At 46.4% G+C, this 50,458-nt stretch carries 31 protein-coding genes (1 of these 31 only partly in view); 20 read left to right on the top strand and 11 right to left on the bottom strand.

What is annotated here, in order from left to right; translation table 11 throughout:
• On the bottom strand, window positions 1-374 hold a 374-nt coding region (locus FHS86_RS14545; RefSeq protein ID WP_429415158.1), incomplete at its 3' end, for a tyrosine-type recombinase/integrase.
• Between the two features lie 68 nt (window positions 375-442).
• On the opposite strand from FHS86_RS14545, the gene tnpA reads away from it, so the two are divergent.
• The 3 genes from tnpA to tnpC all read left to right on the top strand — a co-directional run bounded on the left by tnpA (window position 443) and on the right by tnpC (window position 2,883).
• A complete protein-coding gene (tnpA, locus tag FHS86_RS14540; protein WP_429415156.1) occupies window positions 443-793 on the top strand; it encodes an IS66 family insertion sequence element accessory protein TnpA in 351 nt (116 codons plus the stop codon).
• Complete coding sequence (gene tnpB, locus FHS86_RS14535) at window positions 786-1,154, top strand: IS66 family insertion sequence element accessory protein TnpB (protein WP_429415153.1); 369 nt, start codon at window positions 786-788, stop codon at window positions 1,152-1,154. Before tnpA ends, tnpB begins: the two co-directional genes overlap by 8 nt.
• Window positions 1,155-1,230: 76 nt before the next feature.
• Window positions 1,231-2,883, top strand: coding sequence for an IS66 family transposase (gene tnpC / locus FHS86_RS14530; protein WP_429415151.1), 1,653 nt, complete (start codon window positions 1,231-1,233; stop codon window positions 2,881-2,883).
• 399 nt (window positions 2,884-3,282) lie between these two features.
• Here tnpC and FHS86_RS14525 read toward each other — a convergent pair whose 3' ends face one another.
• The 3 genes from FHS86_RS14525 to FHS86_RS14515 are packed head-to-tail and all read right to left on the bottom strand — an operon-like array spanning window position 3,283 to window position 9,981.
• Window positions 3,283-5,037: a RagB/SusD family nutrient uptake outer membrane protein gene (locus tag FHS86_RS14525; RefSeq protein WP_429415148.1), complete on the bottom strand. Its 1,755-nt coding sequence runs from the start codon at window positions 5,035-5,037 to the stop codon at window positions 3,283-3,285.
• Between the two features lie 23 nt (window positions 5,038-5,060).
• Complete coding sequence (locus FHS86_RS14520; protein WP_429415145.1) at window positions 5,061-8,258, bottom strand: SusC/RagA family TonB-linked outer membrane protein; 3,198 nt, start codon at window positions 8,256-8,258, stop codon at window positions 5,061-5,063.
• Between the two features lie 25 nt (window positions 8,259-8,283).
• Window positions 8,284-9,981: a hypothetical protein gene (locus FHS86_RS14515; RefSeq protein ID WP_429415142.1), complete on the bottom strand. Its 1,698-nt coding sequence runs from the start codon at window positions 9,979-9,981 to the stop codon at window positions 8,284-8,286.
• A 403-nt stretch (window positions 9,982-10,384) separates the two neighbouring features.
• Between FHS86_RS14515 and FHS86_RS14510 the strand changes: the two genes are divergently transcribed.
• Window positions 10,385-10,816 carry a hypothetical protein gene (locus tag FHS86_RS14510; RefSeq protein ID WP_429415139.1) on the top strand — a complete coding sequence of 144 codons (432 nt, stop codon included), beginning with the start codon at window positions 10,385-10,387 and terminating at the stop codon, window positions 10,814-10,816.
• A 41-nt stretch (window positions 10,817-10,857) separates the two neighbouring features.
• Here FHS86_RS14510 and FHS86_RS14505 read toward each other — a convergent pair whose 3' ends face one another.
• Together FHS86_RS14505 and FHS86_RS14500 are read right to left on the bottom strand one after the other, a co-directional pair.
• A complete protein-coding gene (locus FHS86_RS14505) occupies window positions 10,858-11,562 on the bottom strand; it encodes a DUF6048 family protein (RefSeq protein WP_429415136.1) in 705 nt (234 codons plus the stop codon).
• Window positions 11,528-12,001, bottom strand: a complete 474-nt coding sequence (locus FHS86_RS14500; RefSeq protein ID WP_429415133.1) for a DUF6452 family protein — start codon at window positions 11,999-12,001, stop codon at window positions 11,528-11,530. Before FHS86_RS14500 ends, FHS86_RS14505 begins: the two co-directional genes overlap by 35 nt.
• Window positions 12,002-12,126: 125 nt before the next feature.
• Between FHS86_RS14500 and FHS86_RS14495 the strand changes: the two genes are divergently transcribed.
• Window positions 12,127-12,894, top strand: coding sequence for an MBL fold metallo-hydrolase (locus tag FHS86_RS14495; RefSeq protein WP_429415130.1), 768 nt, complete (start codon window positions 12,127-12,129; stop codon window positions 12,892-12,894).
• Between the two features lie 132 nt (window positions 12,895-13,026).
• Here FHS86_RS14495 and FHS86_RS14490 read toward each other — a convergent pair whose 3' ends face one another.
• The 5 genes from FHS86_RS14490 to FHS86_RS14470 all read right to left on the bottom strand — a co-directional run bounded on the left by FHS86_RS14490 (window position 13,027) and on the right by FHS86_RS14470 (window position 23,108).
• On the bottom strand, window positions 13,027-15,867 hold the full coding sequence (locus tag FHS86_RS14490; protein ID WP_429415127.1) for a glycoside hydrolase family 95 protein: 2,841 nt from the start codon (window positions 15,865-15,867) through the stop codon (window positions 13,027-13,029).
• A gap of 3 nt (window positions 15,868-15,870) precedes the next feature.
• A complete protein-coding gene (locus tag FHS86_RS14485) occupies window positions 15,871-17,115 on the bottom strand; it encodes a pectinesterase family protein (protein ID WP_429415124.1) in 1,245 nt (414 codons plus the stop codon).
• A 70-nt stretch (window positions 17,116-17,185) separates the two neighbouring features.
• Complete coding sequence (locus FHS86_RS14480) at window positions 17,186-18,376, bottom strand: glycoside hydrolase family 88/105 protein (RefSeq protein ID WP_429415122.1); 1,191 nt, start codon at window positions 18,374-18,376, stop codon at window positions 17,186-17,188.
• Between the two features lies 1 nt (window position 18,377).
• The gene (locus FHS86_RS14475) at window positions 18,378-21,533 is read right to left on the bottom strand and encodes a type 1 glutamine amidotransferase family protein (protein WP_429415119.1); all 3,156 of its coding nucleotides are present in this window, start codon (window positions 21,531-21,533) and stop codon (window positions 18,378-18,380) included.
• 9 nt (window positions 21,534-21,542) lie between these two features.
• Window positions 21,543-23,108 carry a glycoside hydrolase family 28 protein gene (locus FHS86_RS14470; protein WP_429415116.1) on the bottom strand — a complete coding sequence of 522 codons (1,566 nt, stop codon included), beginning with the start codon at window positions 23,106-23,108 and terminating at the stop codon, window positions 21,543-21,545.
• A 418-nt stretch (window positions 23,109-23,526) separates the two neighbouring features.
• On the opposite strand from FHS86_RS14470, the gene FHS86_RS14465 reads away from it, so the two are divergent.
• The 15 genes from FHS86_RS14465 to FHS86_RS14395 all read left to right on the top strand — a co-directional run.
• Window positions 23,527-24,522, top strand: a complete 996-nt coding sequence (locus tag FHS86_RS14465) for a LacI family DNA-binding transcriptional regulator (RefSeq protein WP_429415114.1) — start codon at window positions 23,527-23,529, stop codon at window positions 24,520-24,522.
• A 171-nt stretch (window positions 24,523-24,693) separates the two neighbouring features.
• On the top strand, window positions 24,694-31,023 hold the full coding sequence (locus FHS86_RS14460) for a cadherin-like beta sandwich domain-containing protein (protein WP_429415111.1): 6,330 nt from the start codon (window positions 24,694-24,696) through the stop codon (window positions 31,021-31,023).
• 373 nt (window positions 31,024-31,396) lie between these two features.
• A complete protein-coding gene (locus FHS86_RS14455) occupies window positions 31,397-32,416 on the top strand; it encodes a T9SS type A sorting domain-containing protein (RefSeq protein WP_429415109.1) in 1,020 nt (339 codons plus the stop codon).
• A 361-nt stretch (window positions 32,417-32,777) separates the two neighbouring features.
• A complete protein-coding gene (locus FHS86_RS14450) occupies window positions 32,778-33,923 on the top strand; it encodes an iron-containing alcohol dehydrogenase (RefSeq protein WP_429415106.1) in 1,146 nt (381 codons plus the stop codon).
• Window positions 33,913-34,842 carry a dihydrodipicolinate synthase family protein gene (locus tag FHS86_RS14445; protein WP_429415103.1) on the top strand — a complete coding sequence of 310 codons (930 nt, stop codon included), beginning with the start codon at window positions 33,913-33,915 and terminating at the stop codon, window positions 34,840-34,842. The genes FHS86_RS14450 and FHS86_RS14445 overlap by 11 nt, the downstream gene beginning before the upstream one ends.
• Window positions 34,842-35,882, top strand: coding sequence for a 4-hydroxythreonine-4-phosphate dehydrogenase PdxA (gene pdxA, locus FHS86_RS14440; protein ID WP_429415100.1), 1,041 nt, complete (start codon window positions 34,842-34,844; stop codon window positions 35,880-35,882). The genes FHS86_RS14445 and pdxA overlap by 1 nt, the downstream gene beginning before the upstream one ends.
• 6 nt (window positions 35,883-35,888) lie before the next feature.
• Window positions 35,889-37,082 (top strand): four-carbon acid sugar kinase family protein, encoded by a 1,194-nt coding sequence (locus FHS86_RS14435; RefSeq protein WP_429415097.1) that lies wholly within the window; start codon window positions 35,889-35,891, stop codon window positions 37,080-37,082.
• Between the two features lie 3 nt (window positions 37,083-37,085).
• Window positions 37,086-38,672: a sodium:solute symporter family protein gene (locus FHS86_RS14430; protein WP_429415094.1), complete on the top strand. Its 1,587-nt coding sequence runs from the start codon at window positions 37,086-37,088 to the stop codon at window positions 38,670-38,672.
• A gap of 18 nt (window positions 38,673-38,690) precedes the next feature.
• Entirely contained in the window at window positions 38,691-39,719 is a 1,029-nt protein-coding gene (locus tag FHS86_RS14425) for a T9SS type A sorting domain-containing protein (RefSeq protein WP_429415091.1), read from the top strand.
• A 228-nt stretch (window positions 39,720-39,947) separates the two neighbouring features.
• A complete protein-coding gene (locus tag FHS86_RS14420) occupies window positions 39,948-43,208 on the top strand; it encodes a SusC/RagA family TonB-linked outer membrane protein (RefSeq protein WP_429415088.1) in 3,261 nt (1,086 codons plus the stop codon).
• Between the two features lie 5 nt (window positions 43,209-43,213).
• On the top strand, window positions 43,214-45,046 hold the full coding sequence (locus tag FHS86_RS14415; RefSeq protein WP_429415085.1) for a RagB/SusD family nutrient uptake outer membrane protein: 1,833 nt from the start codon (window positions 43,214-43,216) through the stop codon (window positions 45,044-45,046).
• Between the two features lie 30 nt (window positions 45,047-45,076).
• A complete protein-coding gene (locus FHS86_RS14410) occupies window positions 45,077-46,912 on the top strand; it encodes a T9SS type A sorting domain-containing protein (RefSeq protein ID WP_429415082.1) in 1,836 nt (611 codons plus the stop codon).
• Between the two features lie 15 nt (window positions 46,913-46,927).
• Window positions 46,928-48,367 (top strand): pectinesterase family protein, encoded by a 1,440-nt coding sequence (locus FHS86_RS14405; protein WP_429415079.1) that lies wholly within the window; start codon window positions 46,928-46,930, stop codon window positions 48,365-48,367.
• A 34-nt stretch (window positions 48,368-48,401) separates the two neighbouring features.
• Complete coding sequence (locus FHS86_RS14400; protein WP_429415077.1) at window positions 48,402-50,144, top strand: pectate lyase family protein; 1,743 nt, start codon at window positions 48,402-48,404, stop codon at window positions 50,142-50,144.
• Between the two features lie 72 nt (window positions 50,145-50,216).
• Window positions 50,217-50,458, top strand: partial view of a DUF3826 domain-containing protein gene (locus FHS86_RS14395; RefSeq protein WP_429415074.1) — the 5' portion only. 430 nt of this gene lie beyond the right edge of the window; 242 of the gene's 672 nt are visible here — the first part of the coding sequence; the start codon lies at window positions 50,217-50,219; the stop codon falls past the right edge of the window.

Below are 50,458 nucleotides of genomic sequence, written 5' to 3'. Positions count from 1 at the left end.
GTCTTTTTCAGGTTTTCGCGCATCACCCACGACAGGCCACGCACGCTGTAACGGCCATCGGGCTCTTTACCGTTAAACAGCCAGATGTGGGGGTTCTCGGCTTTCAGGTACTTTTTCAAACCGACAGCCATGCTTTCGGCAAGCGGAACAATGCGGTCTTTTTTGTATTTGCTTTGTCGTATGTGGATGGTACGGCGTTCAAAATCCACATCGGAGATTTTCAGGTTAATCACTTCCTGTCCGCGCAGACCGGCAGAGTAGATCAGCGTCAGAACAATGCGCTGTTTCAGCAGAGTTGGAGCGCTAAAAAGTTCCTTTAACTCGAGCTGGTTCAGGATAACAGGAAGTTTGGTATCACCTTTAAGCGTAACCATTCGGCTAACCCCGTCTTGCTTCGGCCTTGAGGAAAAATAAATTTGTTGCCTGACTAAAATCAAGCAACATGTTAAACGAAAAGAAGTTCCTTGCAATTTACGATGATTTCCTATCGTCGGGCTTAACTGCCCGGGAGTATTGCTCCAACCTGGGAATGAGTGAAGCAAAATTTTATTACTGGAAAAAGAGAATAAAAGATCAACGGCTTAATACCACAGGGTTTGTTCCGGTTGTATTTGAAAGGGAACAAATAAATCACCAGCAACTACCATCTGGAAGGATGCCTGAAAACACAGAACCGGCCCCATTGTTTTATGAGATCAACTATCCCAATGGTACCAGTATAAAACTGAGCGGGCAGCCCCCCATGGAAGTGCTGCAAGGTTTGCTCCGCATTAATTTATCCGGGAATGTTTAGCCTCACACCATCGATGAACTACTATCTGTATGCCCAGCCAACAGATATGCGCCGCAGTTTTTATACCCTGAGCGGGATGGTGACCAACCAAATGGGCCGCAACGTAAAGGATGGCGATGTTTTTATCTTCATTAACCGCAGATGTACCAGCATGAAAATCCTTCACATGGAATGTGGCGGTTTGGTGATCTATCACATGAAGCTGGAATCGGGTACTTTTAACCTGCCCGGATTTGATCCCGAAAGCCATACTTTTAAGACCAGTTGGGAAGGGTTAATGACCATGACAAAGGGGGTGGCCACTAGAAAAAACACAAGCAAAAAAGCGCCTGAGAAAACCCCTGAAACCCTTTTAAAATAAGGCAAAAACGAGCATTTTTCTCTTGGTTAAATTGGCCCGTTTTAGTATCTTTACGCCAGTAAAAATCAGGACGTAAATGACCAGGGAAGAAGAGCTTTTTGTACAACAATTATTGGAGGACAGGGACGAGTTTTACCGCGAGAATTACAGGCTCCGGGAACAACTCTCCGGCTTCGATGATTTTGCAGCAGAAAAGGCTTCACTCGAAGAACAACTCCGGAAAAAGGATCAAATTATCAGTCAGCAAGAACAGCGGATAAGTATTTTGCTGAGAAAGATCTGGGGCAAATCCAGTGAACGGTTTATCAGCGAAGATCCACAGCAACGCAAGCTTGATTTTGACGGCCTGGATCTATTGGAAGAAGAGCAACAACTAACCATAAGTGCCATAGAGGAAATTGAGCAATACAAAGAAAAGGATCCTGTCCAAAAGCCAAAGAAAAAAGCCGTTCGTAAGCCGCTTCCCGAAAGCCTGCCAAGAGAAGAATACCACATTTACCCAAAGAATATTGACCTGACCAAGTGCACTGAACTGGCACCCGAGATTACCGAAGTATTGGAGCGTGATCCGGCACGCTGGTATGTCCGCCAGATCATCCGCCACAAGTACGTGGTGAAAACCGAAAGCACATCCTCAGACAACACAACAACAGACGACACAACATCCGTAAACCAAACCATTGTAACGGCCCCCATGCCATTGCTCCCAATCCCCAAAAGTTATGCAGGGGCAACGGTACTGGCCGATATGATGATCAACAAATATGTGAACCATCTTCCGTTTTACCGCCAGATCGAGATGTTCAAACAACAAGGCATCTCTTTACCCGCATCAACAGTGAACGACTGGTTTGCCGGGGTGGCCGATTTAATGCGGCCGGCCTGGCACCGGATCATGGAGCTGGTGCTTAAGAGTGACTATATCCAGGCCGACGAAACGACTGTCCCGATCGTAAACAACGAAAAACACAAAACGGTCAAAGGGTACCTTTGGATGGTACGAGCGGTGATGCCCGGACTGGTTTTCTTTTATTACGACCAGGGCTCCCGGGCACAAAAAGTAGCACTAAAATTATTTAAAGAGTACCAGGGGGCACTGCAGAGTGATGGCTATGCCGTATACGATATTTATGAAAAAAAGAAAGGCGTTTTGCCTTTGGGCTGCTGGGCGCATGTACGCAGGAAATTTGAAGAGGCTTTATCGGAAGATAAATCCCGGGCAGAATATGCCCTGGAGCAAATAGGGCTGCTGTATGATGTGGAGCGGCAGGCCGACCAGGAAAACCTGAGTGATGAACAGCGTGCCGAATTACGAACCCGCTTGTCCTATCCTATTATGGTTGCTTTTGAAAAGTGGCTGGTGCGCGAATACCCAATGGTGCTGCCCAAGGGCCGGATCGGGAAGGCCATCCGTTACACCTACAATATTTACAACAAGCTCACCCGTTATCACCTCGACGGACGCTGGAAGATGGACAACAACCTGGCCGAAAACGAAATCCGGCCCATTGCCCTGGGGCGAAAAAACTGGCTGTTTTGCAAAAACCACAATGCAGCCGAAAACGCAGCAATTGTTTATTCTCTGCTTGGCTGCTGCAAAGCCAGTGGGGTTAACTTCAGGGAATGGTTGGTTTTCTTTCTCGAAAATGTACATCATTACGACAACGACTACAGCAAGGACCTGGCAGAACTGCTCCCGCACAACTTTGCTTCAAAAAAACCTGAATAAACTCAAAGAAACTCCAACCTGACTTTAATAGTTCTCTGAATGTTTTAGAGAAACACTGATATTAACTCCTATTCCTTGCAAAACAATACGGAGTTCACCGGATGCTTACATCGTATTTACCAAACCTTATTAACATGCTTAGAGGGAACGGCTGCAAACTACTGAAGCTGGTGGAAATCCGATGATTACATTAAAAACCAAATAGGGCAAATAAGGTGGAATCATACAGGGATGTTGCTGGCTACTAAGGTTGGCCCGGAAAATAAGGTTTATTTATTCGTCTATGGAAGGTCTCTGATCAAAAAGTATTTCAGAAGCAGGATATTTACAAAAAAACTTCCTTAGCGGCCTGTTTCTGTCGGGCCACTAAGGAAGTTCTTTTTATAATACAGCTATGCGCTAATCCAATGCTACCACCGGACGAATATTGTATTTCTCTCTGAAAGCAGGTCCGTTGTCTTCATTCTTATTGGCCGAGTTGCCTGTAAGATTTGGGTTGGCATTCAGCGTCGACTGGTAGATCGGGAAGTATTCATGTCCCTTGTAATAATACTGGAACGATGAAGCACTGGCGGTTTCAGCCGTGAGTTCCTCGGTCGATGCTGTGCCATCGAGTTTGTAATAGCCATGTTCGACCAGCTGGTTGAGGCGATCGTCGCTGTAAAAGAAGCCCCAGCGGAGCAGGTCAATTCCCCTTCCGTTTTCGCAACCGAATTCTTTAGGCCGTTCAACGTTGGCAATTTGTTCGAAAAGTGCATCAGCCGACGGAAAGTCGGAAAGCTGAAGGTCTTCGAGCGCCACGCGACGACGTACTTCGTTGATGTAATCGATGGCAGTTTGTGTTGGGCCGTTGATTTCGTTTTCGCATTCGGCGGCACGCAGTAAAACATCGCTGTAACGCATCAGGCGGATGTTCACCCCGCAGTGCAGTCCGTTGGTAATGGAGCTGTAGAGGTTGTTCCTTGCATTGGTAAACTTGGCGATTGATATTCCACCCTGGGCATTGTTCGACAGGGGAGTTTGTGTGATGTCCTGTTGATATACCGTGTTCGAACGGGGATCTCCGTTTGGATAGGCCGAAGTTTTCTGATTGGTGTAAGCGTTGTATTCATCCTCATAAGTGACAAGTGTCCAGTACAGGCGTGGATCGAGACGGCCATCGGTACTGTTCTCTTTCTTAAACAGGTTGTACAACCAGGGAGAACCTGCCAGGTCGCCCCAGCTACCCAGCTCCTGAGATGCATAGTTACTTTCGACGGCATGCCCCTGGGTTGCTTCCGGACTGATATTAACCGGAGTCCACTCTTCGTCGGTACCACCAGTGCCAAAGTCGAGAAACTGAACTTCGAAGAGGCTTTCGGCGTTGTTTTCGGTGCCTTCCCTGAAGTTGTCGCCATAGTCGGCAACCAGTTCGTAGTGTCCGTATTTTCCGGCCATGATGTCTTTGAGTACGGTATAGGCTGCTTCAAATTTGTGACGGAACATCAGGGTACGTGCCAGGTAACCGGCAGCAGCCCCGCTTGTGGCGCGTCCTGCAGCCCATTCTCCGCCTTCATCGCGCGAGGGGAGCATCTCCATTGCCTTGGCAAGGTCGGCCTCAATCTGGTCGAATACCTCGTCCTGCGTGCTGTTGGAGGCATACATGGTGCTGATGTCTGAATAGGCAGCATAGTCGGTAATCAAAGGGACTGTTTGATAATAAGTAGCCAGATGATAGTAGGCCAGAGAGCGAAGGAAGAGTGCCTGCCCTGCGATTTGATTGTAGGCATCATCCGACAAATTCACTTCATCAACTTTCGACAATACGAAGTTAGTACGGTTCACTACGTGGTAGTTGTCACGCCAGATCCACATGTCGCCAATTTCGATGGTACCGGGAGAGTTGAGGTTGTCGTACTCGAGGTACCATTGCTGAGATGAGTTCCACACTTCGTCGCCTCTTACAGCATCCATGGTATAGCCAACACGGGCAAAGGTGCCTTCGAGGCGGATGCGGTTGTAGCAGGCAATAATGGCCTCCTGTAATTCCGGCTCTGAATCGCCAAAATCGTAGGTGGTCTGATTGTTCGGATTTATAACATCGAGTTCGTCTTCACAGGCGGTAAAGCCTCCGATAAGCGCGAATATTATAAAGATTATTTTAAAATTTTTCATATGATTATCTAGTTTAACTTATATTAAAATGAACAATGAACTCCAAACATAATTGTTCGTGGTGTTGGATACGAGGCATAGTTGAAACCCGGGGTAAAGGTACCACCGGCAAAATCGACGTTGTATCCTCTATATTCCGAGAAGGTGGCCAGATTTTGGGCCGATGCATAAATGCGAACACCACTTACATAGCCGCCAAACAATCGATCAGGCAGGTTATAGCCCAATTCGATATTGGCAATTTTCAGATAAGCTGCATTTTGCAGGTAACGTTCGCTGAACATATCGTTGGTAATGGATCCGGTCGATTTGTAAGCTACGCGGGGCACATCGGTGTTGGTATTTTCCGGTGTCCAGGCATTTAGCAAATCTGCATTCTTATTGAGTGCACCGTACGAGCTGCGTAAGGTGAGATCAACAAAGTCGACTGCTTTGAAACCCGCTGCGCCAAAGGTTGAAATGCTGATGTCGATTCCTTTATATTCGGCACGTACATTCAGCCCGTAATTGATACTTGGCAGGCCACTGCCCAGAAATTGCTGGTCTTCGTTGGTAATTTCACCGTCGAGGTTGATGTCGGCATAGGCTACATCGCCTGGTTGAGCACCACTCTGGTTGATGAATTCACCTTCGGCATTGACACGGGTATCAATTTCTTCCTGCGACTGAAAGATGCCTTCATAAACATAGCCATAGAATTCACCCACTTCGCGGCCCACTTCGGTACGGCTGTAGCCATCGGAACGAGGTTCGCCCGATACACCCAGTTTGGTTACCACATTGTTTAGGGTTGAAAGATTGGCCGTGATATCAAATTTAACAGGATTTTTACGATTGTGGTAGGCTAACAGGAACTCAAGGCCTGAGTTTTCCATGGTTGATGCGTTCATCTTAACCGTAGTGTTGGTTGCTCCTGCACTTACCGGCACAGCTACATCGTAATGAAGGTCTTCGGATGTCGACTTGTACCAGTCGAAAGTGAATTCCAGCTGATTGTTGAACATGCCAAGGTCGAAACCGACATCAATGGTTTTCTTCTTTTCCCAACGAATGGCTGTGTTGACATAGTTGGAAATGGCTGAACCGGTTACCTTGTTGTTTCCAAAGCTATAGGTGTAGTTTCCTCTCGACATGATGTCCATGTAATCGTAATTGCCCAGGTTGGCGTCATTACCGAGCTCACCATAGCTTGCACGAACTTTGAACAGGTTGATGGTTGATTTGGCTACCTGGAAGAAATCTTCACGTTCGATGCGCCATCCTGCGGATGCCGATGGAAACCACTCCCAGCGATCGACCGAGAGCCGGCTCGATCCGTCGCGACGAGCAGTGAAGGAGAAGAGGTATTTCTCATCGAAGTCGTAATTAACACGACCGATATACGATGCCAGTACATGTTCGCCTTCGCCCGATCGTGCCTGGGTATCTTCGGCATTATTTATCTGAAGATAATAGGGTTCAGGCATGTTTACGCCTTCACCTGTAAGTGAGTGATTGAGATAGTGCTCAAAGGTTTGACCGGCTACTACGTTGATGTGACTGCGTCCAAAGTTGCCATCGTAGGTTACATAGTTTTCGATCAGAGAATTGTTGTAGCTACGGTAAGCCTGAGTAAGGCGTTCGTTGCTCTTCGACAGGTAGTTGGTTGTACTCTGAATGAAGGCAGGAACAAAGGTAAAGTCCTTGGCAAAGGTTTTACTGTACGACATGTTCAGGTTGTAATTGAACTTGTGATTGCTACTTACAAGGCCAAGCATGTCGATGATGTCGACATTGGCCGAACCCGAAGCAACGATGCGGTCAACAACGGTATTTCTTTCCAGCAGACTGTTGGTAAGCAAAAGGTTGGTCACCCTGATGTCGCCATGTACATCGTCGTAGTAGGTACCAAAACCATGAGAGTCGTAGGTATATTCCGAAGCGGCCGATATTTTATCGTCGAGCACCCAGGTTGATTCATCGTAGGCCTTCATGGTTGGTGGCTGAAGCAGTGCAGAAGCCATTACCGGAAATTGCTGACCATAAAGCCCCTGAACGTACTCGTTGGCATTACTAAGTGCCATGTTGTCCTGGTTGCTGTGGCTGTATACAATGTTTGTTTTGATTTTGATAAATTTAACATCCATTGAATTGTTGATACGGGCGGTGTAGCGGTCGAAGTTCGGACCGGCACCTACCATGGTTCCTTGCTGGTTGTAGTAGTCGAGGGCGATGTTGTAGGTATTGTTGGCACCTCCACCCGAGATGTTCACGTTGTGGTTTTGACGAATGCCTGTTTTGAATGCTTCATCGAACCAGTTGGTGTTTACTTCAGCAGGATCGATGTACTTGGCGCTTTCGGGATTGTAACCGGCGGGAACATCCATACCACTGTTTGCGAATGCCATGTTCAGGAACTCACCATACTGGTACGAGTCCATCACATTGTAGACGCCTTCTTCCACGCGGTCGAGGCCCATGTAGCCTTTGTAGTCGATTCTCATGGGCTGATCTTTTTGGCCCTGCTTGGTGGTAATGATGACCACCCCGTTGGCAGCACGTGAACCATAAATGGCCGCTGCCGAAGCATCTTTAAGAACCTGGAGGCTTTCGATGTCGTTGGGTGAGAAGTCGCGAATGGTTGTTCCCATAGGCACTCCGTCGACCACATAGAGTGGTGCGGTGCTGCCGAATGAACCAATACCACGGATGCGCACCACCGGGTCGGCTCCCGGTTGTCCGTCGGTTGTAATCTGAACACCCGATACTTTTCCCTGGAGCATGGTTGACATGTTCGAATTGGATACCTTCTTCATTTCTTCGGTATCGACAATGGCAACTGATCCGGTGAGGTCAACTTTGCGTTGTGTACCGTAGCCGATTACCACCACCTGGTCGAGTTCTTTTAAATCGGACGTCAGTGTGATGTTGCCCAGTTGAGTTCTTCCATCCACGTTTACTTCGGTGCTTTTGTATCCAACAAAAGAAATGATAAGTGTGGCATCGGAGGGGACGTTAAGAGAGAAGTTGCCATCGATGTCGGTAATAACACCATTGGATGTACCCTTTTGTTGCACGGTGGCACCAGGAAGTGATGCCCCGCTTTCGTCAACAACGATCCCTTTTACGGTGGTGTTGTCGGCCTGAGTCGTTAACATCTGTTTTGCATTTCCGGTGTCTTCGGCGAATGAAGTTGTTGCAAGCGCCAGTAGTGCAAACAGGATTAAATAGGAATATTTCATATGATTAAGTTTTTTAGCTTATTGATTATTCAACAATTACGACATAAGCTCCCTCGATTACGAGTGCGCAATTCAAATCAGCGCTGTCGACCGTTATGCCTTCATATTTTTGGAAATGGGTATCGCCGTTGGCAAAAGTCACTTCGTAAAGTACATCGGCTGTATTGTCGGCCTTGTTGGTAACGGTGATGTCTATTTTGGAACCATTAATATTTGGTGTGAAGGTATCCCAATTCCAGTCGTTGGTTAACGTGGCGGTGGCATATCCGTCACCCCATCCGAAGTTATCCATGCGAACAACTGCATATTCTGTCATGTCGGCTTTGCGAAGAATCGTACATGGGCTGTGCCAGTTATTGACGCCATTCGAGTAGCAGTACATGCTAAGGGTTTTGCCTGAGCCGGAAGCAACGGCATAGTCGTTGGAGAATTCGGTCCACCAGGCAGTTGAGAAGTCGTTTGCACCAACCTGGGCTACTCCCTTGGTAAGGTTTACGGGGCAGTTGGTGGTAAAAGTATTGGCTGCTCCCTTGTAGGCGATGAGGACGTTTTGTTCTCCTTCAATTGCAGGAATTTTACCAAATCGGAGTGATTCTTTAGCCAAAACACTAGTTGAGCCGTCGGAATAGGTAGCAGTTACCTCAATGCCGTCACTGTCGAAGAAAATAGAGTCGCTACTATAAAAATAGTAATTGGTAATGGAAGGCAAAGTGGTCACTTCGATGGTTTTAACCGGATTGGTGACGTTGATTTTGTAATAGCCTGTTACGGCCTGGGTGTATGCGCCTTGTTTTGTTTTGCTGTAGGCTACCGTAACTGTTTTCTCTCCGAGCGAAGTCATGTCGGGGATTACGGTGAAGGTAATGTCAGCCGAATCGACCTGCTCGGTTGATCCGTCAGCAAAAGTAACAGTGGCCACTGCATCGCCCCAGAAATTATCGTCGCCTAATTCGACGATAACAGGAGCTCCTTCGATCGCAATAGAAACTGGGGCTACATCTTCTACAACGGTCACTTTAGAAGGCAGAAGATAGGCCTTTTTCATCTCGAAATAGCTGCCATCGCAGATAAGGAAAGCCACAATGTCTTCGGTAGCAGAAACGGGTTGCTGATAGGTTTGAATCAGCTCTACCCCATTTGTTCCAACGGAAGTGGCCGTAACAAATACATTGCCGGTGGCTGAGTGGTCGATTTCCATGGTCACATAGGCTCCCTGCATGGTGCTGCGGAAGTCGTTCCAAATATCGTCATCGCCGTCTAAGTCGGTATAGTTATGCGAGATCATGTTTAAGGCAAAATCTCCATTGCCCCAACCGTAGGCATCGGCTCGCAGAACAAAGTATTCGGCATAGCCTTCGGCGTCACGATCGCCAACTTCATTTGCAACAGCCAGGTTCCAGTTGTTCCAGTTGTTCACTCCGGAGCCGTGGTTAACAAATTCTAAATGTAATAGTTTGTTGCTTGGAATAGCAAAATAATCAGAGAAGGCAGTCCACCATGCGGCACTGTTATCTTCAGCCCCGACTATCGCTGTAGCGATGTTTAGGTAAGTGGTATCGCCTGTAGACTGTTTTGCTCTTTCGGCTGCAATTGAGTCGATCCTGCTTTGCAGGTCAGCGGGCGCATCAATTGTGTAAAGGTCCAATTTTTCGCACCCAACCAGGCCAAATGCTGCCAGCATTACGGTGTACAAAGCGTACCTGATCAGTTTAGTTGTTTTCATAAAATTAAATTTGATTAGATTCATTTTTTATAATTATTTGAGTCGTACGTTTTAATGAAGCTCAGCTTTGTTCCATGAAGCTGTGTGATATTTTTCGGGATAAAATTAGTTTTAACAATGCTTAACACAGTGTAAGGATAGTTTTTTGGGGTGGACAAATGGTTATAAGTGAGAAATTGGCATTCTGTAAGCACAAAAGAGAAAATTGCCCTGGCAGTTTAAACCCCCGGTGCAGTGCACATTTAGATGGTGCTGAATAATTCATCACTTGCATTCTGTTTGAATATTCAGAAAATCAGTCGAATAGATCGAAAAATTAATTATAATAATTTATCAATTGGTCGTTCTCTTGTTTTCGTAAATTTATGCTGATGATTATAACTTTCTAAACCAATTACGAGTCATGATGTCTGATATTGAACAACTTTTTGTCGAAGGTGACTTTGCACTCAAAGAAGCTAAATCGAAGTTTTACCTCAACAAGGAAGAACATTGCACTGCCATTTGCAGTAGTTGTAATGCAGTAAAAAGGTACCTCGATGCCTACGAGAAGTTTCTTTTTGAAGCAGTAACACCATCAGAAAATTATCATGTTCTGCTTCACATGATTGTACAGAAAGATCCGAAGTTCAAAAGATTCACCGGGAAGATTTTTGAAGTAAAATGCTTTGCCGAAGAATCGAAGCGTGAAGGAGAACGCTTTTTTCTTTATGCCGACGAGATGGATGAAGTGTTGAAAATTATCCTTGAACTGAGGACTTACATTGGGAGCAGGGTGAAGCTGCATAAAAACTTTATGGAAGAGTACACCGAAACTTCGTTTATGACTACGTGAAAAAGTGGAGGTGGCGGGCGCTGTAGCTTCTTTTTTTAGTTCTATTCATTTTTTACGGGCAGGGCTTCACTGCTGACCTTGTGTTTTTTCATGAGGGGGATGCGGTAATACAAGGAGTAATTAAAACCCATGCGACTTGCTGCCCAGCCGCGACCATAGCCGGGGATGTGGTAGGGCTGCATCACCTGATCGTCCTGAAACCATATTTTAACCCTGAAACGCGCCGACCAGCCCAGGTAGAAGTTATTGAAAAGACGGGCCCGCATTCCGGTGGCCACTTCCATCCAGTTGGCACTAAAGAATTTTCGCTCAACAGCATCCTGGGTGAAATCACCCCAAACCGGGTCATTAATGATGATGTTGCCGGCTTCGTGAAAGTAGGTGGTAAAAGCATAGCGTAAGCCAATGAAAAGTTTGTCGGTACTTTCGCTGTCGACATGCTTCATGTAGTTATAATCGACTCCCAGGCGGGTGTAAATTCCATCGGAACGGTAAGTGTAATTTTCGGGTTGAAAGCGGGTGCTTTGCGATCCCAGTTCAACTACACCAAACAAATCGTCGAGCAATTCATAGTCGGCCGAAAGTTCCCAGCCAAAACGGGTAGTATCGACCAGGGGGGCAGCAAAACGTGAAAGGTCAATGCCCAGTGATAAGCCCCTGCGATCTTCATTTTGTGCTGCGGCTCCCATGGCAAGCAACAGCAAGAGCAGACTAAAAGTATATTTTGATATTTTCTTCTTCACCATATTCTACCAAATCTTTCCTGATCCAAACTGAATCAAGCCGGTTGTTGCTTGCTTTTATGTCGTTAATATCGAAAAAGTTATCGAAGCCGCATTTGTGGCTTTCAAGGGTCAAAAGCCTTTCATAGTAAAAAGTGATGGTGTCGCTCACCCCATCCTTGTAAAGGAGGATCATGGTGGAGCTGTCGTCAATCATTGAAAGTGGAAAACTGAAGTATTGTACCCTGATGAGTTCCTGTTGGTAATGATCTTCAGCAGGGTTGAGCAGGATGTAGTTGATGGTATCGATGGTGGTGTCGGCCAGTATTCGTCCGTCGAAGGTGTAAAAGCCCACATTCAGGTTGACTCCATTGCTGTCGGGACAGGGAAGCTCATCGCACGACCACAGCATCATCATAAGGACGATACCATTAAATAATACTTTCTGAATTCGACTGATCATAGAGGGCTGCTACTGTTGTTGGTTTGCCCCACAAACATACAAAAACCTTTTTAACCCGCTGTGCTGTTAAAAACTTGATTTGTGATGATCGGTCATTTTACTGTATTTTTGAAAAAAAATTGAAGATGGTTGAAGTATGTGCGATTGCATCGGGTAGTAACGGAAACTGTTACTACATTGGAACTGAAGAAGAGGCTGTGTTGGTTGATGCGGGGATCAGCTGTAAACAAATCCTGTTGAGGATGGAAGAGCGCGGGCTCGATGCTTCAAAACTGAAAGCCGTGCTGGTAACACACGAGCATGCCGACCATATCAGAGGCGTCCGTGTGCTCAGCAAGAAGCTGGGCATTCCGGTGTTTTATACTTATGGAACCTGGAACCATGCGCACAAGAGTTCAAAAACCCCACAAGCGCGCTATCTGCACATTGGAGAGCCGTTGGAATGGGGTGTTTTCACCATACACCCTTTTGCCAAAAGACACGATGCAGGGGAACCTTGCAGTTTCCGCATCGAGGCAGAAGGCCATCAGATTGGTGTGATGACCGACATTGGTTCGCTTTGCGAAAACGTAATCAGCCATTTTCAACTTTGCCATGTGGTTTTTCTTGAGAGTAACTACGATGAGCACTTACTGATCAATGGGGCTTATCCCTGGTATTTAAAACAGCGTATTCTTTCCGAAGTAGGCCATTTGTCGAATGCCCAGGCCTTTGAATTAATCAGCACTTACGGTAACGGCCAGTTGAAAAGTGTTTTTCTGTCGCACCTCTCGGGCGAAAACAATACGCCCGAACTGGCCTACAATGCTTTTGCCAGTCTGCATGAGAAATACCGTTTCATTACAACTTCCCGGAGCGAAGCCAGCGAAGTACTTGTACTTGGAGATCAGTAAAGCTGAATCTTTTTTCAATTGATTTTTTCAGAAGCAGGAGGTCCGTACCTGGCGATACATCCTTTTTTATGAAAACTAATTGGTTTGTATTGACAATGCCGGCAATTTGGCATTGTCAATACAAACCGGGGCTTACCACTTGTACGTTTCACCTTTTGTGGTTTCCTGTTCAATTAACTGATCGTTAAAATGCAGTTTCAGTGGCTGGCCTGCCAGCGATTTGACGGCCAGCTGGCTCACCTTGCTGTCCTTCCATTCCATGTCGATTTCGAATCCGCCGCGGGCACGCAGTCCTTTAATGCTTCCATTGGCCCACTGTTGTGGCAGGGCTGGCAAGAGGTCGATGTAGCCCTGATGACTTTGCATGATCATTTCGATAATGCCGGCAGCACCGCCAAAATTACCATCGATCTGGAAGGGCGGGTGGGCATCGAAGAGGTTGGGGTAGGAACCTCCGCGCACATTGCGCTCGGGGTCGTTGGCCGGTGCCAGCAGCATTTGCACCATGTGGTGGGCATGCTCGCCATCGAGAAAACGGGCCCAGAAGTTGATTTTCCATGCCAGGCTCCAGCCGGTGCCTTCATCGCCGCGCATTTCGAGCGATTTGATGGCTGCGTTCATGAGTTCGGGCGATGCTTCCCAGGTGATTTCGTTGCCGGGATGAACGCCCCAAAGGTGCGACACATGACGGTGTTTGTTATCAGGATCGTCAATGTCGGCGATCCATTCCTGCAACTGGCCATACTGTCCAATCCTGTCGGGAGCCACCCGTTCGAGTTTGGAGCGGATGCTTGTTTCAAATTCAGGATCGTTCCCGGTGAGTTCGTTGGTTCTTAAAGCAATTTTAAACAGCGAACGAATGATCTGATGGTCCATGGCAGGGCCCTGCACCAGTCCGCCATTTTCGGGCGAATTCGAAGGGGTGCTGATAAGGTAACCGGTTTCGGGATCTTCGGTCAGAAAGTCGACAAAGAAAAGGGCTGCTTCTTTGATAATGGGTGCCGCATAGTTTTTCAGCCATTCATCATCGTGGCTGTAAAGGTAATGTTCCCACAGGTGATGGGTGAGCCAGGCACCGCCGGTAACCCAGATGCCGTGGTTGGAATTGTTGATGGGAGCTGTTCCCCTCCACTGATCGGTGTTGTGATGATGCACCCAGCCACGACTGTTGTAATGTGCTTTGGCGGTTTTTCTTCCTTCGGCTGCCAGGTCTTCAATCATGCTGAAAAGTGAATAATGACATTCGGCGATATTGAGTGGCTCCACCGGCCAGAAGTTCATTTCGCAGTTGATGTTGGTGGTGTATTTGCTTCCCCAGGCCGGATGCAGGTCCTTGTTCCAGATGCCCTGCAGGTTGGGTGGATTGGTTCCTTTGCGACCCGACGACAACATCAGGTAACGGGCGTATTGTACATAAAGTGCAGCCAGCCCATTGTCGGGGGCTGTTTTAATGCCATTGATCCGTTCATCAGTAGGAAGCTGGCTTTTATCATCACCGCCCAGCGTAAGGGAGAAACGATTGTACAAGGCGGAATAATCGTTGTGGTGAGCTGCTTTTATTTCCTTATAATCTTTGCTTTCTATTTGTGAAAGATATTGCTTGCACCTTTCTGATGGATTGGCACTTACGTCCTTGTAGTTAACAAAGCTGGTGGCTGCTACCCATTTCATTACTACTTCATCGGCATTTTCGATGTGCAGTTGATTCGCTTCAGCCTTTATTGCTCCGCCTTTGGCAGTAATGTGCAAACGGCCTTCACCGGTCAGCACTCCGTCTTCTACCTTTAGCTGAATTACCAGGGTATTGTTATTTTCAATCTGAATGGCGTGTTCGGGATGAGCAGAACTCAAACTGGCCGTAAAGCTGATGTTTCCGGGTTGGCTGGCCGACCACTTCATCACGACGGACTGATCGGGGTTCGAAGCCAGGTATTCGCGGGTGAAGGTGACTCCGTTTACCTCGTAGGATGTAAGGGCCAGGGCTTTTTCCAGGTCGAGCGAACGGCGGTAGTTGCTGAAGTTTTCGTGCCCTGTACTTTGGATATGAATGTCGGCAAAGGGCTGGTAGTTGGCCTGGTACTGTGGTGCCCATGGCGGGCGGGTATCAATGATTTTGTATTTCCAGTCTCCTTCGATTAAAACAGGATCGTTGTCTGATCCCCTGGGTGCCAGGTGCATTTTTTTATGTCCGGTTCGTACTGCATTAAATCCGCCGGTTTTTTCATAATTGTTGATCTGAACCACAATGAGGTTTTTTCCGGGCTTAAGCACACCGGCCGGAATATTGTAAATGCGGTTTTCTTCGTAACCATTGGTTTCGCCTACTTTTACCCCGTTTATCCAGGTCAGGTCGTGGTCTTTAATTTTACCCATGTTTAGAACAATGGGTTTGTTTTTCCAGCTTTCGGGAAGCTCCACTGTTTTACGAAAGACAACACAGCCATCGAGGTCGGGGTGGCCTTTGGTTTCCCAAACACTTTTGTAGTTAATGTGCATCACGTCCCAGTCAGCATCGTCGGTTGAGGGGTGAATGCTTTCCTTTAGTAATTCGTTGTTGGCGAGCATATTCAGCCATTCGGTGCGCTTTTCTTCATAATCATCTTCATAAGCTCTGCGCCCCATGAATACATCATTGGCCAGTACTTCGGCCTCGCTTTGTTTGCCTTCGGCCACCAGTTGGCGGATTACGGGCAGGTATTCTGCAGCGCCCTCGCGCTGATAAGCACGGGGATAGCTGTCCCACAACGTTTCTTCATTTAGTTGGAGGTGTTCATTGGCCGGATCGCCAAAAATCATGGCTCCCAGACGGCCATTTCCAATGGGGAGTGCTTCTTCCCATTCAAGGGCAGGTTCATCGTACCACAATTCGGCCTTGTTCTGTTCACTAGTTGAACAGCCAACGCCGAGCATCAACAGCATGAGCAGGGCTGTTGAAATGAAGGTTTTCTGCTTGTACTTCTTATAGGTTTCCATAGCTTATTTTTTCAGGTTGCTTAATGTGTTTGCTTGTTGATAATGAAGGTGGGCCGAAACCGGAATAATCGTTCCTTCGATGAGCGTAAAATCTGTTTTCAGGTCTTCGGAATTCAGCTTTTCGTTCGATACAAAAGAGAGGATATTTCTTCCCCTGCCTTTTTCAAATTTCAATATTTTACCGCTTGTTGTTTTCAGAATGAGGGGAGTTGTAAGGCTTACCTGCTGGTCGAATTCAAGCAGGTAACGCCCGTTGAAGATCCGAAAACCGACAACATGTATTTCGGCTGACTGCAGCGGATCCCATTGATTTTGGTAAATCCATCCGATGTTGATTGCTTCAGGCTGAAGGTGGTTCAGATTGTTTTGGTACCAGCTGTATGCTTCGCCTTCTTTTTCACATTGATGAAAATAATGTCGGTCGGCGTAGAAATGGGGCCGGTTGTTATCCTGATCGTTGTAGGTTTTACGATAGATGGCTTTGTCGGCCATTTTTTCTGAAAAGCGGCAGTTCAGAAAATAGTAGCAGGCATCGTAGTGGTGTCTTCCCAGAAAGAAATGTTCCACCCCGTCGAAGAGACAGTTCTTCACCACTACTTTCTCGTTTTCGTTGTTGAAGGCCCCGTGCCACAATGAACCAATGGCTTCGTGCTGAAAAAAGGTGGAATTTTCGATGAGGGCATTTCCACATACTTTAACAAAGTCGACGGCTCCCGAAAAATGACAGTTGTTGATGTAATACAGGCCGTTTTTGGTGTTGTAAAGCTGCACCGAGTTCGATCCGCTGTTGTTCACTGTACACTGGCTTAGTATGGTTCGGGTACCCGATGAGTAGATGGCAAAGGCATCTTTGCCCACCAGTGGCTGGGTATTTTCGATGGTGAGCCGGCTCAGAATAACATCGTCGGCATGGATGTTCACTACCGCCGGGCCTTCATAATCGCGATGCGAATCCCAGTCGGTTTTTAGCTGATCGTACCAGATGGTGGTTCCTTCGCGGCTTTCGCCCAGCAGGGTCACATGATCGTTTTCTATTCTTATTTTTTCGTTGTACGATCCGTTTTTAACAAAGATGACATGACGCTGGCTGTAGTTGGCCGGGATGTCGCGAAGTGCATCACCAATGCTGGCATGGGTGCCGGTTCCGTCGTTTGCAACAATGGCATCGTAATGAATGGCACTGCACAGCAGGGATGCAGTAAAGATCAGAAAAAACAGACTGCTTGCTTTTTTAATTAATCCGGTCATGATGACAAGTAAATTTAAAAAATGTGAGGTACCCGAAAACAACCAGGCACCTCACTATGCTGAACTTAAACTATCGGTTCAATTCGCGGGCTGCCAGAATAAAGGGACCCACTCCTTTTGAATCGTTTTTCACGATGCGTTCGGTGGTGTAATATTCATAGCTTCCGTCGCGATAAGGTTTTCCTCCCAAGCCACAGCTGCCACAAATGTTGATCATGCTGGGCAGCTGGTCTTCGTCGGTGATGATGAAGGTTTCGATCATGTCGTCGAAGGCTTTGTTGGCCACTTCGAGATAGCTTTTGTCGAGATAGCCTTTGTTGGCACCTTTGGCCATGGCATAAATGTACATGGCAGTACCTGAACCTTCGAGATAGTTTCCTTCGCGGCCTCCCTGATCAAGCACCTGGTACCAGCATCCCGAAGTTTCATCGCGTACCTTGAGCAGGGCGTCGATGGTTTTATTCAGAATGGAAATAATTTCAGTGCGGTCGGAATGGTCTTCGGGCAGATCGTCGAGTACATCAACCAGGGCCATTACGTACCAGCCCATGGCCCTGCTCCAGAAATGGGGCGATTTTCCGGTTTCGGGATCGGCCCAGCGCTGTTCTTTGCTTTCATCCCAGGCATGATATAACAAACAGGTTTCGGGGTCGAGTGTTTTTTCGTAAGTAAGAATGATTTCATGAGTCGCCACATCGAACCATTGCGGCTGATCGAAACTTTTGGCATACCTGGTCAAAAAGGGCATGCCCATGTACACTCCGTCGAGCCAAATTTGCCAGGGGTAGATTTTTTTGTGCCAGTAGCCACCGCTTTCGGTCTTTGGATGTTGCTCCATCTGTTCGATGAACTGCGGAAGGGCATTCAGGTATTTCTCTTCACCGCTTCGTTCGTACAGGGTGATGATGTTTTTTGCAGGGTTAATGTAGTCGATGTTGAACTTGTTCATGTCGTAACGCGGAATGCTTCCATCGCTTTCAACCAACATGTCCATGTAGGTTTTCATATAGGCAGAATACTTTGGATCTGCCTCGCCCAGCTGGTCGATGGCCATTCCAACCAGGGCCACATCGTACGACCATCCGGCAATGTTGCGACCGTTGTAATAAGCCAGTGTGTCGTATCGTTCCATTACCGCATCGGCCATTTTTATACTCCATTTTTCTTCGTTGCTCTTTTGAGCCGTGTTACAAGCCGAAGCAAACAGTAACAGCAGCAATAACAGTGTTGTATTTCTCATCATCTCAGTTGTTATCTTCATTTTAATTTTCTTTCAGTTCAATGATTTCGGGTGCTTCAACAAAACCAAAAGGAATATGGAAATAAGTGTCGGTCCATAATTTGGCCGGAGCACCTTTCTTTCTTCGTTCGTACCAGTCGGAATCGCCCCGTGGGTCGGGGAATCCACCCAGGCCGGTAAAGGTTTTGGGCCCTACGCGGGTCATTTCACCCCGTTGTTGGTGGTGGGGTCCCAAGAGGTTTCGCAGCGAATTGTAGAGTGTCACTTTCAGCTGATTGCTGCCTTCGCGCACAAAAGGGCTGATGTTCACTTCAAAAGGTGACCACACCAGGGTGTCGACGGCCTGCCCGTTCAGTTCAACAAGCATTACGATGGCTTCGGTATTGGGGAAGCGCAACAGGAGGTCTTTGCCATCAACATCGCTGGTCAGGGTGAATTCCTGGCTGAGTTCAAAACCTCCCGAATAAAAGGGATAGCCTTCGGGCGTGAGATCACCGGTAAATTGTGAATTTTCGGCAGCGAGCTCAAAACTGCCAAAGCCATGCGCCGGGCGTGGAATGAAAAGCCCCGTGTTGTTGCGATGGGTTTCATGCAATACACTGTGTGCATTTCCGCTTACGGCAAAATCGCCTAACAGGTATATGCTTTCGAGTTCGCTGCCATAGCGTATTGACTGAATGCTGCTGGTATCGACGGGAGCCAAAAAATCGAGCTCCATTTCAACGATGTTTTTTCCGGCTTTGACCCATTCTTTTACATCGGCCACCGGAAACTGGTGATCGATGAAGAAATTCTGTGTGTCGAATTTCAGTGCTTTTCCATTGATGTTGATCGAATTAAACATCCATGCTTGCTCTACCGACAAAGCAATATTGGAAGGAAGTGCGGCCACCTCGAAGGTATAGCGCAGTTTTAGTTTCCCGTTGTATTGTTTATTGGTGAGCTGTTGCATAATGGCTATGACCGGTTCGGGCTCGCTCCAATTATTTCCGGCAGTTGCGTAACTTGCAAAGTCGAGCGTAAGGGAGTTGGGTGAAAGGCGTTTGCCTTCCCATTTGTTGTCGAGCTGTTTTAACACGGCCTGCTTTTTGTTTTCAGGGTAGGGCTGAGTGTTCAGAGCATTCCGGCTCAGTTTTCCGGTGGTAATCCACACGGAAGAAGAGGCCGGAAGATGAAGTTCTGCCTGTTCCTGGTGGTTGAGTTGGATTGTAAAACACTGTCCTGATGAAGGATCCCATAAAACAGGACGATCATTCAGGCTTTCACTTTGTAAGGTAAAGCGCATGGCCTGTGTGTGACTGGTATTGTAAAGCTGAATCAGTTCGCCTTCTTTGCTGTACCTGACCTGAGTCCATATTTTTTCAGGTGCTTCGCCTTGGATGTTTATTGGCGGTTTTACGTAAGCCGAAATTTGTTCCTCAAAGTGCTTGGGATCAATTTTTACAGCAAATTGTTCAAGCTTTTTAAGCCGGGCTTCCGCGGGCAGTCCATCGATATACTGCGGCAGACGGTGGGTGTAAAAAATATTACCTCCCTTTTCGTCCAAGGCTTCCAGCAAAGCAAAAGTTGAGGCCCTGATGGTAAGCATATCGGGAAGAATGACATTGGGGTAGCTCATTTGCCCTATTTTGATCTGCCTGTTCTCTGTTAAAGCAGTATCGGCCATGATTTGTTCGTCGCCAATGTCGTAGTCGTAGTGAGCATTCTGCAGAGCATTCAGAACTTCGAGTTGCTGAGCAGTAAAATCGCCATCGTCATCTCCTTTGGCATATTCGCTTTCAAGCGGACTAATGACCAGAAACTGAGGCCTGGGTTCGCCAATTGTGGTGGCGTAGGCCAGACGTGCCATGTAGTCTTCTATTATTTTATTGTACGACCAGTAGGGCTGGTGGTAGGAGAAGGTCGGCGGATAGTCGCGTTTACGAAGGCCCTTCAGACTGTAAGCCGTAAGGTGGGGCACATAATGGTTAATGCCCAGTACGGCATGCCAGCCTGTAAGCCATTTGCGGTCTTCGAAATTCATGTTATGACCGGTAATTCCGAAAAGTTCGCTCATGCGCCGGGGCGTTCCAAACTGATTGGCCACACTGCTTAGCCGTCGTGCAGTTAAAAGCCGTCCTTCGATGGTGAGGCCCAGGTGGTCGATGCCGGGAACCTGCATGTTGCGGTAATGCAGCATGGAATTACCGATGCGGTCGCGCACCTTTTCAAGGCCGTCCTCGCCCAGAAAATGACCGGTAAAGTTAAAGCCCTGTGCAGCACAATAAGCGGAAATTTTCTTCGAAAAATTTTCTTCGAACAACAAGGCGACAGTTCGGTAATAGTGCAGGCGTACTTCACGCCAGTTGGCTTGTTCTTCAAAAAGTAGTTCAATTTTATTGACGAAGGGGTAGCCCCACAGTTGTTCAAATTTTTCAGGCAGGGCCGAAGAGTAAGTGTAAATTCCCTCATGCGGTGTGCTGCGATCGAAATAGCGTGCATGAATGTGCGGTTCGTCGCTGAATATCGACGGGGTGTAGCGGCTTTGCAGCTGTTTGTATTTTGAAAAATAAAGCTTGTGTGTGCTTTGCAGGAAGGAGTCAACCACCATGGGGTTCATCAGGTCGACCCAGGCTGTTCCGTTGAAAATCGGATTTCCCATTGGTGCTGTATGAATGATGTAATGGTAGTGGTCGTCTGATTTTATGATTTCGGCGCCTGCCGGAAGCCTGGTGTTTTTGCTGATACGTGCCAGCGATTTGGCCCGAAAAGCCTCGCCCATACGAGGAATACTACCACCGGCATAACCACTGGGCCATTTGTCTTCGTCGTAGAAACTTGCTTCGAGTCCCAGTTTGTTGGCTTCGTCCACTGCGGCATCGATGGCCTGCCACCAATCGTCACCCAGGTATTCGGTCAACAAACCGTCGCGGCTGTGGAGGTAAAAGCCGCCCATGCCGGCCTCGGCAAACGAGCGGATTTGTTCTCTGAGTTCTTCCGGGTTGAGGCTGTCGTTCAGTGAATAAAACGGAAACGACCGGTAGCTGGCCGGCGGGTTGGTAAAAGTAGCATGCGAAATGGTTTGATCGTACGATGCGCCTTCCAGCTCTTTGTTATTTTTGCATGACGATAAGGTGCTTATTGCAAGCAGAATAATCAGCAAAGGGCTATTGGTATATTGAAAGAACTTTTTCTTCATGGTACGATTTTATTTTATGGTCACAGCTTCCTCACTTACTTCGTCACTTTTTTGATGAATTTTTTCAATATGAAGGTACACATTATTTTGAAGGAAAATGTCGCGACTTGCAGCACCCTTACTGCTGAGAAAGAGCGGAGTGGCTGTTGTTTGAAAACAGGAATGGATGAAAGCCTGTTGTACATTGTTCAGCTCGATGAGGGGCCGGTCGGTCTTGGGTGTGTTGCTGCTCAGTCCGTCGATTTCGAGCATGCTGGTGTTTTCGGCTTTTAAAGCCGGCCCGGTTTTAGTATCGATATTTACATTGTGTAGTTCAATTCTGTTGGCTTCGCTCATGGTGATTCCCAATTCGCATTTTAGCTGAATGTTGCTGAATGAAATGTCGTGAATGGGAAGTTCTTCGAGTCCCAGCAGAAATACTGCCTGTTGGGCGGTACCTGTCATGTTGCTGATGTGGATGTTCCTGAATGAGGGGGTGCGTTCTGATACCGGTTCGTATTCGGTGGTGTGGTATTGCATGTTCAGTTTGATGGCTTCCTTTTTCAGGTTTTTCACCACAATATTGCTTACGGTAATGTCTTCGACTACTCCGCCACGGCCACGGGCCGATTTGATCCGAATGCCCCGGTCGGTGCCTTCGAATACACAATTCGAAATGGTCACTTTTTTTACATCGCCCGACATTTCGCTGCCAATTACCACGGCGCCATGGCCTTCGAGCAGGGTGCAGTTGGTAATGGTAATGTTTTCGCAGGGAACAGCAGTTTTTCGTCCATCCCTGTCTTTGCCCGATTTGAGTGTAATGCAGTCGTCTCCCACCGAAACGTAGCAGTTGGCGATGTGCACATTTTTGCATGATTCAGGATTGATCCCGTCGGTGTTGGGAGAGTCGGGATTGATGATGGTGACTCCGTCGATGGTAACGTTCTGGCAGTATTGCGGGTTGACAGTCCAGAAAGGAGAGTTGGTGATGGTGATTCCTTCGATGCGAATGTTATTGCAATGCAAAAACTGAATAAAAGGAGGCCGGCAAAAGCCGCGGTCGATCATGCCCGGGATGTCGGGTTTGAGCACATCGGGGTTGGCTTCATGGAACAGTTGCTGCCATTTCGATTGGTAATCTTTTGGTTTGGCGTAGAGTGTGTGGTGGAAATCCCACCAGGCCTTGCCCTGACCATCAATTTGTCCGCGTCCGACGATGCTTATATTTTCGGCTTCCCAGGCATAAATGAGCGGAGAGAAATTGTTTACATTGGTGCCTTCCCAGCGCGAGGGAATCATGGGCAGATAATCGTCGAAATTATCGGAGAACTTCAGCACTGCCCCTGCATCAAGGTTCAGTGTTATGTTGCTTTTCATGTGTATGGGGCCTGTAAGATAAATTCCTGCCGGAAAATAAAGTGTTCCGCCACCTTCTTTTGCCAGTTCGTCAATGGCTTTGTCGATCATGGTTTTTACATTTGTTTTACCCGTGTTGTCGGCACCATAATCCATGATGTTCAGGGTGGCGTACGAGGAAGTGAAGCTACTTATCAAAAGGAAGAGGAGTGTGATTTTTTTTGTCAATATTTTCATTTCGAAAGGATTAATTGTTTACATGAGAGCAGTAGCTGTCGCCATCAGCCGATTTCAGTCTATATAACGGTAAAATGAAATCTGATTGCAATGATAGTACAAAAAAACAAAGTTTCCAATGAAAACGATTACACGAATATGCTCTTCTTTTGGGGTTGTAAATAAGTTGCTAGTTATTAATGACTAGGTGTGCATTCAGATGGGGGTCGTATTGCTGGTGTCTGATTGATTTATTTGAGAAGAAAACTTAAAATTGATAACGATTACATTGCATTCCTGAAAATATATCTTTACTTTTACTGACATTATTTTAGATCAGGTGTTTTTTGTGATTGAAACTGAAGGAAATCAGCGCTGGGCAAAATAAAAACATTACCGAATTGAAGAAAGGTTTACGACCTTTTAACGGATAGGAACTATGGCAAGCATGAACGATGTTGCGAAACGGGCCGGGGTATCTGTGGCTACTGTTTCGAGGGTGCTTAATAACAGCAACAGTGTAAACGACGAAACAAGGGCCAGGATACTGAAGGCAATTAAAGAGTTGAAGTATCAGCCTAGCAGGGTGGCCAAGCGACTGAGGTCGAAGAGTGTGTCCAGTAACTTGCTTGGCGTGCTGATTCCGGATATTGATAATCCTTTTTATGTTGATGTTTTAAGGGGGATTGAGGAGGTAGCCTATACAAATAATTACGCCATTATTATGTGTAACTTCGGTCAGGACGAGAAGAAGGAAAAACTTTATCTCGAAATTTTGCAATCGGAGTCAATCGATGGTTTAATTGCTGCCCCGGCAAGTGAAGATGACATGCAGCTTAAAAAGATGGTAAATGACGGCCTGCCTGTGGTATGTGTCGACCGCGGCTTAAACGAAACGGCGGTGGATGTGGTGCTTGTAGATAATGAAAGAGGTGCTTATCTGGCCGTTGATCATTTGGCAAAGTCGGGTTTCCGGCGCATTGCTTACATTGCCGGTCTGGCAACCATTCCGTCGAGCCGATACCGCGAAATGGGTTACCGCAGGGCATTAACAGAAAACAACATTGCCTACGATCCGAATCTGGTGAGGTATGGTAACTCAAAACACCAGAGTGGTGTTGAGCTTTGTGCCGAGCTGCTCAGGCTGGATAATCCGCCCGATGCAGTTTTTACGGGGAATAACCTGATTACCCTGGGTGCGCTCGAAACCATTCATCATAAGGGGCTTAGTATTCCAGGTGATCTGGCCATTGTGGGTTTCGACGATATGTATTGGGCAAACTCACTGAATCCGCCCCTGACCGCCGTAAGACAACCGGCAATGGAAATTGGTAAAAGGGCAGGTGAGTTGTTGCTTCAACGAATCGTAGACCCTACACGCGCCCCCATTCAAATGATGTTGAACGCTGAACTAATTATTCGTAAATCATCCTGACAGCACTCCATTTTAAATAACAATAAATGTAAACGATAGCATGAAATTATTTAGATATGAACCATAAATAAAAGAAAAACAGAAAGATGTAAAGTGTAAACGAAAACACCTATTAACTAATCGCGTTTAATTGCGCTAATAACAAATTGGAAAATTATGAAAACTTCTACTATGAAATTACTTGCACTGATTTGTGTTCTGGTCACTGCGGGTTTATTTAATGTTAATCAGGCACAGGAGTGGAATATCAGCAGTGATGCCTTCAATGCACTGGGAGATATCACAGAAACGGTCACGGTTGATGGTTTAACGATTTATGCATCAGCCGATAAAAAGGTGACTGTCGATGCCAATAATAAGTCGGTCGGAGACCTTTCGTTTACGCATCGTCTGAAATTGGGCGGTAGCGGTAGTTTAAGCGAAGGAGTTGCCGAAGCACGGGTTGTTGCCTTTGATGTGGATGGAAATTCCAGCATTACTGTGGCAGCCATGTCTTCGAGCAGCAGTGCCGATCGAGAACTGCTCATCGTAAACGCCGGTACCGGTGATACCCTTGCTGTATTTCCAGCAATGGGAGCCGCCCTTGGTATGGAAACCTACGAGTATACAGGTGATGCCACCACAATTTATATGTACTCGCCATCGAGCGGAGTTAATGTTTATTATGTGAAAGCCGAAGCAGCCGGCCCTGCCGAAACGGTACTGACTCATTCCTACACCTTTGAGGATGGAACAGCAGCCGATGTGGTTGGTGGTTTAGATGGTACCTTACATGGTGAAAAAATTACGATTGCCGACGGAAAATGTACCGTTTCGGGTGCAAGTGCCAAAACCGACGGTTACATCTCACTGGATGCGGCAGCATTGGCATTGAATACCTATAATGCCATCACCATAGAAGCTTACCTTGAAACATTCAATGTAGCAAACAGTTCATACACCATGCTGGCTTATTTTGGCAACAATACAGGCGGTAACAAATGTTTTTGGATTCAGCCGACCCGCAATGGTAATGAAACACGCATTGAAACCAACAATGGTACCAGCACAAAAACGGCCGCATTGAGTGGTACTGAGCTGGACGATGGAAAACTTCATCATGTTGTAGCCATTCTTTCGCCCGATGCGTTGAAGTATTATATCGATGGCGTATTGGTTGCTGAAACAGCAACCGAAGGTGATTATATTAGTACCCTGGATAATCAGGTTGCCAATATTTTTAAAGGTGCAGACAGCTGGGGTGATCCAAACTACAATGTTTCACTCGAAACTTTCAATATTTACAATGGCGAGCTTGATGAAGCAACAATTCTTGAAAGCTCACTGCAATATCTTGGTGGTTCAGATGCCCGTCTGGCTTCATTATCCGTTGATGGTAAAATGTTGTATCCCGAATTTAAGGCTAGTACCTTTGAATATGTCGTGCCGATTGAAGAAGGAACTACTTCTGCAACCATTGCAGCTGAAGCAATGATCACCGCTGCTACAGTAACTGGTACCGGAGTTGTTGACATCCAAGGGAGCCTGGATACTGCCATTGTAAGTGTGGTATCGCAGGATGAAACCACTACACTTGACTATACAATCATTTTCCGGGTTGTTGAAGATCATGATTTTGTTCCTTTATATGCCGATCTGGATAATATCATTCCTGACCCCGAAATGACCGATGTTGCTTTGTATCAGGGCTGGGGTAAAAAGGCAATTACCTATACCGAATCCTATTCAGGATTGTCGAGTATGAAATTTAATGCGACTACCAATGGCTGGCCCGATGGAGCTGCATTAGATGTCAACCCGGTTGCATGGGAAGCCAATTCGATTTACCGGGTACGTGTAATGTACAAAACATTGGACGGAAGTGTGGCAATGCTTGCCAAAGGATCTTCGAACATCTTTCTGATGCCGATGCCGCATACCAACGGCGAATGGGTTGAAATTGATACAACCTTTCAAACCGGGAATAATCCGGGATCAGCATTTATCTCCATCAACAATGTCGATGCTGCTTCAACCGGGAAACTGGTATTTATCGATAATTGGGAACTTTACAAAATCGACAATGTAAAGAATGTTGCCTATGTAACGCTTGATAAAGAAATGACAGGTGTGGGAGCCACCCAACCTGATAACGACCCCATCATTCAAATGTTGAAGAATGATAAAAACATTAAGCTGGATGTTAAGGTGGTCGCCGCTGATTCAGTTTTCGATCTGAGTACTTATGATGCAGTGGTTGTTCAGGAAAGTTTTGGTTCGTCGGTAGACATTCTAAAACCCGGTGGCACCCTGGGAATGGCCAATATCCCGGTACCTTTTGTGTATAACAAGGTATTTGCGATGAAGTCGGGTCGTGGTTTTACCTCAGGTGATGGTAGTGGTGGCGAACAGCCCTATACATTGTATATGAAGGCTGGTCCTGAAAATCAGGCAAACGCTTTATTCAATGGTATTACCTTTGATGGTGACTCTGTCCAGCTGATAAAAACCGTATCGAACGATGCTGGCGACGGAACTGGCGATAAGGCAACCAAGGCACTGCAGTATGCAGTAGATGTACCAATTTCGGTTGAAAACACACTGCTTGCCAATGGTGTCAATGATCCAGCCAATGTGACTGTTTTCATCAATGACATTCCAGCTGGTGCCAGCATAGGTTCTGAAACACTTCAGGCACGAATGATTACCCTGGCGATGAATTTTGGTGCCATATCGAAAGACGGTGGTGACAATTTAACCGATGCAGGCTTAACATTATGGAGAAACGCAGTGTATGCAGCCGCTGGTCTGGATATCCCAGCCTATGGTATTTCCAACTCAGCAGCTATTGAGAGTATTACTGCTTCAGCCGGAAAGCTGGCTTACGATTCAAATGCCGATGCTTATCAGCTGACATTACCACGAGGTACCAGCAGTGCCACGTTAAGCGTTCAAACTGTTTCAAAAGATGCAGTTGTCACTTTGCCGGCAATCAATGTTGCCAATGGTGAAACTAAAGATTACGAAATTGTAGTTACCGCTCCGGTTGGTGAAACTACAATGACTTATCCTATTACCGTGCACAGGCAGGCCGCGATTGAGATCCTTTACGTGAGCGGAGGAAATGGTGTTTACAGTGCCTCGAAAGCTTTCGATACCAATGTATACGATGCTTTGGTTGAAGCAGGTTACTCTGTAACGCTTGAAAACAAATTGGCCCTTAACGTCGAAGGATTTGATTATACTCCTTATGCCGGTCTGGTAATTGGTGGTGGTGTTGGATCAAGCTGGGTAAACAGTTTTGCAAAAGACGGTTATCCTGTTCCTTGTGTATCGATGCAAAATGACGGACCCAAGAACAACAAGTGGGGTTGGATCAACGATAAGAATGCTGCTCAGTTTAAAAACATGAAAGGGGCAGATGCCTATGATGTTGAGACAGCAAAAATGAAAATTCTGAACAATCAGCATCCTATCACTGCTGAATATAGTGTCGATCAAATGATCCAGTGGACACTTGGAACTGCTGATTCAGCCGACTGGGCCGGACAGGAAATCAAGTCGTACAATCTGTCAGACAGTATTCCTGAAGCCATCCAACTGGCCACCATACCTGCCAAAGATGGTTCGCTGTACCCAACCATGTGGGCAGTACCCGCAGGTACTTCGGTACGCTCGTTGCAGGCCGATAATACCTATGCAAGGGTTGAAACAGGCAGCAATGTTGTTTTAATGTACTTGTTTAATAATGGCTTATTGTATGCATCCGATGATTTTGGAGCACTATTGACCAAATCGCTGAACTGGGCAATGACTGCAGGTGTTGAGGTGGCAATTGATGAACTGACAGCATCTGTTGGAACCTTAAATTACGATTCAAATGCCGAAGCCTATAGTTTGGTCCTTCCGGCCGGAACAGCAAGTGCTGAATTAAGTGCTACCGTTGCCAATGGAGTAGACGTTACATATCCAACAATCAATGTAGCCAATGGTGCCACTGAGAACTATGAAATTGTAGCCTCAGCCCTGGGTGGTGTCGTTTCAAAGAGCTATCCGATTGAAGTTCATACACAAGCTGCAGGCGAAATTCTGTATGTAAGCGGAGGAAATGGTGTTTACAGTGCCTCGAAAGCTTTCGATACCAATGTATACGATGCTTTGGTTGAAGCAGGTTACTCTGTTACCATGGCCAACAAACTGGCACTTAATGTCGAAGGATTTGATTATACTCCTTATGCCGGTCTGGTAATTGGTGGTGGTGTTGGATCAAGCTGGGTAAACAGTTTTGCAAAAGACGGTTATCCTGTTCCTTGTGTATCGATGCAAAATGACGGACCCAAGAACAACAAGTGGGGTTGGATCAACGATAAGAATGCTGCTCAGTTTAAAAACATGAAAGGGGCAGATGCCTATGATGTTGAGACAGCAAAAATGAAAATTCTGAACAATCAGCATCCTATCACTGCTGAATATAGTGTCGATCAAATGATCCAGTGGACACTTGGAACTGCTGATTCAGCCGACTGGGCCGGACAGGAAATCAAGTCGTACAATCTGTCAGACAGTATTCCTGAAGCCATCCAACTGGCCACCATACCTGCCAAAGATGGTTCGCTGTACCCAACCATGTGGGCAGTACCCGCAGGTACTTCGGTACGCTCGTTGCAGGCCGATAATACCTATGCAAGGGTTGAAACAGGCAGCAATGTTGTTTTAATGTACTTGTTTAATAATGGCTTATTGTATGCATCCGATGATTTTGATGCCTTATTGACCAAATCACTCGATTGGGCCATCAATTCTAAGGCATCTGTCGTTGAAGAAGGTGTTTATTATAACATTGTACAAAAAAATTCCAATCTTGTGATTGGCGCAGATACTGATCCTGTAACACAACCTGCAGTTATGACTGCTACAGGCGCTAATGATCAGGCATTCCAGTTTATTCCTGTTGAAGGAAAAACTAGTACCTTCTATATTAAAAATGCTGAAGGTATGTATCTAAATAAAGCAGGAACAGATAATTGGACTACGCTTCTTTCTGCCGATATCAATGGCCTTCTTTCAGAATGGGTATTGAATGGAACTGATTTAAGCAGTGTAACATTCCAAATTGTTGATAACCTTGTAAATATAAGTGCAGCAAAAAGTTACCTGAGTACTAACGAAGCTGCCAGTGGTGAAAATCTTTACTGCGATAAGCCAGCTCAGGCTGTAGGAAGTAATGGCGAATTTATGTTGGTTCCAGTTGAAATTTCTGGCGGAACCAAAAAACTGGCCTATGTTACTTACAATAAAGAAATGGATGCTACCGCAGTACAACCCGACAATGATCCGATTATTCAGATGATGAAAAATTATCCTGAATTTGAAATGGATGTAATGGTTGTCTCGGCTGACTCCGTATTCAGTCTTGATGGATACGACCTGGTTGTTGTTCAGGAAGGATTTAGTTCAGGTGCAGCTGTATTTACACCAGGACATTCGCTCGCATTGGCCAACTTTAAAGTGCCTTTTGTTTATAACAAATCATATGCACTGCGTAATGGTAAAGCGGTAGTTTCAGGTGGTGGAACAAGTGGTGAAATTGCCGGAACAGCTATTTCGGTTCCTGCTGCAAGCCAGTCGCACGAACTCTACAGTGGTATAACATTTACCGACAATGCCTTCAATGTTTTCAGATCAACTGCTGCCGACAACGGTTCAGCCGGAACAAAAGCATTGAACTATACCTACGGTTTGACGATCAGTGATGCAGGTACTTTAATCGCAACTGCTACTGAAATTACGGATGCGAGCAATGTGGTATTTGTAAATGATATCCCTGCTGGTACCGTTGTAGGTGATCAGACACTTCAGGCACGCATGATTGCCATTTGCCAGAACTTTGGTGCCATTAGTGCCAACGATGGTAAAAACATGACTGACGAAGGGCTTACCATGTGGCGTAATGCCATCTTTATGGCCGCCGGTCTTGAAGCTCCTGATACACTTTACTCAACTGGCGAAGTAGTATTGTCGTCGGATGCCACCCTTGCCACACTGACTGTTTCAGCCGGAGAACTTTCTCCAGCCTTTGCAGCCGATGTTACTGAATACACCGTGAATGTACCCACCGGTACTACTTCGGTCGATGTTGCAGCAACAGCCAATCATGCAGCAGCAAGTGTAAGCGGGACAGGTTCAGTTACTCTGCCTGAAGGCGGAACCAGCGTAGACCTTGTTGTTACTGCCGAAGATGGTTCAACCAAAACCTACAAAGTAACCTTTACCATTGGTGTAGGTTTTGGCTCGTATGGAATGAATCTGGCGCTTTATCCAAACCCTGCAAGTCAGGTATTGAACATTAGTGGAAGTGAAATTAAGCATGCCGAAGTTTTCAACTTGAGCGGAGCAAAAATGAAGGTGACCATGCTTTCAAATTCTCAGCTTGATGTTTCAGAGCTTGAACGCGGTAGCTATGTGTTACGTGTTTATGGCACGAACCAGCAGGTAGCTGTACTTAAATTCAACAAGCAATAAGTTGCTGCAATAAAAGCAGGAAACAGATTAAATACTACAGGTGGGTCTTCGGGCTCACCTGTTTTATTTTTCACCTGTGTTCAAAATAAATGGAAAAACAGCTGTAAAAGAACGATTACAGAAATAATTTTATATAAATTTGAGAAGTGTTGTAAAAGTGTACATTGCTGTGTGTAAACGATTACATAAATTAGCACTTTAAAGTACTTAAAGGATTGAAGTGGTACGCGGGGTACTTGCCCTGTTGTAATGAGTTTTAACTGCTCCTGAATGCTTCACCTTACTGGTTTTTTAGATGAAATCAATGAAATAATGGAAGTATGGCTTTCACCTGTGTTTTGCGTTTTAATCACATCAATAAAAAGATAAAAATATGAGAAGGAAGTTAAGTTGGGGGACGACTGTGTTTGCCATCGTCCTGTTGTGTACTTCATTAGGAGTGAATGCACAAAATACAAGTGCGGGAACAGGTTGGGGCGGATTAAATCCGAGTGAAGCGCTGGTGATTAATGAAAATTTTCAGGGATTTGAATTTTTTCATTCGGATGAGAATCCTGATCAGGGAAACAGCAGTCATGCCCTTAATGAAGAGAGCGGTGAGATTGTTTATAATTACAAAACAATGGAAACGTCTGTTGTTGTCGATGGTGCCACCATCAAATATCAGTTTATCGAGTGTGCTTTTGCTCCCGAATGGTCGACGGCATACGCCTTTAAAAATGAGACAGAGAACACCGAAGGCGTTTCAAATGGTTTCGTTGAAATCAGTCGATTCGATACCATTTATTCACAAATACATACCGCTCGTGGTTATGTGGTAGTCGATCTGAGCGAAATGGAGTCGGTGGAGATGATTCAGTACTCCCATTCAAGTACCGGTGGAAACAAAAGGGGAGTCATGGTTGAATTCAGTGTCGACAAAGGAGAAACGTGGGATACGTTGCGCTATCAGCCGGGAACCAACTATAATGCAAGTTTTACCAAAGACCCGTTTTCACTCGAAAAAACAGGCAATACTTATAGTTGTGATCCCAGTGCTTATGGCATGTTGTGGGAAGATGCCATTTATTGGTACGACGGCAACTTCATGCTTCGCTTTGGAGAATGTGGCGGACAAACCGTTAGGTTGCACGATTTGAAAGTGTACGGAACAGCCGGCAAATCAGCAAGGCCTCAGCTAAGGGGGCAAGCCATTCAGATGAAATTGATTGATAAAACAATTCACTTGTCAGAAAAGGTTGAAAGGCTTGAGGTCTACTCTCTTGCCGGGCAAAGGGTATTCACTGCCTCCGAAGTTTCCAGCCAGGAGTTAAGCGCCTTGCAAAGTGGTGTTTATTTTGTACGTGCCCTTAATAATGGAAATGTATATTCTGAAAAAATAATGTTTAAATAGTCGTAGATTTTAAATTTTTTGGAAGCCCGGTCATTAAGCCCGGGCTTTTTCAATTTTACTCCTGCCTGTTTTTTTACAAATAACACTTTTTTGCAAATTTTTTAGCTGTCGATCATCGGTCATGGTCCGTGCATTTCCACTGGCTCAGGCAGGTGGTCTGCCTGTCGTGCATTTTTGAAATAACGTTTACATTTTGAAAAATAATTGTATATTTGTAAATATCTAATACATTGGGACTATTGCAATGAAAACGATTACATAATATTATCATTTATTTCATTGTTACACAGAGTTGAATCCGAACGATTTATGTGTCCGTCCCAGGCTAATTAAAAGTGATCATAAAAGACGGAAATAGAAAATGAATCAGATAAATTTTTATCATCCGGCAAAAGTGGCAATTGGGAGTGGTTGTTTTAATCAACTTCCGGCTGACTTGCATGCTGTTGCCTGCAAAAAAGTGTACCTGCTCACCATTCCAGGGCTTTCAGAATCAGTGAACTTACTTTCTTCTGAACTTCAGCAACTGGAGGTTGACTTGTTGGCAGATACCTCCTTGTCGGCAGAGCCCACCTTTTCGGATGTGGAAAGCATTACTGATAAAGCACGGGAGTTTGGAGCCGAAGCGGTAGTTGGCCTTGGAGGAGGAAGTGTTATGGACACTGCAAAGATGGTAGCTGTTATGCTTACACAGCAGGGCAATCCTTTACAGTATGCCGGTATTGGTAAGGTTCCCGGCCGTTCGGTATGGCTGGGCTGTATCCCAACTACCGCCGGAACAGGCAGCGAAGTGTCGCCTAATGCCATCTTTCTCGATCAGGCCGACATGGAAAAGAAGGGGGTGATCAGTCCTTTTCTGGTTCCCGATGCAGCCTATGTCGATCCCGAGTTGACGGTGGGCGTTCCTTCGGCTGTAACAGCGGCCACCGGACTCGATGCACTGACTCACTGCATCGAGGCTTATGTGAATAAATTTGCTCATCCTGTAACCAATTTATATGCATTGGAGGGAATCCGGCTCATAGGACGGAGTCTGGTAAGGGCCTGCAATAATGGAAATGATCTGGAAGCCCGTGCCGACATGCTGGTGGGCAGCATGTATGGAGGAATTTGCCTTGGACCGGTCAATACCGGTGCAGTGCATGCCTTGTCCTACCCTTTGGGAGGAAAATTTAAAGTGCCCCATGGTCTGGCAAATGCCCTGCTTCTGCCTTATGTAATGCAATTCAATCTCGAAGCTCAGACCGAAGCTTACGCCGGGATTGCGATTGCCCTGGGGGCCGATCCCGATCAGGCCAGCCAATCGCTTGCACAACAAAGTGTAGCATTGGTCAATGAACTGATCAAAGCCTGCAAGGTGCCTTCGCATCTGAGTGAAATTGGTATCAGCAGAAATGACTTCGACGGAATGGCCGATGTGGCCATGAAGGTTGATCGTCTTTTGAAAAATAATGTTAAACCGGTAAGCCGCGAGGATGCTCTTAAAATATATGCCGATGCCTATTGATAAACAAGCAGAAGCAGAAAAAGTGAGAGGAGTGGTGGTGCCCATGGTAACGCCCCTTGATGCACAGCATGAAATTGAAACAGATAGCGTTCACCAACTGGTCAGGCATCTGCTTGAGGCACATACAGCGCCTTTTGTATTGGGGACAACCGGAGAGGCACCTTCGCTATCACTTCGTTTGAAAACACGGCTTGTGAGTGAAACCGTAAAAGCAGCAGCAGGTTGCATGCCGGTGTATGCAGGCATTTCGGGTAATTCACTTGAGTTGTCGATCGACGAAGGAAAACGTTTTGCTGATTTGGGAGCTGATTTTCTGGTTGCAACGCCCCCTGGCTATTATCCGCTAAAATCGGTTCAGCTGTTAAGATATTTTGAAAAACTGGCAAGCTCATTACCGCTTCCACTGATATTGTACAATATGCCGGCTACCACTCAGTGTTCACTCGATGTGGAATTGATTGAAAAGCTTAGCATGCATGAAAATATTATAGGATTGAAGGATTCGGAACGAAGTGATGAGCGGATTGTGCAGCTTTCAGGATTATTTGGGGGCAGAAACGATTTTTCGCTCCTGATTGGTTGGGCAGCCCGTTCTGTCGAGGCCTTGCAGGCAGGTTACCGGGGGATCGTACCAAGTACGGCCAACCTGATTCCCGAAGTCTATTCCCAAATGGTGCAGGCAGTGGCCAATGGCCACTGCACCAGGGCAATCAAGTTGCAGGAGTTGACCAATCAGGTCGGTTTGTTGTATCAAAAGGGACGCATCCTCAGCGAATCGATACCTGCACTGAAGCTTTTGTTGTCGTTCAAGGCATTGTGTGGCCCCGATGTAATGCCACCCATGTACCGCCTCGAAAAAGACGTGGAAGAAAGCATTGAAAATGAAATGAAAAAGATTTTGGAAAATAGCACAGAATAATGACAGTAAAAACAACATACAAACCCATACTTGCCATTACCATGGGCGATCCTTCGGGCATTGGTCCCGAGATCATTGTCAAGGCTTTTGGGCAAGGCAAACTATTTGAAAGATGCCGGCCGCTGGTAACAGGCAATGCCAGTATCATCGAAAAGGCCATTGCGCTTACTGCTTTGCCTTTGAAGGTGCAACGGATTCAGAATATTAAGGAAGCCCGCTTTGAGCAGGGATTCATCGATGTATACGATCTGGAAATGGATGCACCCGAGCAGGTTCCTTATTCCAAAGTGAATGCCGCTGCCGGCGACATTGCTTTTCGTTCGGTGGTGAAAGTCATCAATCTGGCAATGGCAGGAGAAGTGGACGCTACCGTAACAGCACCCATTAACAAAGCAGCGATTCATGCTGCAGGGCACCTTTTTTCGGGCCATACCGAAATTTATGCCCATTACACCAATACCAGTAACTATGCCATGCTGCTGGCTGACGAGAAACTGAAGGTAATTCATGTAAGTACCCATGTTTCTCTTCGTGAAGCCTGTGACAGGGTAACAAAAAAGCGGGTGTTCGATGTTACTGCCCTTTTGAACGACAGTTTGAAGAAACTGGGCATTGAGCAGCCGCGCATCGGCGTGGCAGGGTTAAACCCCCATGCCGGCGATGAAGGCCTGTTTGGAAGTGAGGAAAAGGAAGAAATAGCACCGGCCGTTGTTATGGCCCGCGAGCAGGGCATCGATGCCCTGGGCCCCTATCCTCCCGATACCCTGTTTTCATTGGCAGCCGGTGGTCGTTTCGATGGCTGTGTGGCCATGTATCACGATCAGGGCCACATTCCCTTTAAAATGGTTGGCTTTGTGTGGGACGAGGAAAAACAAAGTATGAAAAGTGTTAAAGGTGTCAATATTACCCTGGGTTTGCCCATTATCCGTACTTCGGTCGATCATGGGACTGCCTTTGAAATTGCAGGGAAGGGAATTGCAAGCCCCGATGCCATGTTGTATGCCATCGATTATGCACTATTGCTGTACAAAAATTTATAAGAAGATATGATTGCTGTAATTGCAGATGACTTTACAGGAGCTGCCGAAATTGGCGGAATTGGATTGAGAAGAGGACTGAAGGTAGCTATCGAAACCGAAGTGGAAAACTTCGAGAACATCGATTTATTGATTATTGCCACCGATACCAGGGCGATGGACCCTCAATCGGCCATGCTTCATATTGATAAAGTTACCGAAGCGCTGCTAAGAAGAATAAATCCTGAATTCATTTTTAAGAAGATCGACTCCGTATTGCGTGGAAATATTGTTGAAGAACTCAGGGCTCAACTCAGTGTTTGTGATAAGAAGCGGGCCCTGATTATTGCCGGAAATCCTCATTTTAAAAGAGTGATCAGAGACGGCATTTACTATGTGAATGATGTTCCGCTGGCTGAAACTTTCTTTGCTGCCGATCCTCAATATCCTATCAGCTCATCTCACGTAAAGGAAATACTGAAGAATGACCTGGAAGAAATTCAGCTGGTATCGGTTGACAAACCGCTGCCGGACGAAGGACTGCTGTTTGGAAATGTCATCGACGAAAAGGAAATGGAAGCATGGGGAAAAGTAGCTGATCAGGAAACCTTGTTGGCAGGAGGGGCAGGTTTTTTTGAAACACTGATCAAAAAGTACTATCCCAACATTGTGAAGGATGCTGAATACAAATACCGTATGGGTGAAAAAACCCTCTTTGTTTTTGGAAGTACCTTTCCTAAAAGTGAAAAGCTCATCGATCAATTGTCAGTGTTGGGCATGTCGATTATTAACATGCCTGAAGCGCTGTATCTAAATATTGACAAAGATGAGTCGGCTTTGAATACCTGGGTAGAGCAGGTGCTTGAGAAACTGTTGCTGAATCAGAAAGTGATCGTTACCATCAACCATCAACCCAATGAAAAAGCTCCGCATGGCGTGGTGGTAAAGGAAGTAGTTGGAAAGCTGATTAAGCGGGTAGCCGACCGTGTAGCCATCGATGACCTCCTAATTGAAGGAGGCGATACGGCCTCAGTCATCTTAAAACATTTGGGGATTTCACGGCTCTATCCCTTTAGGGAACTGGGGCACGGTGTTATACAAATGAAGGTGGAAGATTTTCCGGAATTGTGCATTACAACCAAACCGGGTAGCTATTTTTGGCCAGAAGAAATTATTTTAAACGGGAATACACAATTCCGTCAAACGCATAAAACCGCTAACTAATTTATGGAACAAGTAGCTAATTTACACATCATCGATTACCTGATCATAGGTGCCACCTTTCTGCTTTCTTTGGGAGTTGGTTTTTGGTTTGCCAAAAGACAAAAGGATACCAAAAACTACTTTACGGCTAAAGGAAGTCTTCCTTCGTGGGCCATCGGTATTTCAATATTGGCCACACTCATCAGTAGTGTTACCTTTCTGGCTTATCCGGGCGAAGGTTTTTCATCAAACTGGATCAGGCTGGTGCAGGGACTGATGGTACCCATTGTTTTGGTCTTTTTCATAGGTTTTGTGGTGCCGCTTTTTCGGCGGGTCATCGGGCTGAGTGCCTATGAGTATTTCGAAAAACGCTTTGGTGTACTGGCACGTATTTACAGTTCACTGGCTTTTGTGCTGACCCATTTCTCCAAAATGGGAACTGTTTTCTTCCTGATTTCGCTGGCGCTGTCAAAAATGATAGGAATTGAAACGACCACCATCATTTGGGTGATTGGTGCAGTAATTATTTTACTAACCATGCTTGGCGGTATCGAGGCGGTGATCTGGCTTGATGTAATTCAGGGCTTGTTGCTGATTGTCGGCGGTGTTATTGCCCTGCTCATACTGCTGTTTACTCCCGAGGGAGGACCTGTAGCAGTATGGAATGTTGCCATGGAAAACGGACGAATTGGTTTCGGCCCCTTCGACTGGGACTTTGTTAACCTTACTTTCTGGGTAATGGCTATTAACGGGGTGTTTTATGCCATCCAGAAATATGGTACCGATCAGACCATTGTGCAACGTTACCTTACAGCGCGTACTGATAAAGATGCTATCAAAGCATCGCTCACCGGTGTTTTACTCAGTGTTCCCGTTTGGGCACTGTTCATGTTTATCGGAACGGCCCTGTTTTCCTATTATCAGCTTACCGGGCATGCACTTCCACCCGATGTGCGGGCCGATGCAGTATTCCCCCTGTTTATTATGAATCATTTACCTGTAGGGGTGGTGGGCATCATTATCTCGGCACTCATTGCCGCTGCTGTTTCAAGCCTCGATTCCGACCTGAATTGTCTTTCGGCCATCTGTGTCGAAGACTACTACATGCGCATCCATCCTAAATCGAGCGAAAAGACCAAATTGTTTTTCAGTAAGCTATTTGTGGTGCTTGCCGGACTGGGTGCAATATGGGTAGCCCTGTTTTATGTGAAGGCAGGCGACAGCAAGGGAGTGCTCGGGATTGTATTTACCCTTTATGCCATTTTCTCGGGAGGCATAGCGGGAATGTTCCTCCTTGGTATTTTTAGTAAACGCGCCAACCGCCAGGGGCTCAATGTGGGCATTGTGGCAAGCATTTTGTTTACAGCCTATGCGGTGCTAACTTCAACTGTTTTCAATCTGAATGACGAAAGCAGGTTATTGCTCGATTTGGGTAATCTTAATTTCTCACATCACAAATACATGATTGGTGTATACAGTCATGTGGTGCTCTTTGTGGTTGGCTATATAGCCAGCCTGTTCTTTAAAACCGAACAAAGCGACGACGAGATCAAATCGTTGACTTATGCGGGTTATCTTGAGTTAAAACGAAAAAGTAAACTTAATTCCTAATTTTTAAATACAAATACTATGAATGCTAAAAATTCTACTTTGAAATTTATGTTTGCAGTTGCTTTTTTAGTAGCTGCCAGTTGGGGTGTAAAAGCCCAGGACATGGGTACCGGTACCGGATGGGATAATCTGAACCCATCTTCACCCCTGGTGCTTGATGAAAAATTCACCGATTTTGAGTTTTATCATAATGCTCCGCACACCAATGCTTCGAACAGCAAGGATGTGGTGGATGAAACCACTGGTGAAACAACTCCTGCCAATATTGGTGGAGAGAAAAGTGTGAACTTCCTTAATTCAAATGATCAGGTAACCTACACCTGGGACTCATGTGCTTTTGCTCCTGAATGGGGCGTGGCTGCATCGCTTACCGGCGATGGTGAGGTAGTTGATCCTGATCCTACTACTCCCAACGTATCGAATGGTTTTGTGGAAATTGCCCGCAGGGGTTATGGTACACTGGCAGGAGAATTCATTGTCGATCTGCGTCAGCTCAGTTATGTTGAAGGCATTCAGTATACGCACTCAAGTTGTGGTGGAAAACGACGTGGTTTTATGATTTTATTCAGCCTCGACGACGGTGCCAGCTGGGATACTTTGCGTTATCAATTGGGTGATCACTACAGCCTCAATTTTACCAAAGATCCTTTCAGCCTGAGTAAAACTCCCAATGACATTAACTGTACACCTTCAGCCAACGGTATGCTCTGGGAAGACGGAATTTATGCCGAAAATGTAATGCTGAAATTTTCGGCAGCAAATGATGTCGAGCCTCAGGCAGTTCGTATTCACGACCTGAAAGTATACGGCGACCTGAAAGTGAGTTCAGAATCGATGAAGCTGAACAAACTGGAACTGAAGTATTTCAACAAGGCCATCAGGGTTAATACCACAGCCGACCTTGCTGTTTATTCAATTACCGGAACGCTGATTAAGTCAGCCAGCCAGGTAAACCAGCTGTCAACCCACGATCTGGCCAATGGTATGTATGTGGTGAAAGCCCGTGCAGGCCAAAAAGTAACCGCTCAGAAAATTGTAATACGATAAGTACCTGCAACAACGGTGCCCTGCCTGCAGGGTGCCGTTTGTTTACTCTTCCGGATTAAAACCCGGTATATCACGATAGTCGCTGAAAGCACTTCGTATTTTAAGTTCATTTAATGAATAGATTTTAAAGCCCCGACAGGCAAGCAAAACCATGAGAACACAAAATGCAGCTGCTCACTGAAATCATTCGGGCCTTGTAAGAACTAAAAACCTAAAAAACGTACGGTAATGAATCTACGTAAAAACATTTTAAAAGGTCAACAGGCAGTGCGGACAGGAAGAAGCCGCATGCTAATGCTGCTGACCTTTGCACTCCTCTCAGCCTCTTTACTGCATGCGCAGCAAGCAACGAAGATTACACTCACCGGCACAGTGACCGATGAATCGGGTGAGCCGCTTCCCGGGGTCAATGTGGTGGTAAAAGGAACCACCAATGGCACGGTGACCAACCTCGACGGCGAATATTCCTTTGTGGTGGCTCCCACCGATTTACTGATCTATCGCTTCATTGGTTTTAAAGAACAGGAAATTGCCGTTAACAAGCGCAAAAACATTAATGTAGTGTTGTACACCGATGTAACCGACCTCGACGAAGTAGTAATTGTTGGTTATGGCGAAGTAAAGCGGGAAAACCTGCTGGGATCGGTGTCGAGCATGTCGTCGAAAGAAATTGAAGATATTCCGGTAACCAACCTTACCAATCTGCTTGAAGGCCGTTTGGCGGGTGTTTCGGTTTCGCCGGCACAGCCCACCGGTAACCCGGGGGCAACCACACGGATTAAAATCAGGGCCGAAACCACTTTTGGTGAAGCGGGAGGTGGAGCCAAGGATCCTTCGCCACTTTACATTGTCGATGGTTTTGAAGTAACCCAGGCCGAATACGATGTACTCGATCCTTCGGAAATTGAAAGCTTCTCCATCCTGAAAGATGCTTCGGCTGCCGTATATGGCAGTAAGGGAGCCAACGGAGTCATCCTGGTGAAAACCAAGCGGGGACGTGAAGGAAAACTTCGCATCAGCTATTCGGGAAGTGTGGGGATTTCAGATGCCACCACCCAAACTGAAATGCTCAGTTCGTATGACCATGCACGCATGCTCAATGCAATCAAAGTAAACGACCCGGAGTGGAACGTAATCAGTGATGCCGAGTTGAACGAACTGAAGAATCATAACTACAACTGGCTTGATGAAGCCTGGAAAACCGCAGCCGTTACCCGTCACACCATCAATGTTTCGGGGGGAAGTGAAAAGGTACAATATTTTGCGGGTGGTTCATTTGTATACAATGGAGGAAACTTCGACGACATGGGTGTGGGTAAACACTCGTACCGTATGGGCTTTGATGCCAACGTTGTGAAAGGACTTCAGGCTGCAGTAACCATTTCGCTCGATAGCCGCGATTTTACCCGGCCATACATTGGCGCTACCGGTACCAATACCATGCAGGGTATTTTTGAACAACTGCTTCAGGCGCCCCGATGGACCGTTCCTTATATCGATGGAAAAGCAGTAAATATTGATGGATACAACCCATTCGCCATTTTTAATACCGAAAGCTATAAGAAGAATGTCGATAAGGGCAATACGCTTAATCTGCGTTTAAGCTATGAATTTGAAAAAATCAAGGGTTTAAGTGCATCGGCCAGTTTTAGCCGTCGCGAGAATCATTACTATTCCAAAGAATACCGTATCCCCTATGAGCTGTATAATTTTCTTCCTAAAGGAGATTACAGACTGCTGTTAAGTAATCAGCTGGATGAAAACATAGCGGGTGGACCTGTGGCAACAATTACCAATTCCGATCGTATCAATGAGTCGTATAGCTATGGTCAGCGTTATCAGCTCAATGTGAATTTGAATTATAACCGAACCTTTGGAAAACACAAGGTCGCATCGTTCCTTACTTATGAGCAGGCGGAGAGCAGTGGTTACGCTTTTGGAGCCACCGCCGAACAAATGCTGATTTACGGCATCCATACTCAGAATGCCTTCAACTCAAAAGGAGCAGCTACCACCGACGGAACGATGAATGAAAGCGGTGATCTTGGCATGGTAGCCCGTTTGAATTATTCCTATGATGATAAATACCTTTTGGAATCGACCGTTCGCTACGAAAATACCGTCAAATTTGCTCCGGGATACCGCTCGGCAGTCTTCCCCGCAGCATCTGTCGGCTGGATTGCTTCGAACGAGAATTTCATGAAGGATCATCTGGCTTTTATTAATTTTCTAAAAATAAGGTATTCAACCGGTTTGACCGGATACAATTCAGTAGGAAATTATGAGTATCTGCTTTCGTATGGTCCTTCCACTATTGCCTATCTGTTTGGTGGATCTCCGGTAGGAGGTATGGGCATTGCAGGTAAAACCGACGTGGTGAGTACGGGCGTGACCTGGGAAAAGTCGTTCATGAACAACCTGGGTTTTGATTTCAAATTTCTGGAACAACGACTGAGTGTGTCGCTCGATGCTTATTATACTTATCAGTACGATATTCTTGACAAGCAAACCACCATTTTCCCCGTGACCTCCGGAATTGATGAAATGCCGAGTGAAAATATCGGGCGACTCGAGGCCTGGGGCTACGACATGGAACTGGGATACAACGGTGAAATTAACAACGATTTCCGTTGGAACATCAAGGGGGTCTTCTCCTTTGGAAGCAACCGCATTCTTGACCGTCCAACCGATAAGCAACCCAACGACTTCCGTTATCCGATCGAGCAGAGCACTTTTGCAGCAGGTCGTGAGGAAGGATATATTTCCAACGGCATTATCCGCACCCAGGAACAACTCGATGCCATCAATGCCGAATGGATCGAAAAATGGGGACACCCCTACACCATTGGAGGTGAGACCGATTTATTAGGAGCCATTTTTCTGCAGGACATAGGCCGTCCCGGTGATTTGTCGGCCGGCGAACCCCCTGTGGTTTTCGAGCCCGATGGTAAAATTGATGTGGAAAACACCATTTCTTCCGATAAAACCTATGTCGAAAGGGTGAACGATCATCTTGTGTTGAAAAATCTCCTCCCATCGAATATCTCAATGGGAGCTACCTATAAGGGCGTAAAATTTAGCATGCTTTGGGGGATGTCGTATGGAATTACCAATAAGGTGGTCGACAAGCTGGCACGTACCGTACCCACCGAAAGTGAGAATGCCCCGGCATTCTGGGCCGATTACTGGACTCCTGACAATACCGATGCAGCTTATCCCAATCCACGTTTTGCCGAATACAATCAGCTGGTATCTACTTTCTGGATGCGTGATGTTTTTCAGCTTCGCTTGCGCAACATCAATGTTTCGTACAACATACCAGCCGATCTTTCGCGTAAATGGGGCATCCCCGATCTGCGTATTTTCTTTGTGGGAAGCAATCTCTGGACTCCCATCTCTACCTTCGATTATAAAGAAGATGCCATTGCAAGGTTCAATACCTATCCTTTGTTGAGAACTTTCAGCTTTGGTGTAAATCTTAAAATATAAGAGCCATGAAAATCAGAAACTACAATATTATCGTTCTGCTGTCGATCAGCATCTTCCTGGCGGCTTGTGTCGACGTATTGGATAAACGCGACCTGAACTCGGTCGACGACATGATCTGGGACAATCCGGTACAGGCAACCCTTTATGTAAATACCCTCTATGCAGCCAACATGCCGGGCATGTCGCTGGGTGAAAACAGTGCCATGACCGACGAAATGTTTTCTTCGTCGGAGAGCTATATCAACTTCATGTATGGTTTGGTGACTGAAAACGATATCGATGCCTTAAAAGTGATGCACCGTGAAAAGTATCAGGCCATCCGGAGAATTAATTTCTGTATTAATGGTCTCGAAAATTCGGCGCTCGACGACAGCATTAAGGGAACCATACTGGGACAGGCTTTGTTTTTCAGGGCTTATCGTTACTGGGAAATGGTACAGCTTTATGGTGGAATACCCATGATCTTTGAACCGCTCGATCCTTTTACCGATGAGTTGGATATACCCCGAAGCACCACCGCCGAATCGTTTCAGCTGATTATTCAGGATCTCGATCAGGCAATCAGTGCTTTGCCAGTTGACTGGCCGCTGGCCGAAGACAATGGTCGGATTACCAGTGGTGCAGCTGCTGCCTTCAAGGGTCGCATTCTGCTGAGCTGGGCCAGCCCGCTGTTTAACCGTGACAACAAGCAGGAACGCTGGCAGCAGGCTTACGATGCAAGCAAGCAGGCCGATGAACTCTTGTCACAAATGAATACACCGCGTGCTTTGCATTCCGATTTTTCAACGATTTTCACCTCAAGTGTACTGAGTAATACCGAAGCCATCATTTTTAAACGTTACGACCCTTCAATCAGTACCGAGTTCTCAACCGGATGGGAAAGCAGTGTACGTCCCCGATCGGGAGGTGGTAATTTTGGTTACCAGCCAACCTGGGAACTGGTGAAAGCCTTCCCCATGGCCAACGGAAAATTGATCAGCGAAACTGGCTCGGGTTATGATTCAACCTATTTCTGGCAAAACCGCGACCCACGTTTCTATGCGACCATTGCCTACAATGGTTGTGAATGGCCTATGACCGGCAGAACCAATAACATTCAATGGTCGTATGACCGAAACCGTTACGAGGGAAATACCAAATCGGGAACCAGCTTTTTCAACTGTAAGGCAACCGATTCCAACATTCCGGTGGAGAGTATCGGGCAAACCGGTACTTCATGGATCGAATTGCGCTACGCCGAAGTGTTGCTCAACATCGCCGAATGTGCCAATGAACTCGGTAAAAAGGATGAGGCACTCGAAAACATACGTGCCATCAGGGCACGTGCAGGAATTGAAGCAGGCGACGGAAGCTATGGAATCAGCAACAGTGTTTCGAAAGAAAAATTGCGCGAATTGATTATGATTGAACGTCAGGTGGAATTTGCTTTCGAGAACAAACGTTATTTCGATCTGCGCCGAAGACTTATGTACCGAAACGATCTGGGTGAATTGGTTAAGAAATTCAATGGAAACAAACGTCATGGCTTTAATTACAAAGCCAAAAAACCCTGGGATCAACGCATCAATGAGCCGGGCGCTGAATACCATGGCTATAGCAGGCTCGACACGGCGGTTTATTTTGGTTATGTCGACATCAACGATGCCGAAAACCTGAACAGCTATTTTGAAATCGAGCTCAAGGAAATGGAAGCCATTGTGGGCGGACAGGTGCAGGCGATCAATTATCGCGAATTATATGACTTCTTTGCGATACCAGGCAATTTCCTTACCCGCGGCGAGGCCATAGAGCAAACCAAGGGTTGGGTGTACGGTACCTTCGACCCGCTGGCAGAATAATTGTAGAAATAATAAGAAAGAAGATAAACTATGCGAATTTTTCATAAGCTGCTGATTGCAGCAATCATGGTATTAACAACGGGTTTCGGCTCATGGGGTCAGCAACTGGCTTTCCCCGGGGCTGAAGGTTACGGGCGCTTTGCTTCAGGAGGCCGGGGCGACAATTCGTTTCTGACCCCTAAAGTGGTGGCTGTTACCAATCTCGAAGACAATGCCGAAGGCGAAGCGCTCATCGAAGGAAGCTTTCGCTGGGCACTGGCTCAGCAGGATACACTTTATAACAATGTGACATTGAAAATTCCTACAACCATTATTTTCAAGGTGGGCGGCGTAATTATGCTGAAGCAGGATATTAAATGCAAAACAAAGAACCTGACCATAGCCGGACAAACAGCCCCTGGTGGTGGCATCTGTTTTGGAGGAGGAACGCTGAATTTTTCGGGTTCTTCAAACATCATTGTGCGTTACATCCGCTCTCGTCCGGGCGATGTGTCGGGTGATGAAGTGTCGGCATTCCGCATCGAAAACGGTGGAAATTTTATTATCGACCACTGTACTTTCAGCTGGGCCATCGAAGAAACCACCCACTTTTCGAGCAATGAAAATACTTCGGTTCAGTGGTGTATCATCAGCGAATCGCTGTTTCACTCCATCCATAAAAAGGGCGATCGTGGTTACGGTACCCAGTGGGGCGGCGAATATGCCTCGTACCATCACAACCTGCTGGCTCACCATAATTCACGCATGCCCCGAATCAACGGATCGAATAAAAACGACATCGAGGCATTGGTCGACTACCGCAACAATGTGAACTTCAACTGGGGCAGCAGTGGTGCCTTTTATGGTGGCGAATGGGAAGGAACCAGCGGCAAGGGCTTTTGTGCCACCAATGTGGTCAACAATTATTTCAAACCCGGCCCGGCCACTTCGGGCGAATATTTTGCACGCCCTTCGAGTAACCGCAGCGGGGTACAGTTCGACGGTTATGCCCAATGGTACTTCAGCGGAAACATTATGGAAGGAAACGAACAGCGTTCCAACGACAACTGGCTGGGTGTCGACGGATCGAATGTGGGAGGCATTGCCAACATCCGTTCCGAAGTGGAAGCTGTAAAAGCTGATGGCAGTCTCGAAAAGTACGAACGTTACAGCCAGAGTGCCTCCGATGCCTACACCGATGTATTGGCTCATGCCGGGGCTTCATTGCCGCAGCGCGATGCCCACGACCAGCGGCTGGTGAAGGAAGTAAGCGGCGAAGTAGATATCGTGCGCTACGAATATACCACCAACGATGGACAGGAAACTCCTAAGAAAGGTGTTGCTTCGGGATTGATTGACACCCAAAATAACCTCGTACCATCCGATGCTCCCGAAGGAACAACAGCCTGGAGTGTTTATGAAAGCGTGGGGAGTGAGCAGTCTCCAGCCGACAGCGATGGCGATGGTTTGCCCGATGCCTGGGAGACAAGCAACGATTTGGATCCTGCCGATCCCACCGATTTTATGACCATCACCGCCAGTGGTTACAGTTATCTTGAAATCTACCTGAATGAACTCACCGGTGTTGAAATCGATGCGGCCGATTCGGTAAAATACAACGATGTTGTGACCAGTATCAGCCAATTGAAAAAGCGCCCCGGCCTGAATGTATATCCTAATCCGGCTGTCGACATGCTCTATATTCAGGGAGGACAGAATATTGTAAAACTTGAAGTTTACAGTCTTTCGGGAATAAGAATGATGGAAAGCGTGAATCACGATGGCATTCGTGAGTTGAACGTTGCCAGGCTGAACTCCGGAATTTACTTTGTGAAAGCCACCGCCGGAAATGGCGAAATCTATCAGACAAAATTATTGAAACAATAAAACAACCACCAGTTCATGCGGAGTTTTCTAATTACACTTTCACTACTTATCATTGCAGGTCTGGCACAGGCAACTGTTTTCGACATGGTGGTCGATGGCTCCGGCAGCGGAGACTTTAGCACTTTGCAGGAAGCATTGAATGCAGTACCCGATAACAGCAATGAACGGACCCTGATTTTTGTTAAAGCCGGGATTTACACCGAGAAAATTGTAGTGCCGGCTGCCAAAAACAGGGTGAGTGTAATTGGCGAACATCGCGACAAGGTGATCATCAGCTGGAACGACCGTGCAGGAGTGGATGGCATGTCGAGTGCCGACACTTACACCCTGATGGTCGAAGGCAGCGAATTCTACATGGAAAATGTGACGGTCGAAAATACGGCTGGCAATGTGGGACAGGCGCTGGCCATCCGCACGGTGGGCGATAAGGGCGTTTATAAGAACTGCCGTTTCACCGGTTTTCAGGATACCTACTACGCCCACAAAAACCGGCAGTACAATTACGATTGTACCATCGAAGGGGCTACCGACTTTATTTACGGCGATGCCACTGCAGTGTTCGACCATTGTACCGTCAACTGTGTGAAAGGCGGGCAGTACATCACAGCGCCCAGCGACACCAAACTGGTAACTACTTTTTCGTCGGGGAACAAGTTCTATCACGGGCTGATGATCATCAACAGCGATATCACCGCCAGTAATGATGTTCCCGATCGGAGTTACTACCTGGGCCGCCCATGGCAACCCGATGCCTCATCGGTTTACATTTACTGCCGGCTGGGCAGCCACATCAGGCACGAAGGCTGGTCAACCTGGAACAACGACAACCACTTGTCGGGGTTTTACGGTGAGTATAAGAATACCGATTTTGACGGCAATCCTGTCGATATTTCACAACGAGCGAGCTGGAGTGAGCAAATTACCGATGCGCGCATACAGAATTTCTATAAATACGATTTTTTCTATAAGAAGAACGGAGAAGAATGGAATCCTGAATCGCTGGCACGTGCCCTGGCTGCCCCTGAAAATATAAGTTACAACAACGGATTGCTGACCTGGGATGCGGTAGAAGCTGCCATTGGCTACGTGATTTTTCACGATGGGAACTTCTTTTCCATTAGTGAACAAAACCAGCTTGAGGCAACAAATATCGACCCCGACAAAGTGGTGCTGCGTTCGGTACGCGATCATGGAGGATTAAGTAACGATACCAATGAACACCTGCTTACCGGTAACGTGACAATGAAAAATGTTCCTGAATTGGTTATCAGGAACAACAACATCAGCACTACTAAACCTGTAAGCCTTATTGTTTACGATGCAGCTGGAAGGAAGGTAGCTGATTTTAAGCATGCCCTTCATCATTCGCTGCAGGAGCTCTCCCCTTCATTCTACCTGCTTAAGGCAGAAGATGAAAATGGAAATACAACGATCAGAAAATTTTACAAGCATTAAGCACAACAATTGCTAACTATTTAAAAAAATTGAGATGAAAAGAAGATTCAAAATATTATTAATGTCATCAGTACTTCTGTTGGGAGGAAGTGCGGTGAAGGCACAATATCCCGATGTTCCAGCCGATGTTCGGAAGGCCTCAGGAGAAATGATGCAGAAAGCCGAAGCCAGCTCAAAAGCTGCCTGGGACAAAGCATGGCCAGTAATTCAGGAAGAAGCAAAGCATGGAAAACCTTACATACCATGGGCACACCGCCCGTCCGATTTACCGCAGGCAAGCATCCCGTCGTTTCCGGGTGCCGAGGGGGGTGGTATGTTCAGCTTTGGCGGACGCGGTGGTAAAGTTATTACCGTTACCAGCCTGGCCGACAGTGGCCCGGGTACCCTGCGCGAAGCCTGCGAAACCGGCGGGGCCCGCATTATCGTGTTCAATGTAGCCGGAATTATTCAACTCGAATCACCATTAATTGTACGTGCTCCCTATGTAACCATAGCCGGACAAACAGCACCCGGCGACGGGATTTGTGTGGCGGGTGAGAGTTTCTGGATCAATACCCACGACGTGGTGATTCGTCACGTACGTTTCCGTCGCGGAGAAACCAATGTAGGCCGCCGCGACGATGCCATTGGTGGAAATGCAGTGGGAAACATCATGCTCGACCATATTTCTGCCAGCTGGGGACTCGACGAGAACATGTCGATCTACCGTCACATGTACAACGACAGCACGGGAAAAAAGGAATCAAAATATCCCACGGTAAACATTACCATACAAAATTCAATTTTTTCAGAGGCACTTGATACCTGGAACCACGCTTTCGGAAGTACACTGGGTGGAGAGAACTGCTCATTCATGCGTAATCTCTGGGCAAACAATGCAGGACGCAATCCGTCGATTGGCTGGAATGGTATCTTCAACTTCACCAACAATGTACTGTTTAACTGGGTGCATCGGTCCATCGATGGTGGTGACTATACTGCCCAGTTCAATATAATCAATAACTATTTCAAACCTGGGCCGGCTACTCCGCTCGATGAAGCCATCAGTCACCGCATTCTGAAACCCGAATCAGGCCGTAGTAAGCTCGACCGCAGAGTGTTTGGACGTGCCTATGTGAATGGGAATATTGTTGAGGGAAATGAAAAAGTAACAGCCGACAACTGGAATGGGGGAGTGCATTTTGAAGATGTTCCCAACCCCGAAAATCCCTATCAGGAAGTAACCCTGGTAGATGACATTAGCAAGTACCGGGATGAGGTAAAACTAAATTCACCTGCACCCATGCCGTATATGAATATCATGAATACGAAGGAAGCATACGAATACGTACTGAAAAATGCAGGGGCAACCATGCCGCGTCGTGATCCGGTTGACGAGCGAATTACACGTGTGGTTCGGACCGGACAAATTGAATATGCCGAAAATGTAAGTACTGAAGATGTGCCAAAATTCAAACATCGTCGTCTGCCCGAAGATTCCTATAAAATCGGAATTATCACCGATATTTCGCAGGTTGGAGGTTATCCTGAATACAAGGGAAAAGCGTATGTCGACAGCGATAAAGACGGCATGCCAGACAAGTGGGAGAAAAAATATGCACACCTTGGGCTTGACCCCAACGATCCTTCCGATGCTGTTGAAGATTGCAATAACGACGGTTATACCAACATCGAGAAATACATCAACGGAATTGATCCTGAAAACAAAATCGACTGGACCGATTTGCGTTTTAACTATGACACACTGGCCGAAAAGGGTGGTGTAATGGCTGAATAGAACCAATAACAAAAGGATGCAGTTTCCCTTGTTTGGAATGCTGCATCCTTTTTTGTTAAAAATGAAAATAAGATGAAGAAAATATTGCCAGTTTTATGGTTGATGGTGAGTGTGTTAACCTTGAATTTGAATGCGCAAACCGAGGGAGAAAGCCCCGAAGAAGCTTATACCCGTGTGATTACCGGCCGGGCCGATAAGATTGTGGATGAGATGGTTTTCAGCGATGATGTGCTCAGGCTGAAGGTGCGCGATTTGATTGTTGAACACTATCGGTTTTTGAACGACGCCGAAGAACAACGGAATGCCGATGTGGC

Origin of the sequence: Roseimarinus sediminis (genome assembly GCF_050433125.1) — a bacterium.
Taxonomy (GTDB): Bacteria; Bacteroidota; Bacteroidia; order Bacteroidales; family Prolixibacteraceae; genus Roseimarinus; species Roseimarinus sediminis.
The sequence above is the reverse complement of the archived record's forward strand: the minus strand, read 5'-3'. Positions and strand labels throughout refer to the sequence as shown.

Coding starts and splice junctions, on each gene's coding strand:
- tnpA (WP_429415156.1), top strand. CDS start 443: ATGTTAAACGAAAAGAAGTTCCTTGCAATTTACGATGATTTCCTATCG.
- FHS86_RS14400 (WP_429415077.1), top strand. CDS start 48,402: ATGAAAAGAAGATTCAAAATATTATTAATGTCATCAGTACTTCTGTTG.
- FHS86_RS14520 (WP_429415145.1), bottom strand. CDS start 8,258: ATGAAATATTCCTATTTAATCCTGTTTGCACTACTGGCGCTTGCAACA.
- FHS86_RS14425 (WP_429415091.1), top strand. CDS start 38,691: ATGAATGCTAAAAATTCTACTTTGAAATTTATGTTTGCAGTTGCTTTT.
- FHS86_RS14455 (WP_429415109.1), top strand. CDS start 31,397: ATGAGAAGGAAGTTAAGTTGGGGGACGACTGTGTTTGCCATCGTCCTG.
- FHS86_RS14465 (WP_429415114.1), top strand. CDS start 23,527: ATGGCAAGCATGAACGATGTTGCGAAACGGGCCGGGGTATCTGTGGCT.
- FHS86_RS14410 (WP_429415082.1), top strand. CDS start 45,077: ATGCGAATTTTTCATAAGCTGCTGATTGCAGCAATCATGGTATTAACA.
- FHS86_RS14405 (WP_429415079.1), top strand. CDS start 46,928: ATGCGGAGTTTTCTAATTACACTTTCACTACTTATCATTGCAGGTCTG.
- FHS86_RS14505 (WP_429415136.1), bottom strand. CDS start 11,562: ATGGTGAAGAAGAAAATATCAAAATATACTTTTAGTCTGCTCTTGCTG.
- FHS86_RS14445 (WP_429415103.1), top strand. CDS start 33,913: ATGCCTATTGATAAACAAGCAGAAGCAGAAAAAGTGAGAGGAGTGGTG.
- FHS86_RS14495 (WP_429415130.1), top strand. CDS start 12,127: ATGGTTGAAGTATGTGCGATTGCATCGGGTAGTAACGGAAACTGTTAC.
- FHS86_RS14525 (WP_429415148.1), bottom strand. CDS start 5,037: ATGAAAAATTTTAAAATAATCTTTATAATATTCGCGCTTATCGGAGGC.
- FHS86_RS14460 (WP_429415111.1), top strand. CDS start 24,694: ATGAAATTACTTGCACTGATTTGTGTTCTGGTCACTGCGGGTTTATTT.
- FHS86_RS14485 (WP_429415124.1), bottom strand. CDS start 17,115: ATGACCGGATTAATTAAAAAAGCAAGCAGTCTGTTTTTTCTGATCTTT.
- FHS86_RS14420 (WP_429415088.1), top strand. CDS start 39,948: ATGAATCTACGTAAAAACATTTTAAAAGGTCAACAGGCAGTGCGGACA.
- tnpC (WP_429415151.1), top strand. CDS start 1,231: ATGACCAGGGAAGAAGAGCTTTTTGTACAACAATTATTGGAGGACAGG.
- FHS86_RS14510 (WP_429415139.1), top strand. CDS start 10,385: ATGATGTCTGATATTGAACAACTTTTTGTCGAAGGTGACTTTGCACTC.
- FHS86_RS14430 (WP_429415094.1), top strand. CDS start 37,086: ATGGAACAAGTAGCTAATTTACACATCATCGATTACCTGATCATAGGT.
- tnpB (WP_429415153.1), top strand. CDS start 786: ATGTTTAGCCTCACACCATCGATGAACTACTATCTGTATGCCCAGCCA.
- FHS86_RS14480 (WP_429415122.1), bottom strand. CDS start 18,376: ATGAAGATAACAACTGAGATGATGAGAAATACAACACTGTTATTGCTG.
- FHS86_RS14470 (WP_429415116.1), bottom strand. CDS start 23,108: ATGAAAATATTGACAAAAAAAATCACACTCCTCTTCCTTTTGATAAGT.
- FHS86_RS14515 (WP_429415142.1), bottom strand. CDS start 9,981: ATGAAAACAACTAAACTGATCAGGTACGCTTTGTACACCGTAATGCTG.
- FHS86_RS14415 (WP_429415085.1), top strand. CDS start 43,214: ATGAAAATCAGAAACTACAATATTATCGTTCTGCTGTCGATCAGCATC.
- FHS86_RS14500 (WP_429415133.1), bottom strand. CDS start 12,001: ATGATCAGTCGAATTCAGAAAGTATTATTTAATGGTATCGTCCTTATG.
- FHS86_RS14475 (WP_429415119.1), bottom strand. CDS start 21,533: ATGAAGAAAAAGTTCTTTCAATATACCAATAGCCCTTTGCTGATTATT.
- FHS86_RS14435 (WP_429415097.1), top strand. CDS start 35,889: ATGATTGCTGTAATTGCAGATGACTTTACAGGAGCTGCCGAAATTGGC.
- FHS86_RS14490 (WP_429415127.1), bottom strand. CDS start 15,867: ATGGAAACCTATAAGAAGTACAAGCAGAAAACCTTCATTTCAACAGCC.
- pdxA (WP_429415100.1), top strand. CDS start 34,842: ATGACAGTAAAAACAACATACAAACCCATACTTGCCATTACCATGGGC.
- FHS86_RS14450 (WP_429415106.1), top strand. CDS start 32,778: ATGAATCAGATAAATTTTTATCATCCGGCAAAAGTGGCAATTGGGAGT.